General features: G+C 69.5%; 58 protein-coding genes and 2 pseudogenes (2 of these 60 only partly in view). 23 read left to right on the top strand and 37 right to left on the bottom strand.

Going from position 1 to position 54,085, the window contains the following annotated elements:
- The 3 genes from ACTJKK_RS10700 to ACTJKK_RS10690 form a co-directional block, all read left to right on the top strand.
- Positions 1-637, top strand: partial view of a hypothetical protein gene (locus ACTJKK_RS10700; protein ID WP_440747964.1) — the 3' portion only. It extends 233 nt beyond the left edge of the window; only the last 637 of its 870 coding nucleotides appear in the window; its start codon lies off the left edge, out of view; its stop codon occupies positions 635-637.
- Positions 634-2,505: a YhgE/Pip family protein gene (locus ACTJKK_RS10695; protein WP_440747963.1), complete on the top strand. Its 1,872-nt coding sequence runs from the start codon at positions 634-636 to the stop codon at positions 2,503-2,505. Before ACTJKK_RS10700 ends, ACTJKK_RS10695 begins: the two co-directional genes overlap by 4 nt.
- Positions 2,506-2,568: 63 nt before the next feature.
- The gene (locus ACTJKK_RS10690; RefSeq protein WP_247633333.1) at positions 2,569-3,330 is read left to right on the top strand and encodes an alpha/beta fold hydrolase; all 762 of its coding nucleotides are present in this window, start codon (positions 2,569-2,571) and stop codon (positions 3,328-3,330) included.
- A gap of 74 nt (positions 3,331-3,404) precedes the next feature.
- Here the strand turns inward: ACTJKK_RS10690 and ACTJKK_RS10685 are convergent, their stop codons facing one another.
- The 14 genes and pseudogenes from ACTJKK_RS10685 to ACTJKK_RS10620 all read right to left on the bottom strand — a co-directional run bounded on the left by ACTJKK_RS10685 (position 3,405) and on the right by ACTJKK_RS10620 (position 18,640).
- A complete protein-coding gene (locus ACTJKK_RS10685; protein WP_440747962.1) occupies positions 3,405-4,295 on the bottom strand; it encodes an endonuclease domain-containing protein in 891 nt (296 codons plus the stop codon).
- 213 nt (positions 4,296-4,508) lie between these two features.
- The gene (mnhG, locus tag ACTJKK_RS10680; protein ID WP_440747961.1) at positions 4,509-4,898 is read right to left on the bottom strand and encodes a monovalent cation/H(+) antiporter subunit G; all 390 of its coding nucleotides are present in this window, start codon (positions 4,896-4,898) and stop codon (positions 4,509-4,511) included.
- Positions 4,895-5,164, bottom strand: a complete 270-nt coding sequence (locus ACTJKK_RS10675; RefSeq protein ID WP_247623942.1) for a monovalent cation/H+ antiporter complex subunit F — start codon at positions 5,162-5,164, stop codon at positions 4,895-4,897. Before ACTJKK_RS10675 ends, mnhG begins: the two co-directional genes overlap by 4 nt.
- Positions 5,161-5,763, bottom strand: coding sequence for a Na+/H+ antiporter subunit E (locus tag ACTJKK_RS10670; protein ID WP_247633335.1), 603 nt, complete (start codon positions 5,761-5,763; stop codon positions 5,161-5,163). The genes ACTJKK_RS10675 and ACTJKK_RS10670 overlap by 4 nt, the downstream gene beginning before the upstream one ends.
- Entirely contained in the window at positions 5,760-7,316 is a 1,557-nt protein-coding gene (locus ACTJKK_RS10665) for a Na+/H+ antiporter subunit D (RefSeq protein ID WP_247623944.1), read from the bottom strand. The genes ACTJKK_RS10670 and ACTJKK_RS10665 overlap by 4 nt, the downstream gene beginning before the upstream one ends.
- A gap of 242 nt (positions 7,317-7,558) precedes the next feature.
- Positions 7,559-8,062: pseudogene (locus ACTJKK_RS10660) on the bottom strand (Na(+)/H(+) antiporter subunit C); the annotation flags it as partial.
- Entirely contained in the window at positions 8,062-11,025 is a 2,964-nt protein-coding gene (locus ACTJKK_RS10655) for a Na+/H+ antiporter subunit A (RefSeq protein ID WP_247957332.1), read from the bottom strand. The pseudogene ACTJKK_RS10660 and the gene ACTJKK_RS10655, both read right to left, overlap by 1 nt.
- A gap of 166 nt (positions 11,026-11,191) precedes the next feature.
- Positions 11,192-11,896, bottom strand: a complete 705-nt coding sequence (locus tag ACTJKK_RS10650; protein ID WP_440747960.1) for a GntR family transcriptional regulator — start codon at positions 11,894-11,896, stop codon at positions 11,192-11,194.
- Positions 11,897-11,901: 5 nt separating this feature from the next.
- Complete coding sequence (locus ACTJKK_RS10645) at positions 11,902-12,930, bottom strand: aldo/keto reductase (protein ID WP_440747959.1); 1,029 nt, start codon at positions 12,928-12,930, stop codon at positions 11,902-11,904.
- Positions 12,927-14,093, bottom strand: a complete 1,167-nt coding sequence (locus ACTJKK_RS10640) for a mandelate racemase/muconate lactonizing enzyme family protein (RefSeq protein ID WP_440747958.1) — start codon at positions 14,091-14,093, stop codon at positions 12,927-12,929. The genes ACTJKK_RS10645 and ACTJKK_RS10640 overlap by 4 nt, the downstream gene beginning before the upstream one ends.
- Positions 14,093-14,977 (bottom strand): carbohydrate ABC transporter permease, encoded by an 885-nt coding sequence (locus ACTJKK_RS10635; protein WP_247623950.1) that lies wholly within the window; start codon positions 14,975-14,977, stop codon positions 14,093-14,095. The genes ACTJKK_RS10640 and ACTJKK_RS10635 overlap by 1 nt, the downstream gene beginning before the upstream one ends.
- Positions 14,970-15,932 carry a carbohydrate ABC transporter permease gene (locus tag ACTJKK_RS10630; protein WP_440747957.1) on the bottom strand — a complete coding sequence of 321 codons (963 nt, stop codon included), beginning with the start codon at positions 15,930-15,932 and terminating at the stop codon, positions 14,970-14,972. The genes ACTJKK_RS10635 and ACTJKK_RS10630 overlap by 8 nt, the downstream gene beginning before the upstream one ends.
- Positions 15,933-15,945: 13 nt before the next feature.
- Positions 15,946-17,205 (bottom strand): ABC transporter substrate-binding protein, encoded by a 1,260-nt coding sequence (locus ACTJKK_RS10625; protein WP_440747956.1) that lies wholly within the window; start codon positions 17,203-17,205, stop codon positions 15,946-15,948.
- A gap of 85 nt (positions 17,206-17,290) precedes the next feature.
- Complete coding sequence (locus tag ACTJKK_RS10620; protein ID WP_404596907.1) at positions 17,291-18,640, bottom strand: alpha-L-fucosidase; 1,350 nt, start codon at positions 18,638-18,640, stop codon at positions 17,291-17,293.
- 85 nt (positions 18,641-18,725) lie between these two features.
- Between ACTJKK_RS10620 and ACTJKK_RS10615 the strand changes: the two genes are divergently transcribed.
- Positions 18,726-20,054, top strand: a complete 1,329-nt coding sequence (locus ACTJKK_RS10615) for an alpha-L-fucosidase (RefSeq protein WP_440747955.1) — start codon at positions 18,726-18,728, stop codon at positions 20,052-20,054.
- Positions 20,055-20,080: 26 nt separating this feature from the next.
- Entirely contained in the window at positions 20,081-20,407 is a 327-nt protein-coding gene (locus ACTJKK_RS10610; RefSeq protein ID WP_404596909.1) for an L-rhamnose mutarotase, read from the top strand.
- Between the two features lie 185 nt (positions 20,408-20,592).
- On the opposite strand, the gene ACTJKK_RS10605 is transcribed toward ACTJKK_RS10610, so the two are convergent.
- Genes ACTJKK_RS10605 through ACTJKK_RS10585 form a run of 5 tightly spaced genes read right to left on the bottom strand, consistent with a single transcriptional unit; the run spans position 20,593 to position 22,175 of the window.
- Positions 20,593-20,805, bottom strand: coding sequence for a hypothetical protein (locus tag ACTJKK_RS10605; RefSeq protein WP_440747954.1), 213 nt, complete (start codon positions 20,803-20,805; stop codon positions 20,593-20,595).
- A 15-nt stretch (positions 20,806-20,820) separates the two neighbouring features.
- On the bottom strand, positions 20,821-21,027 hold the full coding sequence (locus ACTJKK_RS10600) for a hypothetical protein (RefSeq protein WP_440747953.1): 207 nt from the start codon (positions 21,025-21,027) through the stop codon (positions 20,821-20,823).
- A gap of 37 nt (positions 21,028-21,064) precedes the next feature.
- Positions 21,065-21,337, bottom strand: a complete 273-nt coding sequence (locus tag ACTJKK_RS10595) for a hypothetical protein (protein WP_440747952.1) — start codon at positions 21,335-21,337, stop codon at positions 21,065-21,067.
- Complete coding sequence (locus ACTJKK_RS10590) at positions 21,334-21,705, bottom strand: hypothetical protein (protein ID WP_440747951.1); 372 nt, start codon at positions 21,703-21,705, stop codon at positions 21,334-21,336. Before ACTJKK_RS10590 ends, ACTJKK_RS10595 begins: the two co-directional genes overlap by 4 nt.
- Positions 21,702-22,175: a hypothetical protein gene (locus ACTJKK_RS10585; RefSeq protein WP_440747950.1), complete on the bottom strand. Its 474-nt coding sequence runs from the start codon at positions 22,173-22,175 to the stop codon at positions 21,702-21,704. The genes ACTJKK_RS10590 and ACTJKK_RS10585 overlap by 4 nt, the downstream gene beginning before the upstream one ends.
- Positions 22,176-22,343: 168 nt before the next feature.
- Here ACTJKK_RS10585 and ACTJKK_RS10580 point away from each other — a divergent pair, with 168 nt between their 5' ends.
- Positions 22,344-23,840: a hypothetical protein gene (locus tag ACTJKK_RS10580; RefSeq protein ID WP_440747949.1), complete on the top strand. Its 1,497-nt coding sequence runs from the start codon at positions 22,344-22,346 to the stop codon at positions 23,838-23,840.
- Positions 23,841-23,922: 82 nt separating this feature from the next.
- On the opposite strand, the gene ACTJKK_RS10575 is transcribed toward ACTJKK_RS10580, so the two are convergent.
- Positions 23,923-24,987: a LacI family DNA-binding transcriptional regulator gene (locus tag ACTJKK_RS10575; protein WP_440747948.1), complete on the bottom strand. Its 1,065-nt coding sequence runs from the start codon at positions 24,985-24,987 to the stop codon at positions 23,923-23,925.
- Between the two features lie 60 nt (positions 24,988-25,047).
- On the opposite strand from ACTJKK_RS10575, the gene ACTJKK_RS10570 reads away from it, so the two are divergent.
- From ACTJKK_RS10570 to ACTJKK_RS10560, 3 genes are all read left to right on the top strand, one after another.
- Entirely contained in the window at positions 25,048-26,274 is a 1,227-nt protein-coding gene (locus ACTJKK_RS10570; RefSeq protein WP_440747947.1) for an MFS transporter, read from the top strand.
- Positions 26,275-26,480: 206 nt separating this feature from the next.
- Positions 26,481-27,176 (top strand): endonuclease NucS, encoded by a 696-nt coding sequence (nucS, locus tag ACTJKK_RS10565; protein WP_247623961.1) that lies wholly within the window; start codon positions 26,481-26,483, stop codon positions 27,174-27,176.
- Positions 27,177-27,246: 70 nt separating this feature from the next.
- Positions 27,247-27,915, top strand: coding sequence for an HAD hydrolase-like protein (locus ACTJKK_RS10560; protein WP_247633349.1), 669 nt, complete (start codon positions 27,247-27,249; stop codon positions 27,913-27,915).
- A 208-nt stretch (positions 27,916-28,123) separates the two neighbouring features.
- Here ACTJKK_RS10560 and ACTJKK_RS10555 read toward each other — a convergent pair whose 3' ends face one another.
- A complete protein-coding gene (locus ACTJKK_RS10555) occupies positions 28,124-28,330 on the bottom strand; it encodes a cold-shock protein (protein WP_247623963.1) in 207 nt (68 codons plus the stop codon).
- Positions 28,331-28,976: 646 nt separating this feature from the next.
- Here ACTJKK_RS10555 and ACTJKK_RS10550 point away from each other — a divergent pair.
- Entirely contained in the window at positions 28,977-29,795 is an 819-nt protein-coding gene (locus ACTJKK_RS10550) for a shikimate 5-dehydrogenase (RefSeq protein ID WP_440747946.1), read from the top strand.
- A 116-nt stretch (positions 29,796-29,911) separates the two neighbouring features.
- On the opposite strand, the gene ACTJKK_RS10545 is transcribed toward ACTJKK_RS10550, so the two are convergent.
- Complete coding sequence (locus tag ACTJKK_RS10545) at positions 29,912-31,102, bottom strand: MFS transporter (RefSeq protein ID WP_440747945.1); 1,191 nt, start codon at positions 31,100-31,102, stop codon at positions 29,912-29,914.
- 114 nt (positions 31,103-31,216) lie between these two features.
- Between ACTJKK_RS10545 and ACTJKK_RS10540 the strand changes: the two genes are divergently transcribed.
- Both ACTJKK_RS10540 and ACTJKK_RS10535 read left to right on the top strand, forming a co-directional pair.
- Positions 31,217-31,666 carry a MarR family winged helix-turn-helix transcriptional regulator gene (locus ACTJKK_RS10540; protein WP_440747944.1) on the top strand — a complete coding sequence of 150 codons (450 nt, stop codon included), beginning with the start codon at positions 31,217-31,219 and terminating at the stop codon, positions 31,664-31,666.
- A gap of 118 nt (positions 31,667-31,784) precedes the next feature.
- Positions 31,785-32,477: an aspartate/glutamate racemase family protein gene (locus tag ACTJKK_RS10535; protein WP_336641351.1), complete on the top strand. Its 693-nt coding sequence runs from the start codon at positions 31,785-31,787 to the stop codon at positions 32,475-32,477.
- A gap of 4 nt (positions 32,478-32,481) precedes the next feature.
- On the opposite strand, the gene ACTJKK_RS10530 is transcribed toward ACTJKK_RS10535, so the two are convergent.
- Positions 32,482-33,525: a zinc-binding alcohol dehydrogenase family protein gene (locus tag ACTJKK_RS10530; RefSeq protein WP_440747943.1), complete on the bottom strand. Its 1,044-nt coding sequence runs from the start codon at positions 33,523-33,525 to the stop codon at positions 32,482-32,484.
- Between the two features lie 70 nt (positions 33,526-33,595).
- Here ACTJKK_RS10530 and ACTJKK_RS10525 point away from each other — a divergent pair, with 70 nt between their 5' ends.
- Together ACTJKK_RS10525 and ACTJKK_RS10520 are read left to right on the top strand one after the other, a co-directional pair.
- Positions 33,596-33,958 (top strand): winged helix-turn-helix transcriptional regulator, encoded by a 363-nt coding sequence (locus tag ACTJKK_RS10525; RefSeq protein ID WP_247633354.1) that lies wholly within the window; start codon positions 33,596-33,598, stop codon positions 33,956-33,958.
- A gap of 104 nt (positions 33,959-34,062) precedes the next feature.
- A complete protein-coding gene (locus ACTJKK_RS10520; RefSeq protein ID WP_440747942.1) occupies positions 34,063-35,247 on the top strand; it encodes an alcohol dehydrogenase catalytic domain-containing protein in 1,185 nt (394 codons plus the stop codon).
- A gap of 48 nt (positions 35,248-35,295) precedes the next feature.
- On the opposite strand, the gene ACTJKK_RS10515 is transcribed toward ACTJKK_RS10520, so the two are convergent.
- From ACTJKK_RS10515 to ACTJKK_RS10490, 6 genes are all read right to left on the bottom strand, one after another.
- Positions 35,296-35,550 (bottom strand): hypothetical protein, encoded by a 255-nt coding sequence (locus tag ACTJKK_RS10515; protein WP_440747941.1) that lies wholly within the window; start codon positions 35,548-35,550, stop codon positions 35,296-35,298.
- A complete protein-coding gene (locus ACTJKK_RS10510; protein ID WP_440747940.1) occupies positions 35,547-35,783 on the bottom strand; it encodes a hypothetical protein in 237 nt (78 codons plus the stop codon). Before ACTJKK_RS10510 ends, ACTJKK_RS10515 begins: the two co-directional genes overlap by 4 nt.
- Positions 35,784-35,887: 104 nt before the next feature.
- Complete coding sequence (locus tag ACTJKK_RS10505; RefSeq protein WP_440747939.1) at positions 35,888-37,279, bottom strand: sigma-70 family RNA polymerase sigma factor; 1,392 nt, start codon at positions 37,277-37,279, stop codon at positions 35,888-35,890.
- A 106-nt stretch (positions 37,280-37,385) separates the two neighbouring features.
- Positions 37,386-39,383 carry an RCC1 domain-containing protein gene (locus tag ACTJKK_RS10500; protein WP_440747938.1) on the bottom strand — a complete coding sequence of 666 codons (1,998 nt, stop codon included), beginning with the start codon at positions 39,381-39,383 and terminating at the stop codon, positions 37,386-37,388.
- 242 nt (positions 39,384-39,625) lie between these two features.
- The gene (locus tag ACTJKK_RS10495; RefSeq protein ID WP_440747937.1) at positions 39,626-40,993 is read right to left on the bottom strand and encodes a DUF7507 domain-containing protein; all 1,368 of its coding nucleotides are present in this window, start codon (positions 40,991-40,993) and stop codon (positions 39,626-39,628) included.
- 101 nt (positions 40,994-41,094) lie between these two features.
- The gene (locus ACTJKK_RS10490; protein ID WP_440747936.1) at positions 41,095-41,421 is read right to left on the bottom strand and encodes a hypothetical protein; all 327 of its coding nucleotides are present in this window, start codon (positions 41,419-41,421) and stop codon (positions 41,095-41,097) included.
- A 174-nt stretch (positions 41,422-41,595) separates the two neighbouring features.
- On the opposite strand from ACTJKK_RS10490, the gene ACTJKK_RS10485 reads away from it, so the two are divergent.
- Positions 41,596-41,946: a nuclear transport factor 2 family protein gene (locus ACTJKK_RS10485; RefSeq protein WP_440747935.1), complete on the top strand. Its 351-nt coding sequence runs from the start codon at positions 41,596-41,598 to the stop codon at positions 41,944-41,946.
- 53 nt (positions 41,947-41,999) lie between these two features.
- Here the strand turns inward: ACTJKK_RS10485 and ACTJKK_RS10480 are convergent, their stop codons facing one another.
- On the bottom strand, positions 42,000-42,560 hold the full coding sequence (locus ACTJKK_RS10480) for a TetR/AcrR family transcriptional regulator (RefSeq protein ID WP_440747934.1): 561 nt from the start codon (positions 42,558-42,560) through the stop codon (positions 42,000-42,002).
- A gap of 51 nt (positions 42,561-42,611) precedes the next feature.
- Between ACTJKK_RS10480 and ACTJKK_RS10475 the strand changes: the two genes are divergently transcribed.
- Positions 42,612-42,932 carry a DUF952 domain-containing protein gene (locus ACTJKK_RS10475; RefSeq protein WP_440747933.1) on the top strand — a complete coding sequence of 107 codons (321 nt, stop codon included), beginning with the start codon at positions 42,612-42,614 and terminating at the stop codon, positions 42,930-42,932.
- A 20-nt stretch (positions 42,933-42,952) separates the two neighbouring features.
- On the opposite strand, the gene trxA is transcribed toward ACTJKK_RS10475, so the two are convergent.
- From trxA to ACTJKK_RS10460, 3 genes are all read right to left on the bottom strand, one after another.
- Complete coding sequence (gene trxA, locus ACTJKK_RS10470) at positions 42,953-43,324, bottom strand: thioredoxin (RefSeq protein ID WP_247623998.1); 372 nt, start codon at positions 43,322-43,324, stop codon at positions 42,953-42,955.
- Between the two features lie 35 nt (positions 43,325-43,359).
- On the bottom strand, positions 43,360-44,667 hold the full coding sequence (gene nhaA / locus ACTJKK_RS10465) for a Na+/H+ antiporter NhaA (protein WP_440747932.1): 1,308 nt from the start codon (positions 44,665-44,667) through the stop codon (positions 43,360-43,362).
- A 63-nt stretch (positions 44,668-44,730) separates the two neighbouring features.
- On the bottom strand, positions 44,731-44,907 hold the full coding sequence (locus ACTJKK_RS10460; protein ID WP_440747931.1) for a hypothetical protein: 177 nt from the start codon (positions 44,905-44,907) through the stop codon (positions 44,731-44,733).
- Between the two features lie 89 nt (positions 44,908-44,996).
- On the opposite strand from ACTJKK_RS10460, the gene ACTJKK_RS10455 reads away from it, so the two are divergent.
- Positions 44,997-46,430, top strand: a complete 1,434-nt coding sequence (locus ACTJKK_RS10455) for an HNH endonuclease signature motif containing protein (RefSeq protein WP_440747930.1) — start codon at positions 44,997-44,999, stop codon at positions 46,428-46,430.
- A gap of 170 nt (positions 46,431-46,600) precedes the next feature.
- Here ACTJKK_RS10455 and ACTJKK_RS10450 read toward each other — a convergent pair.
- The 4 genes and pseudogenes from ACTJKK_RS10450 to ACTJKK_RS10435 form a co-directional block, all read right to left on the bottom strand.
- Positions 46,601-47,376 (bottom strand): annotated as a pseudogene (locus ACTJKK_RS10450) (response regulator).
- Positions 47,373-48,650 carry a histidine kinase gene (locus tag ACTJKK_RS10445; RefSeq protein ID WP_440747929.1) on the bottom strand — a complete coding sequence of 426 codons (1,278 nt, stop codon included), beginning with the start codon at positions 48,648-48,650 and terminating at the stop codon, positions 47,373-47,375. Before ACTJKK_RS10445 ends, ACTJKK_RS10450 begins: the two are co-directional and overlap by 4 nt.
- Before the next feature lie 10 nt (positions 48,651-48,660).
- Complete coding sequence (locus tag ACTJKK_RS10440; protein ID WP_440747928.1) at positions 48,661-49,479, bottom strand: ABC transporter permease; 819 nt, start codon at positions 49,477-49,479, stop codon at positions 48,661-48,663.
- The gene (locus ACTJKK_RS10435) at positions 49,476-50,387 is read right to left on the bottom strand and encodes an ABC transporter ATP-binding protein (RefSeq protein WP_247633376.1); all 912 of its coding nucleotides are present in this window, start codon (positions 50,385-50,387) and stop codon (positions 49,476-49,478) included. Before ACTJKK_RS10435 ends, ACTJKK_RS10440 begins: the two co-directional genes overlap by 4 nt.
- A gap of 286 nt (positions 50,388-50,673) precedes the next feature.
- Between ACTJKK_RS10435 and ACTJKK_RS10430 the strand changes: the two genes are divergently transcribed.
- From ACTJKK_RS10430 to ACTJKK_RS10405, 6 genes are all read left to right on the top strand, one after another.
- Positions 50,674-50,886, top strand: a complete 213-nt coding sequence (locus ACTJKK_RS10430; RefSeq protein WP_247624006.1) for a hypothetical protein — start codon at positions 50,674-50,676, stop codon at positions 50,884-50,886.
- A gap of 188 nt (positions 50,887-51,074) precedes the next feature.
- On the top strand, positions 51,075-51,722 hold the full coding sequence (locus ACTJKK_RS10425) for an RNA polymerase sigma factor (protein WP_440747927.1): 648 nt from the start codon (positions 51,075-51,077) through the stop codon (positions 51,720-51,722).
- On the top strand, positions 51,719-52,705 hold the full coding sequence (locus tag ACTJKK_RS10420; RefSeq protein ID WP_440747926.1) for a hypothetical protein: 987 nt from the start codon (positions 51,719-51,721) through the stop codon (positions 52,703-52,705). Before ACTJKK_RS10425 ends, ACTJKK_RS10420 begins: the two co-directional genes overlap by 4 nt.
- Before the next feature lie 37 nt (positions 52,706-52,742).
- Positions 52,743-53,282: a hypothetical protein gene (locus ACTJKK_RS10415; RefSeq protein WP_440747925.1), complete on the top strand. Its 540-nt coding sequence runs from the start codon at positions 52,743-52,745 to the stop codon at positions 53,280-53,282.
- A gap of 111 nt (positions 53,283-53,393) precedes the next feature.
- Positions 53,394-53,945: a hypothetical protein gene (locus ACTJKK_RS10410; RefSeq protein ID WP_440747924.1), complete on the top strand. Its 552-nt coding sequence runs from the start codon at positions 53,394-53,396 to the stop codon at positions 53,943-53,945.
- 66 nt (positions 53,946-54,011) lie between these two features.
- Positions 54,012-54,085, top strand: the 5' end (the start) of a protein-coding gene (locus tag ACTJKK_RS10405; protein WP_440747923.1) for a hypothetical protein. Its footprint extends 1,507 nt past the window's final position; only the first 74 of its 1,581 coding nucleotides appear in the window; the start codon lies at positions 54,012-54,014; its stop codon lies off the right edge, out of view.

Below are 54,085 nucleotides of genomic sequence, written 5' to 3'. Positions count from 1 at the left end.
CCCCGACGTCAGCGACCCGCACCCCGACATCTCGCTCGCGGGCGTCGTCGGCGAGGAGCTGATGTTCGCCGGGCTCGGCGCGACGCCGCTGCACGCCAAGCGCTGGCTGTCGCAGCTGGGATACGCCGAGCTCGCCTCGGTGCCGATCGGCAACATCGACCCCTCGGCGCGCGTGCGCATCCTGTGCGAACTCGCGGTGCTGCGCGACGGAACGGATGCCGTCGTGCTCGTGTCGCCCGACCGGCACGGTGGCTCGCCCGACGGCTGGTGGCGGATCGCTGCGGAGTTCGCCGAGCGCGGGTTCGCGATGCTCGTGATCCTCGGCGGTTCGGCCGCCGTGGCGCTGGAGCGGATGCAGGAGCTCGGCGCGGTCAACGCCTCCGGCCCGGTCGAGCCACTCGTGCTCGAGCCGGAAGCGGATGCCGCGGCGGAAGCGGATGCCGAAGAAGCCCGGCCCCTGAGCGAGGAGCGCAGCGACGAGACGACGGGCGCTCAGGAACCCGAACCCGAAGAGGCCCGGTCCCTGAGCGAGGAGCGCAGCGACGAGACGAAGGGCCGCACCACAGACCCCGACTCCGACCCCGAACCCGAACCCGACGACGACCCCGAAGACGACACGAACGGAGCCGCCTCATGAAGGTTCCCGCGATGATCGCCGCCGAGCTGCGGCGGCTGACGGCGAGCAAGATGGGCGTCATCGCGCTCATCGCGCTCGTGTGCGTGCCGATCCTCTACGGCGGCCTCTACCTCTGGGCGAACCAGGACCCCTACGCCAAGTTCCCCGAGGTGCCGGTGGCTCTCGTCGTCGACGATGCGGGGGCGCCGTCCACGGCATCCGACGCCGCCGCCGGCGACACCGTCAACTACGGCGAGGACGTCGCCGACAACCTCATCGACGGCAACGCCTTCGACTGGCAGCGGATGACGGCCGACGAAGCAGCGGATGCCCTGCGCCACGGCACCGTCGACTTCACCGTGACCATCCCCTCCGACTTCTCGACGGCGCTGACCTCGGCCGCGGGCGACGACCCGCACCAGGCCCGCATCGACCTCGAGACCAACGACGCGAACAACTACCTCGCATCGTCGATGGGCACGCAGGCGGTCGAGAAGATCCGCAGCTCGGTGGCCGAGATGGTCGGAAGCGAGGCGGCCGAGCGGCTGCTCACCGGGCTCAACGACATCCGCGACAGCCTCGTGACCGCAACCGACGGGGCGACGCAGCTGACCGACGGCGCGAACACCGCCGCGACGGGCAGCGCGACCCTCGCCGACGGCACGGCCCAGCTGGCCGACGGCACCGTACAGCTCGCCTCCGGCGCCCAGACCCTGGCGACCGGGGCGCAGTCCCTCGCCGACGGCGCCGCGCAGGTGAGCGACGGCAACCGCCAGCTCGCCGACATCGCCGACCGGGCGGGCTCGGTCGTGCAGCAGGCGACGGATGCCCTGCCGCAGGTGCGCACCGACATCACGACGATCCTCACCGATCAGGGCCTCACACCCGAGGAGATCGACCAGGTTCTCGCGAAGCTCGACCCGCTCGCGACCCGGTTGCAGGACGGCAACGCGACCGTGCAGGCGGATGTCGGCAAGATCGATCAGCTCGCGGATGGCGCGGCACAGGTCGCTTCCGGCGCGGCGACCCTCTCGACCGGCGCCTCGAGCCTCGCCACCGGTGCGGGCACGGTCGCGGAGGGCGCAGCATCCGCCAACGACGGCGCGGCGCAGCTGCGCGACGGACTGAGCACCCTCGCCAGCGGAGCGGCCGAACTGCGCGACGGCTTGGCATCCGGTGTCGACCAGATCCCGGCATCCACCCCCGAGCTGCGCAGCCTGCAGGCCGACACGATCGCCGACCCGGTGAAGGTGTCGAGCGACAAGGTCGCCTCGGCCGAGGACTACGGCGCCGGGCTCGCCCCGTTCTTCGCCGCCCTCTCGGCCTGGATCGGCATCTACGCGCTGTTCCTCATCGTGAAGCCGATCTCGCGGCGCGCGATCACCGCGCTGCACTCCCCGATCCGCATCACGCTCGCCGGGTGGCTGACGCCCGCGGCGCTCGGCGCGGTGCAGATGGTGGGGCTCATGGGCATCCTCGCGCTCACCCTCGGGTTCACGTTCAACCATCCGCTCGGCACCCTCGGGGTGCTGGTGTTCGCCTCGGCGACGTTCGCGGCGATCATCCTCGCGCTCAACGTGTGGCTGGGCTCGGTGGGGCAGTTCCTCGGGCTGGTGCTCATGGTGCTGCAGCTCGTGACCGCCGGCGGCACGTTCCCCTGGCAGACGCTGCCCGCCCCGCTCGCCGCGCTGCACCACGTGCTGCCGCTCGGCTACGTCGTCGATGCGATGCGGCAGCTGATGTACGGGGGTGATCTCGCCCGAGCGGGCGGCGACCTGATCGTGCTCGGCATCTGGTTGGTCGGTGCGCTGCTGTTCGCGATGATCGGCGTGACACGCATGACGCATCGGCGCACGCTGCGCGACCTGCAGCCCAGCCTCATCGGCTGAGGTCCGGCGCGGGGGCTGAGTCCCCGGCGCGGGGCGGGAGGCCGTCTCTACTAACGTGGAACGGTGCCCACCAGCTATCTCGCCCCCGCCGGGACCCCCGTCACGCTCCTCGAGTTCGAGCACGCCGGGTCGACCCTGATCGCCGAGACCTTCGGCGAGGGCGAGCCGACGTTCCTTCTGCTGCACGGCATCGGCATGGGGCGCAGCGTCTACCTCGACATCGCGCAGCGGCTCCCGGGTCGGCTCATCGCACTCGACCTGCCGGGGTTCGGCGAGGCCCCCGAACCCACCCGCACCCTCACGATGGAGCGCCACGCCGACCTCGTCGCGGCATACCTCCGGCACACGGGCGAGGGACCCGTCGTGGTGATCGGGCACTCGATGGGCAGCCAGATCGCGGCGGAGCTCGCGGCACGGCATCCGCTCCTCGTCTCGGGCGTCGTACTCGCCGGGCCCACCGTCGACAAGACCAAGCGTAACCTCGCGGCGCAGGGCTCGTACCTGATGCGCGACCTGATGGGCGAGCGACCGCTGGTGATCTGGCGCGGCGCCCGCGAGTACCTGCGCGGCGGGCCGCACCTGATCCGCAAGATCAGGGCCACGATCGCTCACCAGCCCGAGAAGGCGTTCGTGCGCATCACGGCGCCGGTGCTCGTGCTGCGCGGTGAAGACGACCCGCTCGCGCCGATGAGCTGGTGCCGTGCGATCCTCGATGCGATTCCCGGCGCCCGGCTCGAGGTGATCCCCGACCACGGGCACGGCACGCTGATCAGCGACTCCGAGCCCGCCGCCCGCCTGATCGAGGGCTTCGCCGCCGAGTTGTGAGGGGCGTCGGTTCGGCCTGTACCCAACTCAGGAAGAACTCGTCCAAACAGTCATTCCGACCGCTTTTCAGGCACTTATCGCGCCTTCTTCCTGAGTTGGGTACCGCGGCGACCGGAGAGTCGCGGGCCCAGCCGCTCGATCACGTCTCGCAATGCACATTGCACCGACGCCGGATCGCCGAGGACATCGGAGGCGAGAGGGCGCACCGTCACGTAGCCGAGCCTCATCGCCGCAAGGTCTCGCTGACGGTCCCGCCTCTGCTTCTCCCAGCCCTCGTGGAAGGCCCTGCTGTCGCACTCGATGATCAGCCACCCGTCGACCACGAAATCCACTCTCCCGACACCGACGATCACGACCTGACATTCGTAGTCGACGCCCAGAGTCCGAAGCATCAAGCGCACGAAGGTCTCCGGGCCGGACTCGGCCGTCGGATCCACCAGGTTCAAGATCGCCCTGAACCCAGGTGGGAGTGAGTCGAAGAGCCGACGCAGTTCTGTCATTGTCATCAGTCCGTGGTGGACGACGCTGTCCAATGTGGCGATCGCCGCGCGCGGCGTCTGGCAGCGAAGCGAGTGCAGAATCGCTTCCTTGAGCCCCGTCACGTGAAGAAGTGCGTCGCGCTCGCCGTCGTACCAATGCAGCCGGCATCGCCTCGCGTGCGCGGCATCGAAGCGCGAGCGATTACGCCGAAGCCGGACGTGCGTCTCCGACGACGACAGGACGAAGACGCCCAGCATCTGCAACAGCGAGATGCATGTGAGACGTGCGCCGATAGCTGACGCATGCGCAACCGCTTCCGGAATGTCCCCTTCGGCGTAGCGGTCCCGACGCAAGCGGCGCAAACGCCCCTCGTCGACTGCGCGAGAGATCGACCGTCGGGTGTGTCCCCGATCGAACAGATTGTCGCGCGTGAAGACCATCGGCACGAAGAGCGCATGAGCGAGGTCGCGGGGAGTGGAAGTCATCACGACATCCTGCGCGTCCGCGGCTGGCCAGAGGAGCGACCAGACACTGATCTCACGGAACTCCGATCTTCTCCCGCTCCGTGCAGGAGGAGTCGATACCCGCCCCTCTATGTACCTAACTCAGGAAGAACTCCACCACACACGTTCAAACGAGCGGATTCGGCGAGCAATCGGCCGATGTTCCTGAGTTGGGTACGCCGACGCCCCCGCGCACTACCCCGCGGCGGGCGGGGTCTGCTTGGCGTCGGCGAGCTCGTCGACGACGAGGTGGCGCTGATCGGCGGAGCCGTTGCGGTAGGCCTGGCGTCCGACCATGTGCGCCGAGAGCGGGCCGGTCGCGAACTGCATGAGCACGATCGGGGCGACCAGCAGCAGCCCCAGCAGGATGCCGCCGACGCTGCGCTGCGCGAGGGCGACCGCGAGGCAGATGAGCACGAGTCCGAGCACCTGCGGCTTGGTGGCGGCGTGGAGCCGCGACGGCACATCGCGGAAGTGCAGCAGCCCGACCGCGGCCGAGAGGCAGAGCAGCGCGCCGAGCAGGATGAGCACGAGCACCGTGACGTCGATCACGGCGTCGGGGATGACGAGACCGAAGATGTTCATGGCGTCGTGTTGTCCCTTCGTGCGACGAAGCGGGCGACCGAGATCGATCCGAAGACGCCGATCGCGGCGATGATGAGCAGCACCGGGATGCTGCGGGTATGGCCGTTGATCGCCATCTCGGCACCGAGCACGCACATGACCTCGGTGAGCAGCACGTCGGAGGCGACCGCGCGGTCGAGGATCGTGGGCCCGCGGAAGATGCGGATGACGGTGAGGATCGCGGCGATGCCGAACACCACCATGATCACGAGCAGCAGGATGTTCATCGGGCACCGCCCTTCGTCGAAGATCCGGCGGCGGTCGCGCGTGCCCGCTCATCAGCCTTGAGCGCACGATACTGCGCGGGGTCGCCGAGCGCACGCACCACCCTCCGCTCCCAGCGCAGCACGATGCGGCGCTGCTTCTCGACGTCATCCATCCCATCCACGCCGATCACGTGCATGTAGAGAACGCGGCGATCACGATCGGCCTCCACCACGAGCGAGCCCGGCACGAGCGATGACACGACAGCGACGTGCGTCATGACGAGGTCGTCGGCGTAGCGCAGCGGCACCGCGATGATGGCGGTGCCCGGCTGCTTGCGGAAGTCGAAGACCTGGATGGCGACGGTGACGGCACCGCGCAGCAGCGCCCAGAGGAACTGCACCACGAACAGCGCGGCGTAGAAGACGTTGACCCGCCCCGACAGCTCGACCGTCGGCAGGCGGAACACCCGGGTCACGAACACCGCGACGACGAGTCCGGAGACGAACGCCAGCAGCGTGAACTGCCCCCACAGCAGCATCCACAGCACGACCAGCCAGGCGAGGAACGGCAGCTGGGCGCGCAGGTCGCGCCAGAAGTGGCGCTTGCCCTCGGGACTCATCCGCCCACCTCCTCTTCGAGCTGCACGAGGTTGACGGGCTGCAGCAGCGTCTCGCCGATGCGGTCGCAGAGCTCGTAGAGCGGGCCCGCGAAGACGGTGAGCGCGACGGTCACCCCGACCATGCCGGCGGTCGCGAGCGTCATGATCTTGGGGATGCGGCGACGCTCCTGCTGCTCATCGGCGGCGGGCGCGTTGCCGAGGTACGAGATGCGCCCCTCGGTCTCGGTCGAGTCCTCCTCCTCACGCCAGAACGCGAGGTTCCAGGCGCGCATGAGCGCGTACAGGGTGAGGAGCGAGGTGAGGATGCCGCCCATGATCAGCACGATCATGAGGGGGGTGCCGACGGATGCCGCGGCCTCGAAGAGCGCGAACTTTCCGATGAACCCGGAGAAGGGCGGCAACCCGCCGAGGTTGATGGCGGGGATGAAGTAGAGCACGGCGATCACCGGCGCGATCTTCAGCAGCCCCTTGACCCGCAGGATCGAGGTACTGCCGGCTCTTCGTTCGATCAGCCCCACGGCGAGGAACAGGGTCGTCTGCACGACGATGTGGTGCACGATGTAGTACACCGTGGCGCCGATGGCCGCGGGCGTCGCGATCGCGAGACCAAAGATCATGTACCCGACGTGGCTGACGAGCGTGAACGACAGGATTCGTTTGAGCTCGGCTTGCGCGACGGCGCCGAGCACGCCGACGACCATGGTCGCCAGCGCAATGATCAGCAGCAGCGTGTCGATGCTGTTCGAGGCGAACAGCTGCGTCTCGGTGCGGATGAGCGCGTAGACGCCGACCTTGGTCAGCAGTCCGGCGAAGACGGCGGTGACCGGGGCGGGCGCGGTCGGGTAGGAGTCGGGCAGCCAGAACGACACCGGGAAGATGGCGGCCTTGATGCCGAACGCCACGACGAGCATGAGGTGCAGCACGAGCTGCGTCTCCTGCGGCAGCTCGGCCATGCGCTCGGCGATCTGCGCCATGTTGACCGTGCCGACGGCTCCGTAGATCATCGCGATCGACGCGAGGAACAGGATCGACGACACGAGCGACACGACGATGTACACGGCGCCGGTGCGGATGCGCGACTCGGTGCTGCCCAGCGTGATCAGCACGTACGAGGCCACGAGCAGGATCTCGAAGCCGACGTACAGATTGAACAGGTCGCCCGCGATGAAGGCGTTGAAGATGCCCGCCGCGAGGATCAGGTACGAGGGGTTGAAGATCGAGATCGGGGTCTCGTCGGTGCCGTCGGCGGCACCCTGACCGATCGAGAAGAGGAGCACGGCGAGCAGCACGATGCTCGAGATCAGCACGAGGAGGGCGGCGAGCCGATCGACGTAGAGCACGATGCCGAACGGCACCGGCCATCCGCCCACCGACACCGCCATCGGGGTGTCGCCGGCGTCGACGGCGACCAGCAGCACGGCGGCGATCACCGAGACGGCGGCGAGCGTGACGACGGTGACGAACACCTGCAGGCGCGCGTTGCGACCGAAGACGAGCGTGATCGCGGCTCCCAGCAGCGGGAGCCCGACGAGGAGGGGGACCAGAACGCTCATCGGCGATCCTCCTCATCGGTGTGCTCGGGGGCGTTGTCGTCGGATGCCGGATCGAAAGCCGTGTCTCGGGCCGCGTCCGCGGCATCCGTTTCGTCGGCATCGGCGGCGTGGGTGTCGGCATCCGCCCGGAAGGAGGATCCCTCGGCATCCGCTTCGTCGACGGACTCGGTCTCCTCTTCGTCGTCGTCGGGAGGCGCCGATTCGGCATCGAGCACGCCCGCGGAGGCATCCGTCCCGTACGAGCCGTACGCCCGATCGACGGGCGCGTCGTCTTGGATCGACGAGTGGTCGCGCATGTGGAGCACCGTGATCGGCGCGGTCTGCACGCCGACGAAGTCGGTGGTGGCCTCGTCGTCGTCGGACTCGGACTCGTCGTCCATGAGATCTTCGTCGGCGTCGGTGCGCTCGCGCAGCGCGATGTCGGCCTCGTCGTCCTCGACCGTGTCGGCCTGGCCCAGCTGCCAGGAGCGGTAGATGAGCGCGAGCAGGAACGCCGAGACCGCGAACGTGATGACGATGGCGGTGAGGGTGAGCGCTTGCGGGAGCGGGTCGCTGATGTCGCCGTCGACGCCGTAGAACGGCGCGCGTCCGGGCACGCCCATGACGATCATCAGCAGCAGGTTCGTCGCGTTGCCGAGCAGCAGGAATCCGATGAGCACGCGGGTCAGGCTGCGCTCGAGCATCGCGTACACTCCGCAGGCGAAGAGCACGGCCATGATCACGATGAGGGTGAGCGAGACGTCCATCAGTGGGCACCCCGCCTCTCACGCGAGACCATCGGCGCATCGCGCAGCGCCTGGGTCTGACGGTCGACCTCGGCCCCGAGGCTGCGCAGCACGTCGAGCACGAGGCCGATGACGACGAGGTAGACCCCCACGTCGAAGATCGTCGAGGTGACGAACTCCATGTGGCCGAAGCCGGGGATCTCCCACTCCCAGAACGTGCTGGTGAGCGGCGCCTGGCCGAAGAACAGGGGGATCAGCGCGCTGCCGACCGCGAGGATGAGGCCCGCGCCGAGCAGACGTCCCGCGTCGGTGGGTGCGGCTGCACCGAGCTCCCAGCGGCCACCCGCGATGTAGCGCATGACGAGCGCCATGCCCGCGACGAGACCGCCGGCGAAACCGCCGCCGGGGAGGTTGTGACCGGAGAAGAGCAGGAAGATCGACACCACGATGATGGTGTGGAACAGCACCCGGACGATCACCTCGAGCAGGATCGACCGGTTCTCGGGCTTCATCTTCGTTCCGCCGACGAGCCAGGCCCGGGGGCTGCTCTCGTTCTCGGTGGTCTGGAAACGGATGCCCTCGGTCGTCTCGACCAGCGGGCGGCTCTGCGTGCGGCGGCGCTTCGACCGCGGCAGCTTGAGGGTGGCGGCGAGCATGTCGGCGCGATGGGTGACGAAGACGAGCGAGGCCACACCGGTCGCGGCGAGCACGAGCACCGACAGCTCACCCATCGTGTCCCATCCACGCAAGTCGACCAGGGCGACGTTGACGACGTTCTTGCCGTGGCCGATCTCGTAGGCGAGCTGCGCGAACGAGGTGGAGATGGGCTCGTGGATGCGCGACTGCGTGGCGACCACGGCGACGAGCGCCATCGTGAGACCGACGCCCACCGCCAGCAGCGCCCGTGGGATGCGCCCGACCGAGGCGTTGTGCTCGCCCATCTTCGAGGGCAGGCGGCGCAGCACGAGGGCGAAGGTCACCATCGTGACGGTCTCGACGAGGATCTGCGTGAGCGCGAGGTCGGGGGCGCCGCTGGTCGCGAACAGCACCACCATGCCGAGGCCCGTGACCGACACGAGCACGACTCCGGTGTAGCGCTTCTGCGCCCGCACCGCGAAGAGACCGGCGGCGGCCATGATCGGCGCGACGACGATCTGCACCGGCGTGTGCCAGGCCGACAGCTGGAAGCGGTCGATGTCGGTCGCGACGAGCGCCGTGACCTCGGCGGCGACGAACACCACGAAGATCGTGCCGACGTACACGGGCAGCGAACCGCGCTGGGTGAGGGTCGTGCTGAGCACCGACAGCCGGTCGACGCCGCGCATGACGAAGTAGTAGACATCGGCCGCGGTGAACGGCAGCAGGCGGGCCTTGCGGTCCCAGCCCGTGCGGCGGGAGAGCAGGAAGATCCCGAAGCCCAGCACGATCGACAGGATCGAGATGCCGAGCGCCGGCTCGAAGCCGTGCCAGAGGGCGAGGTGCCCCGGGCCTTCGACGGCCAGCCCCTCGGCGTCGAGGCCGGGGGTTGCCGTGACCGCGTACCCCTGCAGCGCGACGTCGAGCGCGGGAGCGCCGATGCCGGCGGCGAGCGTGACGCCCGCGAGGATGATCGGCGCCGACAGGAACCCGACGGGCGGGTCGGGCCAGGGGGTGTCCGGCATCCGATCGCCCTGCGCGTCGCGCTTGGTCCAGAAGGCTCCCCAGAGGAAGCGCACGCCATATGCCGCAGTGAGCATGGATCCGAGAATCACGCCGATCAGGGCGACGAGTCCCCACGCGGATCCGCCGATCGCATCGTCGAGCAGCGCGGTGAGCGTCGACTCCTTCGCCACGAAACCGAGGGTCGGGGCGATGCCGGCCATGGAGGCGATCGAGATGAACGCCGCCGTCGTCATGACCGGGGCCTGCCGGCCCACGCCCGAGAGCTCGTTGATGTCACGCGTCGAGAGCTGACGGTCGATCACACCCACGATGAGGAAGAGCGCCGACTTGAACAGCGCGTGGCCGATGACCAGCGCGAGCCCCGCCAGCGCCGCGGCCTGCGTTCCGTAGCCGACGACCACGGCGAAGAAACCGAGCTGGCTGACCGTGCCGAAGGCGAGGATGCGCTTGAGGTCGGTCTCGCGCAGCGCCTGGAACCCGCCGATCAGCATGGTCAGGATGCCGAGGCTGATCACGATCGGACGCCAGGTGGGGCTCAGCGCGAAGATCGGCGCGAAGCGCGCGATGAGGTAGATACCCGCCTTCACCATCGCGGCGGCGTGCAGGTAGGCGCTCACCGGAGTGGGAGCGGCCATCGCACCGGGCAGCCAGAAGTGGAACGGGAAGATCGCCGACTTGCTGATCGCGCCGATCAGGAGCATGACGATCGCGGCATCGATCATCGGACCGGTCGGCACCTCGGCGAGGATCTCGCGGATGCTCGACGTTCCGGCATCCACCACCAGCAGCACGACGCCGACGAACATCACGAGTCCGCCGAGCGTGGTGACCAGCAGCGCCTGCAGCGCGGCACGACGGCTGGCCGCGCGGCGGCGGTAGTGGCCGATGAGGAGGTACGAGAGGATGCTCGTCACCTCCCAGAACATGACGAGCATGACCAGGTCGTCGGTGAGTACGAGGCCGTACATCGCTCCGGCGAAGCCGAGGAGCACGCCGGCGAACTGGCCGATCCCGGCCGAGTCGTCGTGGAAGTACCAGCGGCAATAGAGGAGAACGAGCGAACCGACGCCCGTGACGATGAGCGTGAGCACCCAGCCGAGCACGTCCATGTTCATCGACAGGTTCAGCCCGAGCTGCGGGATCCACGACACCGAGACGAACGGGGAGTCGCCGTCGATCACCTGCGGTGTCATCACCAGCGCGTGGACGAATGCCGCCGCGGGAATGAGAGCGGCGATCGCGAATGCCTGAGACCCCAGCCAGCGCACCAGAACGGGCATCAGGAGAGACCCGAGGAGGAACACGGCGAGGAGCGTCAGCATATACGCGGCTCCTCAGGGCTCGTCGGCCGGGGGAAAACGGCGCAGGCGGGCGGGTGTCTGGTTCCATTCTACCTGGCGTTAGGGAACCGTTAGGCCGCGGCCCTTCGTCTCGTCGCTTCGCTCCTCGCTCAGGGACCGCGAAGCGAGACGATGGGCGCCCCGGGAGCTACTCCGAGCGCGCCGCGAGCACCGGGCCGAGGCGGGCGTAGGAGTTGGTGATGTGGGTGAGCATGGCGGCTGCCGCGGCATCCGCATCGCGATCGCGCAGCGCGGAGAGGATCTTCTCGTGCTCGCTGACCGTGTCGTCTTCGAAGTCGTGGCGGAAGTTGAGCCGGTAGAGGTGCATGTGCGAGCGCAGCCGCACGATCGCGTCCGAGAGCAGCGGGCTCTGGGCGTGCTCGGCGATGAGGTGGTGGAAGTGCAGGTCCTCGTCGATGAAGCGGCGGTAGTTCTCGAAGTGCTCGTCGTCGTCGGGGGCGGATGCCGTGCGCATCTGCGCCACCGAGGCGGTGAGCTCGGCCTCGGTCTCGGCGTCGATGTGCGTCGTCGCGCGGCGTGCCGCTTCGGGCTCGAGGAGTTCGCGCATGTCGTAGAGGTCGCGCAGGCCGTCGGCATCGAGCAGCGGGGTGGCGACGTAGCCCTTGAGCGCGCGCTTGATCACGAGCCCCTCGGACTCGAGGCGGGTGAGGGCCTCGCGCACCGGGGTCGGCGAGACGTCGAGGTCGCGGGCGACCGCGTCGATGTTCACGCGGGCACCGGGTTCGATCACCCGGTCCATGAGCAGCCCGAGCACGGCGTCGTAGACGTCGTCGACGAGGGCGCGGCGGGCGGGCAGAGCCCGTGGTCCACGGGCTTCGTCGTCGCTGAACATGAGTCTCATCGTACGGGTTGCCCTTCTCGCGCCCGCGGCTGCCGCGCGGAGGCATCCGTTCCCAGCAGGCCCTGCTCCTGCAGTTCGCGCCAGACCTCCTCCGGCACCGGTCGGTCGGCGAGCGCGCTGTTCTGCGCGAGCTGGGCGGCGCTGGCCCCGCCCAATACGACGGCGGCGACGGCCGGATGCCGCAGCGGGAACTGCACCGCGAGCTCGGGCAGCGTGCGGCCGTGCCGGTGCGCGATGCGCGCGATCTCCTGCGCGCGCTCGACGACCGCGCGGTCGGCGGGACCGTAGTCGAACAGGCTCCCCTGCACGGGGGTGTCGGTCGCGAGGATGCCGGAGTTGAAGACGGCCGCCGCGAGCACCGAGACATCGCGCTCGGCGGCGAGGGGCAGCAGGTCGTCGCCGGCGGACTGGTCGAGCAGCGTCCAGCGCCCGGCGACCATCATCACGTCGGCATCCGTCTCGCGCACGAACCGGGCGAGCATCGCACTCTGGTTCATGCCAGCTCCGAACGAGCGGATCACGCCCTGGTCGCGCAGCTCGCTGAGCGCGGGGAAGGCGCCGTCGAGGGCCTCGGCCTCGAAGTCGTCGGGGTCGTGCACCAGCACCAGGTCGATCCGGTCGAGGCCGAGGCGCGTGAGCGAGTCGTCGATCGAGCGCAGCACCCCGTCGCGCGAGTAGTCGCGCACGCGCCGATGATCGGCGGGCACGGCGAACAGGTTGTCGATGTCGGTGCGGCCCGCGGCATCCTGCGGCACGAGCAGCCGTCCGACCTTGGTCGAGACGATGAACTCCTCGCGCGGCAGCGCGCGCAGGCTCTCCCCCAACCGCCGTTCGGCCAGACCGAGACCGTAGTGCGGGGCGACGTCGAAGTAGCGGATGCCGCCGGCCCACGCCGCGGGCACCACCTCGGGCCAGGCGTCGTCGGCGAGCGCGCTGTAGAGGTTGCCGAGTGCCGCCGCGCCGTACCCGATCGGCGGGGCCGAGAGTCCGCCGCGACCGATGCGCACGGGAACGGGACGGGTCACGAGACGATCAACCGCCCGAGCGCCGCATCGTCCCACGCGATGCCGAGGCCCGCCGTGGTCGGCGCCCAGCCGCGACCGCCCTCGATGCGCAGCTCGTCGGTGGTGACGGCCCGCAGCTGCGGGATGTGCTCGAGGTAGAGGGCGTTCGGGATGGCGCACACGAGCGAGACGTGCAGCTCCATGAGGAAGTGCGGGGCGACGGGGGCGTTGAACGATTCCGCCAGGTGCGCGATCTTGAGCCAGGGCGTGATGCCGCCGACCCGGGCGACATCGGGCTGCACGATCGAGGCGCCCCCGCGCTGCAGGTGCTCGCGGAAGTGGCCGATCGAGTACATGCTCTCGCCGACCGCGATCGGCACCGAGGTCGACCGGGCGAGCTGGCGGTGGCCCTCGATGTCTTCCGCGGGCAGCGGCTCCTCGAACCAGAACACGTCGACCTGCTCGAACAGGCGCGCACGGCGCACCGCCTCCGAGACCGTGAACGACTGGTTGGCGTCGACCATGATGTCGAGGTCGTCGCCGACGGCGTCGCGCACGGCCCGCAGACGCTCGAGGTCCTGGTGACCGCGGGGCTTTCCGACCTTGATCTTCACCCCGCCCATGCCGCGCTCCTTCGACGCGACCGCGTGCGCGACGAGCTCGTCGACGGTGAGGTGCAGCCATCCGCCCTCGGTGTCGTACATCGGGATCGACGGCGAGGCTCCCCCGCCGGCGACCCACAGCGGCAGGCCGGCGCGGCGGGTCTTCGCATCCCACACCGCCGTGTCGACCGCGGCGAGCGCGAGCGCGGTGATCGGCCCGACGGTGGTGGCGCGGGTGATGCCGAACAGCGCGAGCCACACCGCCTCGGGCCTCTCGGCCTCCAGCCCGATCAGCGCGGGCAGCAGGGTCTCGCGCAGCAGGCTCAGCACCGCCCCGCCGCCCGTGCCGATCGTGTAGCTGTATCCCACGCCCTCGGTGCCGTCGGCCGTGCGGATCCGCACGAAAATGGTCTCCTGCTTGACGAAGGTCTGCAGGGCGTCGGTGCGCACGGTCTCGACCGGCAGGTCGACCAGCTGCGCCTCGACGTGCACGATCCGGCTGCCCGCCGTCACATCGGCGACGGCCGTGGCCGTGGTGGTGGCGTCGAGGATGCTCGAGCCGGTGTTCTGCGATGCGTTCATCATCGTCCTCCGAGTCCGCCCAGGGTGACCCCCTTGATGAGCTGCCGTTGCAGCAGCAGCACGAGGATCAACGAGGGGATGACGGCGAGCGTCGACGCCGCCATGAGTAGCGACCATTGCGTGCCGAACTGGCCGGTGAACATCCCCAGCCCGAGCGGCACGGTCGCCATGTCCTGTGTGTTGATGATGATCAGCGGCCACAGGTACGAGTTCCAGTAGCCGATGAACGAGAAGACCGCGAGCACGCTCAGCGGTGCGACCAGCTGCGGCAGCAGCACCGACCAGAGCGTGCGCAGGCGCGAGGCGCCGTCGATGAGCGCGGCCTCCTCGTACTCGATCGGGATCGTGAGGAAGAACTGGCGCATGAGGAACGTGCCGAACGCGGTGAAGGCGAACGGGATGATGAGCGCGCCGTAGGTGTCGTTCCAGCCCCAGCTGTTGATCATGATGAACAGCGGCACGACGAGCACCTCCTGCGGCAGTACGAGCGTGAGCACGAACAGCAGGAAGAGCTTGTCGCGGAACTTGAAGCGCAGCCGCGAGAAGGCATAGGCCGAGAGCACGGCGACGACGACCGAGAGCGCGGCACCGGCGATCGCGACGATGAGCCCGTTGAGGATGAAGCGCCCGAAGGGCACGACCGTCCACGCCTCGACGAAGTTCGCCCAGCGGATCTCGGACCCGAAGATCTGCGGCGTCGCCGTGAAGACCTCGTTCTCGGGCTTGAGGGCCGTGAGGAACATCCAGATGAAGGGGAACGCGAAGATCAGCGCGACGAGCGCGATCGCGGCGGTGTTCAGCCACTCCTTGAGGGTCGATCGGCGCTGGTGCCGACGGCGCGGCAGGATCAGCAGCGCGGTCGCCGAGAGGTCACGATCACTCATAGTTCACCCACTTGCGCTGGCCGACGAACTGCAGGGCCGTGATGAGCATCACCACGACGAACAGGATCCACGCGAGGGCGGAGGCGTAGCCGAGCCGGTCGAAGACGAAGCCGTTGCGGTAGAGGTACAGCACGAACGTGTTGGTGCTCTCGCCCGGGCCGCCCTGCGTGAGGAACAGCGGTTGGACGAAGACCTGGAAGGCGCCGATCATCGTCATGGTCGAGCAGAAGAAGAGCGAGGGCGAGAGCAGCGGGAGGATGATGTAGCGCAATCGCTGCCAGGCGCTGGTGCCGTCGATGCGGGATGCCTCGAGCAGCTCTTTCGGGATGGCGCTGAGTCCCGCCGACAGCACGATGACGTTGTAGCCGAACGACTGCCACACCGACATCGCGATCACCGAGGGCAGTGCCCAGGCCGAGTCGGAGAGCCAGTTGGGCCCGTCGATGCCGACGGTGGCGAGCATCGAGTTCACGAGCCCGTCCTGCGAGAGCAGCAGCCGCCAGACGAGGGCGTTCGCGACCATCGGGGTGATGACCGGGAGGAAGAAGATCACCCGCCACGCGCCCGCGGCCTTCATACGGGTGTTGAGCCACAGCGAGATCGTGAGAGCGACGAACAGGTTCAGCGCCGTGTAGACCACGGCGAAGATGATCGTGTTGCCGAGCACCGTGTAGAAGGTCGGGTCGCGGAACAGCTTGACGTAGTTCTCGAGGCCGATGAAATCCGGGTTCCCGAACAGCTTCCAGTCGAAGAGGCTGATGAAGGCCGACCCGAACAGCGGGGTGAGGATGAAGAGGACGAACCCGATCATCCCGGGGGCGAGGAACGCGACCGCCACCCACCCGTTCCCGCGCCGACGCGGCAGCCGCGGCCCCGGCGGGGCGGGGGCGCCGATGGGCACCCCCGCCACGCCGGGCATCGCGGAGGAGGCCGTCGCCTCGCTCCGGTCGCTCATGATCGCCATCCGCTCAGCCCGCGACCGAGTTCGTGATCGTGTCCATGATCTCCTCCGCCGTCAGCTCACCCCGGTAGCCCTGCACGCCGTACTGCGTCATCAGGGTCTCGACCTGGTTCCAGGTCGGGGTGGTGCGCTGCGGGGTCGCGTTCGAGAGCAGAGCCTCGACGACCTCCGACGAGCCCTCGGTCTTGCCCTCGGCCCAGGCCGGGAGCGCCTCGATGCGAGCGGGGACGATGCCACGGGCCTCGGCCTGCTTCTCCTGCACCGACAGCGAGGTGAGCGCCTCGATGGCCGCGAACGCCTCGTCGGGGCGGTCGCAGTTCGCCGCGATCCCGAAGCCGGAGCCGGCGGTCATCGCCGCGGCCTCACCGCTGGTCGACGGAACGATCGAGACGCCGAGGGTGAAGTCCGCGGCATCCGCGAAGCTGCCGTACATCCACGGACCCTCGATGAGCATCGGCACCTCGCCGCTGGTGAAGGCCTGCTGCGCGACCTCCGAGCCGTCGGCGGCCTCGGGGGCCTTCGCGACGCCCTCGACCGCGACGAGGTCGAAGAAGCTCTGGATCTGCTCGACGAACTCGGGGTTGGTGAGGTCGAGCTCGCCGTCCTCGGTGACCGCGGGCACGCCGTCGGCCAGCGACCACGCGTTCGGGATGAAGATGCCGGGCGCGAGCGCGAGGCCCTTCTTGTCGCCGTCGGTGAGGGCCTTGGCATCCGACACGAACTGGTCGCGCGTGTAGGTCGCACCCGGCAGTTCGAGGCCGGCGGCCTGGAACGCCTCGACGTTGTAGAAGAGCACGATGGGCTCGGCATCGTAGGGGATCGCACGGATCGTGCCGTCGACCGTCATGCCGCTGAGCATCGACTCGTCGATGTTCTCGATGTCGAAGCCGCTCTTCTCGATCAGGTCGTCGAGGGGCATGAGCAGATCGCCGAGCTCCTGTGCGCGGGCGGCCTGGGTGGTGAGCAGGCAGGGCGGGTTGGCACCCGAGAGGCGGGTCTTCACCTTGGTCCAGTAGTCGGAGAAGCTCGGTCCCTCGACCGAGATGTCGAGGTCGGGATCCTCGGCCTGCGCCCCGGAGATGAAGTCGGCCCACTGGGCCTGGTCGCCCTCGCTGGCGGCCCAGGTGTAGAGCACGAGCGGGCCGCCGGCCTCGCCGCCGCCTCCCCCGCCGCCGCCGCTCGCGCACCCCGCGAGAGCGAGGGCGCTGAGGCCGGCGACGCCGGTGAGGATGAGGCGCTTCGCGCGCCGGTTCGAGACTGCATTCATACTGACTGCCTCCTTCATTGGATGCTGCAACTGATGCGTGTGTTGTTGAGGGGGTATTGCTCGGGTTACTGCGGTACTGCTCGGATCACTCGGTGGAGAAGTCGATGGCGATGACGTCGATGAGGGCACCGCTGGGGGATGCCGGCGCGACGATGCGCAGCTCACCGGAGTCGTCGCCGGCGGTAGAGGCCTCGTGCACCTCGAAGCTGGCGTCGTGCTGCAGTTCGAGCCCGTCGGCGAGCCGGTGCACCCGCGTGATGCGCCGCACCGGCAGACCGCGCACGATGATCTCGTCGACCGGGATCGCGGTCAGGTGCAGGTAGAGGCGCCCTTCGCGGGCGGTCGTCGGACCGTGGAAGTCGATGCCCTGCGTGGGTTCCACACCGATCACGGATTCGGCGTGCGCGTGCATCCAGTCGGCGAACTCCTGCAGGCGCTCGTTCTCGACCTCGGGCAGGGTGCCGTCGGGGCCGGGGCCGACGTTGAGCAGCAGGTTGCCACCGCGCTCGACTACGTCGATGAGGGTCACCAGCAGCGACCGCGCCGACTTCTCGTTGTCGGGGTGCGTGCGCCAGGCCCAGTGGTCGCCGATCGTGAGGCACAGCTCCCACGGACCGGTGGGCACCGTGAGCGGGAACCCCTGCTCGGGCGTGCGGTAGTCACCCTGCCCGGGCAGGCGGTCGTTGATCACGACGTCGGGCTGCAGTTCCTTGATCAGGCGACGCAGACCCGGAGCGGTCCACTCCGCCGCCGAGCGCTCCCAGTCGCCGTCGAACCAGAGCAGGTCGATCGTGCCGTAGTTCGTGAGCAGCTCGGTCAGCTGCGCCCGCACGTACTCGAGGTAGCGCGACCACTCCTCGGGGCTGGAGCGACGGTGACGATCCGTGGCATCCGGGGTGTCGGCGAACTCGGGCATGCCGGCGGCGGGCCAGTGCTCGAGCTTGTAGGGCAGGTCCTCGTCGCGGAACGCCGGGTAATCGGGGTGGTTCCAGTCGGGGAGGCTGTAGTAGATGCCGACCTTGAGGCCCTCGGCGCGCACGGCGTCGACGAACTCGCGGGTGATGTCGCGACCGAACGGGCCGTGCTCGACCCCGAAGTCCGACTGCTCCGTGAAGAACATGTTGTATCCGGCATGGTGGCGCGCAGTGAAGACGACGTACGTGGCACCGGCCGCCTTCGCGCGGCGCGCGAGGTCGGCGGCATCCCAGTTCTGCGGGTCGAACGTGGGCGCGGTGGCCTGGTATTCGGCGACGGTCACTGCGTCGTCCACGGCATCCACACCCGGGATGATCGAACGGCCGACGAGCGGCCAGGAGATCTCGATGCCCTGCTGGGATGCCTGGTCCCAGTGCACGAAGATGCCGAAGCCCGCGCCGCTGAACCATTCACCGCCGGGGATGCGGGTGGTGGGGCGTCGGAAGTCTGCCAGTGTCATTGAAGCTCCTCGTTGAGTTCCAGATTTCCTATAGGATAGGTGATAGTCGAAGCAGTTCACAAGGGTGTGACGAAAGGTGCCGATGATGGCCATGTTCAAGACCGATCCTGTTCGCCCCGCGCAGTACCGCGCGTTCGAGCGCCCGCTGCCGGAGTGGTTCCGCGGCTCGGCGCTGGGGATCTTCGTGCACTGGGGGCCGTACTCGGTTCCCGCCTGGGCCGAGCCGACGGGCGAGCTCGGGGCCGTGCCGCGCGAGGAGTGGTACGCCCACAACCCCTACGCCGAGTGGTACGCCAACACGATCCGCATCGAGGGATCGCCCGCGCACCGTCATCAGCAGGAGGTGCACGGCGGAGCCCCGTACGACGACTTCCTCGACCAGTGGAAGGCCGAGGAGTTCGACGCCGACGAGGTGCTCGCGGTCGTCGCCGCGACCGGCGCCGGCTACTTCATCCCCACCACCAAGCACCACGACGGCGTCACCCTGTGGGACGCCCCGGCCACCGATGGACGCAACACCGTCGCCCGGGGACCAAGCCGTGACCTCATCGCCGAGTTCGCCGACGCCACCCGCGCCCGCGGCCTGCGCTTCGGCGTCTACTACTCCGGCGGTCTCGACTGGCACTTCTCCGATCTGCCGGCCATCGACCGCGACGACGCCCCGGCCCCCGACGACCTCGCCTACGCCGAGTACGCGCACGATCACGTCATCGACCTCATCGACCGCTACCGCCCCGACATCCTCTGGGGCGACATCCGCTGGCCGCAGGCCGGGATCGAACCCGGGCCCAAGAGCCTCGCGCACGCGTTCCAGGAGTTCTATGACGCGGTGCCCGAGGGCGTCGTCAACGACCGGTGGGGCGAGTCGCACTGGGACTTCCGCACCAGCGAGTACGTGCACGGCACCGCGGTCGAGGTCGGCGAGGCGTGGGAGAACTGCCGCGGCATCGGCCTCTCGTTCGGGCACAACCGCAACGAGGGTCCCGAGCACCTCCTCACCGCCGACGAGGCCGTGCGCCTGCTCGTCGACGTCGTGTCGCGCGGCGGCAACCTGCTGCTGAACATCGGACTCGAGGCATCCGGTCGCATCCCCGACGCGCAGCGGCAGACGCTCGAGGGGCTGGGCGAGTGGAACCAGCGGTTCGGGCATGCCGTCTTCAGTGCCCGGCCCGAGCCGCGCCTGCAGCCATCCGACGAGCCGTGGGTGCGCTGGACCCGCACCGACGGCGCCGTGCATGCCGTGACCGATCAGCCCGGAAGCATCCGCCTGTCCGATCCCGACGGCCTGCTCGACGAGACGAGCGCGCGCATCGGCGACGAGCCGGTCTCGGCGTCGCGCGACGGAGATGCCATCGTGGTGGAAGCAGCGGATGCCGCGACCCCCGTCGCGATTTCCTTCCGCTCGCGCGACTGACCCGCACGACCGACGAAAGGATGCCCATGCGCATCGCTCTGCACTCCGAGATCCGCGACGGCGCGATCGACGACTACCGCACGCACCACGCCCGGATCCCGGATGCCCTCGCCGCGACGTTCGCGCGCATCGGCATCCACGACTGGACGATCTGGCGCTCGGGACAGCGGCTGTTCCACCTGGTCGAGTGCGACGACTGGGATGCCGCGGTCGCCGCGCTCGACGAGGACCCGGCGAACGCCGAGTGGCAGAAGGACATCGGCCGCTTCGTCGAACTGTTCCGCGGCCCGGACGGCGCCGAGGGCTTCGCCCCGATCGAACAGGTCTGGGACCTCCGCGCCCAGGTCGGCTGAGACCCTTCGTCTCGTCGCTTCGCTCCTCGCTCAGGGACCGAGCCGCCGGTTCCTGAGCGAGCGAAGCGAGACGAAGGGCCGGGCCCGCGTCGCTGACAAGAACTGGGTCGCTGAGCCTGTCGAAGCGTCCCCCACGCGCACACACCCTCATCCCAGGCGAACGATCCCCATCCCGCCGAAAACGATCATGCACACCCCGAGCCCGACAAACCCGCAACCGATGACCCCATCATCGTCGGCGTCTGAAGACCCGCTGACATCTGCGCCAACCGTCGCCCGAAGAACTCCGTCTGCTTGTCGAACACGCGCTTGTTGAGCGCCTTGCGATACCGCACGATGAGCACGCCGATGACGACGGTGAGCGACCCCACTACGAGGTTCGCGATAGTGCCTGTCATATCCATGAAGCCGCCTCAGGACAAACCGATGAACGCCGTCACCAACTTCGCGCCGCCGACGACGATCATGAACGCGCCGACCACCGCGATGCGCACGAGCGGGCGTCCGCGAATCGAGTCATCAGCCAAGGGCTCTCCATAGAACATGCGGAGGCCGCGATAGATGAGCTGCATGAAGGGCCGCCGCGCGATGATGGCGATGATCCCGACGGCGACGAGCACTCCCCCGATGATGAAGTCCGGATTCACGGTCGCGTCTTCACCCACCCTCCGATGCGCGCACGAACGCGACCACGCACGCGGCGATGAGCACGATTCCCATAACGGATGCGACCACGCCCGCGAGTCCGATCCAGAATGAACTCTGCAGACGCTCGAAGGCCCGGGAAGTTGGCCGCCCGACGAGCCTGCGCTGGACCTTTACGGTCTTGTCGAAGAACGACCTTCGATACCTGATGAGGAGCAGGCCTCCCACCAACGCGACGATTCCCGCGACGAGCGGCACCACGATGCTCGGCCCGAAGTCACTCATCCGCACGGCTCCTCACTGTATGTGCCGTCCGCGCGCATCCATCCGTCCGGCTGCCAGTTGGTGGTGACGGTCAGCCCCGCGGGGAGCGCGGCAGTTTCGATGACCGATCCGCGGACGATCTCCGCCGAGCCCGACGCTTCGAACGAAACGTCGCCGCGCGCCGTGTTCGATCGCCGCGCCACCCACATGTCAACGAAGACGAGCGTTCCGGGATCACCGCAGTACGCGATGGCCAGATTCCCGTCCACCTTCGACAACTTCAGTGGCGCATCTGTGTACTCCCCGGGGAAAGGGAGGTTGCACCCGGTGAGCCCGACAGCAAGGATCGCCGCTAGGCCGACGCCGGCGCAGGTGCTGCGGAGGTTCATCCGCACGGCTCTTCGCTGTACGACCCGTCCGCGTGCATCCATCCGTCCGGCTGCCAGTCCTCGATCGATGCCACATCATCCTCGAAGAAGAACTGAACGCTCGACTTCATACCGTCGACCTCGACAGTGACGTCTATGTTGTCCAAGTCTGCGGGGAATCCTGAGTCGTCCGCGACGGTCATTCCGGAGGGGAGGGAGGAAGGCCCGATGATCGTTCCGGTGAGAATCTCCGCCGTTCCTGACGCTTTGAAGGCGACCTCACCATACGAGGTGTCCGACCGTTGCGCCCACCACATAACGACATAGACGAGCGTCCCGGGATCGCCGCAGTACGCAATGGCCGGGCTCCCATCCACCTTCGACAACTTCAGCGGCGAGTTCGTGTACTCGCCCGGGAAAGGGAGCATGCACCCGGTGAGCCCGACAGCAAGGATCGCCGCTAGGCCGACGCCGGCGCAGATCCTCCGCATGCGCTGACTATACAACTGCGGCATCGAGCGGCCATGGGGCGGGGCCCTTCGACAGGCTCAGGGACCCAGCTCGTGTTCATCCCACGCCACTGGGCCGCTGACAAGAACTGGGTCGCTGAGCCTGTCGAAGCGTCCCCCGCGAGAACACTGTCGTGGCAGAGTAAGCCCGTGACGCGGACGTGGGTGCGAGAGCTCGGAGGCTGGGTGCTGGCTGCCGCCGTCTCCGTCATCGTCGCGGCATCCGTCGCCTCCTCCGCCCGAGCCGACCTGCTGTTCCGCGACGGCGACTCGCTCATCGTCGCGATGCTCTCGCGTTCTCTGCTCGCCGGCGATCCGCTCGACTGGGCGATGTCGAGCGTACTGTTCGTGCCCGAGACGGCGGTCTTCACCGGTCTCGACGTGGCGCTGCCGCTGGACACGAACGGACTCTTCGCCGTGAGCGCGGTCGTGAACCTGCTCACCCTCTACGGCGCGCTGCGGCTCGTCGCCGGGCGACAGCGAGAAGGACGGGCACCGGTCGCCTGGTCGCTGGTCGCCCTGGCCGCGTTCGGCGCGCTCGCGATGACCGAGACCTCCGCCTCGCGCGACGCCCTCGAACTCGCCTCGCTGCAGCTCACGACCACGTACTACTCGGCGACCGTCGTCGGGGTAGTTCTCGCGATCGGCATTGCCCGACGGATGCTCGACGGCGCCCGCCTCGTGCCGATGTCTCTCGCGCTCGGCGCCGTAGCCCTCGTTTCGACGCTGTCGAACCCGCTGTTCGCGGCCTGGGCGACCGTGCCGCTCGGTGCGATCGCGATCGCAAGCTCCCTGCGCGCAGTAACGAGACGACGGATGCTGACCGTTCTCGCCGCACTCATCGGCGGCACCGCGCTCGGCTTCGCCGCGCGTATTCCGTTTTCGGCATGGATCGCGAACACCGGTGCCGGATACGCCCAGCCCGACCTCTGGCGCGAGTCGATCGGCTACTACGGCGACCTGCTCGCGGCGCGGCTCTCGACGCCGCTCGACGTCGTCGGGCTCCTCCTCGTCTTCGCCCTGATCGCGTTGGCCGTCGTGCAGACCGTGCGGGTCGACGACCCCGGCTCGCGATTCGTCGCCGTGGCCGCCTGGGTCGTGCCGCTGCTGGTCGCCGTCGGTGCGATCGCGCTCGGCACGCACGCCGCGCGCTACCTGCAACCGCTCGCGTTCGCCCCGGTCCTCGCGCTCGTCGCGATGCCGGGCACGCTGCGGATGCCGGCGCCACTCCGGCGACAGGCGGTGGTGGTCGCGGCGGTGATCCTGCTGGTCGGCGGCGGCCTCAGCATCCCCCGCCTGAGCGACGCCGCGAACGCACCCGATGCGGATGCCGCGTGCGTGACCGACTGGGTCGAGGCATCCGCTCGCACCGGCGCCGGGCAGTTCTGGACCGTTCGCCTGCCCAAGCTCCACCTCGACGACCCGTCGCAGCTCGTGCAGGTCGACCACCAGCTCAACGGCTACGCGTGGCTCGTGAACCGCACGGACTTCGACGCCGAAACCGTGTCGTTCCTCGTCGAGGATGCGCAGACGGTCGAGTGGGAACTGCCGATCCAGGCGATCCCCGACGAGGTCCTCGAGTGCGGCCGCTACCGGATCCTCGACTTCGGCGAGACGGAACTTCCGCTGGGGCCGCAGCACAGTTGAGCCCTTCGTCTCGTCGCTGCGCTCCTCGCTCAGGGACCGGCGACAATCCGGTTCCTGAGCGAGCGAAGCGAGACGAAGGGCCTCAGCGCGGCGGAGCCCCGGTCGTCGTGCCGGGCCGGAACACGCATGTCAGGTTCTGCGTCTCCCCGGCCTCGCCGCCGAGCATCCGCGCGACCTGCTCGCCCGCGGCGCGCCCCTTCTCGACGGCCGGCTGCACGGTGGTGGTGAGCGACTGCCCGCCGAGCCCGTCGATCGCGATGCCGTCGAACCCGGCGACCGAGACGTCCTCCGGCACCCGCAGGCCGAGTTCCTCCGCGGCGCGGATCACACCGACCGCGAGCAGGTCGCTCTGCGCGAGCACGGCGGTGGGTCGGGTCGCGGCGTCGGCGAGCAGCATCCGTCCGATGACGATGCCCTCGTCGATGAAGCTGCCGGATGCCGAGATCGCGGGAGCGTCGGGGAAGACGCGACGCATGCCCTCGAGCCGGTCGACGGTCACCCCGACGGTCGCGGCGGCGAGGCGCTCGGGCGTGACGGGCCCGCGTTCGCGGTCGTGGCCGAGCGTGAGGGTGATGAGGGCGACGTCGCGATGCCCGAGGTCGTAGACGTGCTGGGCGACTTCGGCCGAGGCATCCGCGTTGTCGAGCGCGATGCGGGGGATTGTGCCGTCGCCCGGGTCGCCCTCGATCACGACCACCGGCAGCCCGCGACCGCGCACCACCTCGACGGACTCGCGCGTGCGACCCGACCAGCCGATCAGCACGTAGGCGTCGACCGGTGCGCTGGCGAGGCCGGGGCCGTCTTCGCCCGGCTCGTCGCGCATGAGCAGGATGCCGGCGCTGAGCTCGGCGAGCCCGTCGGCGAGACCGTCCATCATGGCGGTGGTGACGGGATCGAGGAAGGCGTTGCGCAGGTGCCCCTCGAAGACGACGGCGACGATGCCGCTGCGTCCGAGTCGTAGCGAGGCGGCTCGCGGATCCGGGCCCGCGTAGCCGAGGTCGGCGGCGGCGGCGAGCACGCGCTCGCGGGTGGCGTCGGCGACCTTGGCCTTGCCGCTGAAGACGACGGATGCCGTCGACGTCGCGACTCCTGCCTCACGGGCGACGTCGGCGATGGTCGCGCGCCGAGGCGGCTCCTGACTGCTCATGCTTCGAGAATAGCCCGCCCGCCTTTCCGCGCGTCGAATCGATTCGATAGGATGATGCCCATGGATGCCGTCCTCACCCGCTCGCAGTTCGTCCGCTGGCGAGCCGCGATCTTCGCGATCTTCATGGCCAGCGGTCTGTCGATCGCCACGTGGGCGTCGCGCGTCCCCAGCATCAAGGCCGATCTCGACCTCGACAACGCGCAGGTCGGACTCATCCTGCTCGGCATGGGCATCGCGTCGATCATCGGCATCTCGACGAGCCCCGCCGTCATGGCCCGCACCGGCGCGCGCGTCGGCATGCTCGCGATGATGCTGATGTTCTCGGCCGGCATCGCGCTCGTCGGCTTCGGGTCCACCGTGTTCGGCTCGGTGCCGCTCGTGCTCGCCGGCATGGTGCTCTTCGGATTCGGCAACGGATGCCTCGACGTCATGATGAACGTCGAGGCCACGGCGATCGAGCAGCAGATGGGCAAGACCGTGCTGCCGGTGTTCCATGCGTTCTTCAGCTTTGGCACCGTGATCGGCGCGGGCATCGGTGCCCTGGCCGCCTGGCTGCAGCTCACCGTCGCGACCCACGCGGGCATCATGGGCATACTGCTCGCTCTCGTCGCCGTCGCCACTTTCCTGCAGGTCCCGGTACGCAAGGCCGCGCTCGATCCCGAACCCGCCGAGAAGCCCGCCTGGCGCGAGCGCCTGCACACCTCGCTCGAGGCGTGGCGCGAGCCCCGCACCTACCTCCTCGGCGTCGTCATGCTGGGCATGGCCTTCGCCGAGGGCGGCGCGAACGACTGGATCGCTCTCGGCACCGAGCAGGGTCACGGCTTCACGACGGGCACCGGCGCCATCGCCCTCGCCGTCTTCTCGGTCGGGATGACCGTGGTGCGCCTCTTCGGCGGACCCCTCGTCGACCGCTTCGGCCGGGTGGCGGTGCTGCGCGTGCTCGCGGTGTCGGCGGCGAGCGGTGTGCTGCTGTTCATCCTCGCCCCGAACCTGCCCCTGGTGCTGGTCGGCGCGGCACTCTGGGGCATCGGCGCCTCGCTCGGCTTCCCGATCGGCATGTCGGCCGCGGCCGACGACCCCGCCAAGGCCGCAGCCCGCGTCAGCGCCGCCGCGACCATCGGCTACGTCGCCTTCCTCGGCGGCCCTCCCGTGCTCGGTTTCATCAGCGAGCACATCGGCCTGCTCAACACGCTGTTCATCCTGGTCGCGCTGATCGTGGCATCCGGCCTGTTCTCCGGCGCCGCCCGCCCGCTCCGCGCCGACGAGAAGGTGTCTGCGACGAAGTAGGCGCGTCGGCCGCGCGGCATCCGCCCGCCGTAACGGAGGAAATCTCTCGCTACGCAGGAGCGGATGCCGGAACCAATCCTGCACAGCGCGAGATCTCCTCCCCAGCGCGCGTCGCGGTCGCAGGGTGAGCACCCGCACCCCAGCCCTGCGCGGACTCGCGAACCCGTCGCGCGAAGAACCCGCGCGCGACGAAGTAGGCTCGTCGGGTGCGTCTCGTCATCGCCCGCTGCTCGGTCGACTACACCGGTCGGCTCAATGCCCATCTTCCGCTTGCCACGCGTCTGCTCGTGCACAAGGGAGACGGGAGTCTGCTCGTGCACTCCGACGGCGGCAGCTACAAGCCGCTGAACTGGATGAGCCCGCCGTGCACCCTCACCACCGAGGAGCCCGGCGAAGAAGAGGCGAGCGCCGGCGTCGTCGAGGTGTGGCGGGTCAGCCACAAGAAGACCGGCGATGCGCTGCGCGTGCAGATCTACGAGGTCATCCACGACACCTCGCACGAGCTCGGCATCGACCCCGGCCTTCAGAAGGACGGCGTCGAGGCCGACCTGCAGCGCCTCCTCGCCGAGCAGGTCGAGCGCATCTCCGAGGGCGCGACGCTCGTGCGCCGCGAGTATCCGACGGCGATCGGTCCGGTCGACCTGCTGGTGCGCGATGCCGACGGCGCCGCCATCGCGGTCGAGATCAAGCGCCGCGGCGACATCGACGGCGTCGAGCAGCTCACCCGCTACCTCGAACTCCTCGGCCGCGACCCGCACCTCTCCCCCGTGCAGGGCGTGTTCGCCGCGCAGGAGATCAAGCCGCAGGCGCGCGTGCTCGCCGAGGACCGCGGCATCCGCTGCCTCGTTCTCGACTACGACGACATGAAGGGCATCGAGTCGGGGATCCCCCGCCTGTTCTGACGCCTGCCCCCACCTGCACGTCCGTGCACCGTGTGCGATCACGCGCCCCGCGCCCCATAGGCTGGAGGGCATGGCCTCCTCCCCTTACTCCTGCGTGCTGTGGGATGTCGATGGCACGATCGTCGACGCCTCGGTGGGCATTCTGCGCCGCCTGAACGTCGCCCTCACCCACTTCGGGCACCCGGCGCCGACGCGCGAGCAGCTCGTGCACTGGATCGGGCCGCCCATGTTCCAGTCGTTCCAGGACCAGGCGGGAATGACGCCCGAGCAGTCCGCCGAGGCCGTCTCGTTCTACCGCACGCTCGGCAAGGCCGACGGCTACACGACCGACGTCACCACCTACCCCGGGGTGACCGACCTGATCCACGACGTGCACGCCGCCGGCATCCCGCAGGCGACCGCGAGCTCGAAGCCCGAGAATCAGGTCGACGCCCTGATCGATCACTTCGACCTGCGCGCCGACTTCGTCACCACGGTCGGAGCGACGCCCGACGAGTCGACCCTCGCGTCGAAGACCGACATCGTGGCCGAGGCGCTGCGGCGCCTCGAAGAGCGCGGCGCCGACGTCTCGCGCCCGGTGCTCATCGGCGACCGTCATCACGACGTCGAGGGCGGCAACGCCAACGGCGTTCCCGTGATCTTCGTCGAGTGGGGCTTCAGCGACGCCCACGAGGGTGACGACGCGGCGTTCCGCGCAGCATCCGTCGACGAGCTGCGCGCACTGCTGCTGTCGGCCTGACGCCGATCGGTCGCGTACCCAACTCAGGAAGACTCGACCGATCGGGCGCGATTCGGGCCGGATCCGGCGGAAATCGCCCGTTCTTCCTGAGTTAGTGCACGCCGACCGCCACGCCCCGCGCCCCGGAATCACCCCGAAAAGCACAAAGCTCCCCGCCGGATGTCACCGATGGCGACGGATCCGGTCGGGGAGCGATGCTCCTGCCCGCTCAGAGGGGGCGGATGTTCTCTGCCTGCAGGCCCTTGGGGCCCTGCGCCACGTCGAACTCGACTCGCTGGTTCTCTTCGAGAGACCGGTAGCCGGAGGAATCGATTGCGGAGTAGTGCGCGAAGACGTCAGCGCCTCCGTCGTCGGGGGAGATGAAGCCGAAGCCCTTCTCCGAGTTGAACCACTTGACCGTGCCCTGGGTGCTCATGTACTGCCTGTTCTGCTGGAAAAAATAGCCGACGCAGGGATGCACCGACATCGCTAACGCTAGTGGAGGAGACCCCGAGGGCAATAGCCGCAATCAGAAGGTAATCCAAATGTTGCACGAGCGGCACGGTAGCGGGGGCGTCGTGCGCCGACGCCCCGGAGGACGGACCCTCGCTCAGAAAATGGTGTGGCCCTCACCGCGGGGGGAGCGATGAGGGCCGAAGACGACCGGAGGGTGCGTCAGATTCCACTGTACCTCTTTTTTTGGATCCGTGTCCCCCATTTGGGGGACAAATCTCAAAAAAAGTGCAATCATGTCGATAGCGGCCCCCTCGAGTAGCCCATTGGGGACTGACCTACTCGAGAGGGCCCAATCGCATGCACGGATCGTCTTGCCTCTGGGGAAGGCTTCCCGTCTTCTGGGGAAAGACGGAGACGATCGATCCCCATGTGCATGCATCTTCACCATAGGGGAGGAAGCACGAACACGCTACGACGGGGGCCGTAGCGGAAGCGGCAAGGGTGGGGAGACTGATCCGCAAGGATCGCAGGTTTCGGGAAGAGGCGGGGCGGACAGCACGGGGGCACCTCCGGCGTTCCGCCTCTCCCGAATCCGCGAGGCGCTCGAAGCTGAGTAGCCTGAGCGGGTGACCATGCTGAATAAGGACATGACGCTCTGCATCTCGCTGTCTGCTCGACCGAGCAACAACGGCACGCGCTTCCACAACTTCCTCTACGAGGCCCTCGACCTCAACTGGATCTACAAGGCCTTCGCGCCGACCGATCTCGCCCAGGCGATCGCGGGCGTGCGCGGCCTCGGCATCCGCGGGTGCGCGATCTCGATGCCCTATAAGGAAGACGTCATCGCGCTCGTCGACCGTATGGACGAGTCGGCGTCGGCGATCGACTCGGTCAACACGATCGTGAACGACGACGGCGTGCTCACCGCGTACAACACCGACTACTCGGCCATCGCCCAGCTCATCGAGGAGAACGGCTTGGATGCCGCAGCCTCGGTACTGCTGAAGGGATCGGGCGGCATGGCCAAGGCCACAGCCGCCGCCTTCCGCGACGCCGGATTCGCGAACGCGACCATCGTCGCGCGCAACGAGCAGGCAGGGCGCACCCTCGCCGACCTGTACGGCTTCGCCTGGCAAGCGGATGCCGGAGACAGCACCGCCGACATCATCGTGAACATCACCCCGATCGGCATGGCCGGCGGGCCCGACGAGCACACGCTGTCGTTCTCGGAGGAGGCGGTGGCCGCGGCATCCGTCGTCTTCGACGTCGTGGCGCTGCCCGCCGAGACGCCGCTCGTGCGCGCGGGGCGCGCGGCGGGGAAGACGGTCATCAGCGGCGCCGAGGTCGCGACGCGGCAGGCGCTCGAGCAGTTCGTGCTGTACACGGGCATCCGCCCGTCGGCCGAGCAGGTGCGCCAGGCCGAGGAGTTCATGCGCGCGCAGTGACGCGCGCAGTAGTCGCCCTTCGTCTCGCTCCGCTCGCTCAGGGACCGGTGCCGAAGACAGGTGCCGAAGACCGGTTCCTGAGCGAGGAGCGCAGCGACGAGACGAAGGGCCGAGACTCAGACGCCGACGACCTCGCTCTCCTCCGCCCGGGGCACACCGTGCGCACGATGCGCAGCGGATGCCGCGAACACCATGATCACCAGGGCGGATGCCGTGATCGCCGCGCCGATCCAGATGGGGGAGGTGTAGCCGAGCCCGGCGGCGATCCCCACCCCTCCGGCCCAGGCGCCGAGCGCGTTGCCGACGTTGAACGCGCCGATGTTCGCGCCCGAGGCGAGCGTCGGTGCACCACCCGCGAACCGCATGATGCGGCTCTGCAGCGCGGGAACGGTGCCGAAGCCGAAGCCGCCCATCGCGACGAGGATCACCATCGTCGCGGGCTGCGACCACGCGAGCAGGGCGAACGCGACGAGCACGACGACGAGCGCCGCGATGAAGAGAAGGAGCGTGCGGTCGATCGAGCGGTCGGCGAGGCGCCCGCCGATCGCGTTACCGGCCACGAGGCCGACGCCGAAGAGCACGAGCAGCCACGGCACGGCCACGGTGTCGAAGCCCGAGACTCCGGTGAGCGTGTACGCGACGTAGGTGAAAGCGCCGAACATGCCGCCGAAGGCGAGCACCGTGATGACGAGCGACAGCCACACCTGCCCGGAGCGGAACGCCGAGAGCTCCTGCCGCAGGCTCACGGCGGCACCGTCGGAGCGCGGGGCCTTCACGACCGCGGCGATCCCGATCAGGGCGACGACACCGATGACGGTGATCACCCAGAACGTCGCACGCCAGCCGAACTGCTGGCCGATGAAGGTTCCGAACGGCACGCCCAGCACGTTCGCCGCGGTGAGGCCCGTGAACATGATCGAGATCGCACCGGCCTTCTTGTCGGGGGCGACGAGCTCGGAGGCGACGACCGAGCCGATGCCGAAGAAGGCCCCGTGGCACAGCGCCGCGACGATGCGTCCGATCATGGCGCCGGTGTAGTCGGGAGCCATCGCGGTGAGGGCGTTGCCGGCGATGAACAGCACGAGCAGCCCGATGAGCACGGCCTTGCGCGGCAGCCGCACCGTGGCGGCGGTGACGACGAGCGCTCCGACCGCGACGCTCAGCGCGTAGCCGGAGATGAGCCAGCCTGCGGTGGCCTCGCTCACGGCGAAGTCGGCGGCGACCTCGGGCAGCAGGCCCATGATCACGAACTCGGTGAGTCCGATCCCGAAGGCTCCGAGGGCGAGTGCGATGAGTCCGAGTGGCATGGTGGTGCTCCGTGGTGCTCTGATAAGGTAGTTGCAGACGCGGGATATTGCGTCCGGAACACAATGATTGCACGCGCAAGTAGTTTGCGCAAGCAACGACTTTCGGAGGTCACCATGGGCATCTCGGACGACGCCGTCGAGATCCGCGCACGAGGCTGGCGCACACTCGCCGCCCTGCACGGGATCATCGAGACCGAACTCGAACGGGCACTCGGAACATCCGTCGGCCTGTCGGTCGTCGAGTACACCGTGCTCGATGCGCTCAGCCGCCAGGACGGCTGGCACATGCGGATGCAGCAGCTCGCGCGCGCGACCGTCCTCAGCCCCAGCGCCACGACCCGCCTCGTCACCCGCCTCGAGGACCGCGGGCTGCTGACCCGCATCCTCTGCGCCGACGACCGCCGCGGCATCTACACCGAGCTCACCGCCGCCGGGCGTGCGCTGTACGACCAGGCGCACCCGATCCACGACGAGACCCTCGAGCGCACGCTCGGCGACGCCATGGATCAGCCCGAGCTCGCCCCGGTCGTGCACGCCCTGCAGGGGAGTTCCGCGCTGGCGTGAGTCTCGCGGCGGGGCGCTTCGACGGGCTCAGCGCCCCAGTTTCAGACACAGCGACCCGTTGCAGAGGCTGGGTCCCTGAGCCTGTCGAAGGGTCCCACCCCGCCGATACCCTGATCGGATGAAGACGATCGGCGTTCTCGGCGGCATGAGCTGGGAGTCCTCCCTCGAGTGGTACCGGCTCGCGAACGAGCGGGTCGCCGCACGACTCGGCGGCTACCACTCGGCCCGCATCCTGCTCGACTCGCTCGACTTCGCCGAGATCGAGGCGCTGCAGGCGCAGGACGACTGGGATTCCGCGGGCGCTCTCCTCGCCGATCGCGCCCGCGCGCTCGAGGCCGCAGGTGCGGAGATCCTCGTGCTTGCGACCAACACCATGCACCTCGTCGCCGACCGGATCACGGATGCCGTCGGCATCCCCTTCCTGCACATCGCCGACGCCGCCGGCGCCGCGGTGTCGGGCGCGGGGCTCGCCACCGTCGGCCTGCTCGGCACCGCCTTCACGATGGAGAAGCCGTTCTACGCCGAGAAGCTCGCGGCGCACGGCATCCGCACCCTCGTTCCGGATGCCGACGACCGCCGCACCGTGCATGCCGTGATCTACGACGAACTGGTGCACGGCGTCGTGCGCGACGAGTCGCGACGGGCGTACGTCGAGGTCGTCGACCGGCTGATCGCGCGCGGAGCGGAGGGCATCGTCCTCGGCTGCACCGAGATCGAGTTGCTGCTGTCGGCCGGCGACGTGCCGGTGCCCGTGTTCCCGACGACCTCGCTGCACGTGGATGCCGCGATCGCGGCGGCGCTGCCCGAGTAGCCGCTCACTCCGCGCCCCACGGACCGGTCACGACGACCTTCCCGATCGTGCGCGAGGTCTCGACGAGCGCATGCGCCTCGCGAAGGGTCGCCGCATCGAGCGGCGAGAGAGTGGTCGTGAGCGTCGTGCTCACCTCCCCGGCGTCGAGGAGACCGGCGACGCGCGTGAGCAGTTCGTGCTGGTAGTCGTCGTCGGGCTCGTGGATGGGCCGGGTGAACATGAGCTCCCAGTGCCATGTGACGCTCTTGCCCTTGAGGGCGTCGATGCTGCCACCGGTCTCGTCGATCGACACGACTTCTCCGCGGGGGCGGATGACCGCGGCGATGGCGTCGATGTTGCCCGGGGTGAACGAGGTGAAGACGTAGTCGACGCCCCCCGGTGCGATCTCGCGGACGGCGTCGGCGAAGTCGCGCCCCACGACGTGGTCGGCGCCCATCCGCGTCACCCATTCCTCCGACTCCGGGCGGGACGCCACGGCGATCACCGTGAGTCGCGTCAGCGCCCGGGCGAACTGGATGATCAGCGATCCGACCCCGCCCGCGGCACCGATCACGAGCAGGGTGCCCTCGCTGTCGGCGCCGAGGCGGAGCCGATCGAACAACGCTTCCCAGGCGGTGATCGCCGTGAGCGGCACGGCGGCGGCCTCGGCATCCGTCAGCGACTCCGGTGCTGCGCCGACGATGTTCTCGTTCACGAGTTGGAACTGCGCGTCCGATCCCGCACGGTCGATCTGACCGGCGTAGAAGACGCGGTCACCCACGGCGAAGCGACGAGCGTCCTCGCCGACGGCGACGACGCGACCGACGGCGTCGAAGCCGAGCACACGCGGGGCATCCCCCTTCTTCGCCCGGCCGCGATTCTTGACGTCGACCGGATTGACCGAGACGGCGTCGACCGCGACGAGCAGGTCGTGTCCGTGGGGAACGGGAGTGGGGATCTCCACGTCGACCATCGAACCCGGATCGGATGCCGCACCGCCGGGCGCGTCGATCGCGAGCATGGTCGCGGGGAGTTCTACGGGTGTCGTGGGGGACGTCTGTTCTGCCATGGCTCGACCATATCCAGTCCACCCCAGTTACCCGCAAGGGTCTCTAGTATCTTTCGGTTACCATTACGGGATGACCACGCTCGACACCTGCGCACTCGGCACCCCGCATGACGTCTACGACGCCCAGTGCCCGTGCCGCGGCGTTCTGGACCTGCTCGCCGACAAGTGGAGCGCGCTCGCGATCGGAGCCCTCGAAGACGGCGCACTGCGGTTCGGCGAACTCAAGAAGCGGCTCATGGGCATCAGCCCGAAGGTCCTCACCGCCACGCTCCGCCGCCTCGAGGACCGGGGCCTGCTCACACGCGAGGTCTTCGCCGAGGTGCCGGTGCGGGTCGAATACTCACTGACCGAGCTCGGCATCGATGCCGCTCGCCCTCTGCGCGGACTCCGCGACTGGGTCGAGTCGAACATCGAACGCTTTCCCGCGGTCTGAGGCCGCGCACCCTCGAAGCACCCTCACCGGGGCCTGTCAACCGGGTATGCCGGCGTCGTCGACCGCGACGACGGTGGGACGACACCCACGGATCGGAGCACACGATGAAGGCACTCACCTGGCAGGGCACCCGCAACGTGACGGTCGAGGAGGTGCCCGACCCCGTCATCCAGGAACCGACGGATGCCGTCATCCGCATCACGTCCTCGGCGATCTGCGGGTCCGACCTCCACCTGTACGAGCTGCTCGGACCGTTCATCGACCGCGGCGACGTGCTCGGCCACGAGCCGATGGGGGTCGTCGTCGAGGTCGGCGCGGGCGTGACGAAGCTCAAGGTCGGCGACCGGGTGGTCATCCCGTTCAACATCTCCTGCGGCGAGTGCTTCATGTGCACGCACGGGGTCCAGTCGCAGTGCGAGACCACGCAGGTGCGCGAGTACGGCAGCGGGGCGGCGCTCTTCGGCTACACCAAGCTCTACGGCCAGGTTCCGGGCGGACAGGCGGAGTACCTGCGGGTGCCCCTGGCCGATTACAACCACATCCCGATCGGCGCCGACCTCCCCGACGAGCGATACCTCTTCCTCAGCGACATCCTCCCCACCGCATGGCAGGGCGTGGAGTACGCCGAGGTGCCCGAGGGCGGCACGCTCGCGGTGATGGGGCTCGGCCCCGTCGGTCAGTTCGTCGCTCGCATCGCTCGGCACCGCGGCTACCGGGTGCTCGCCGTCGATCCCGTTCCGGAACGCCGCGCGATGGCCGAGCGTCACGGCATCGACACCTTCGATCTCACCGACACGATCGTCGAAGAGCTGCGCGACCTCACCGAGGGCCGCGGCGCGGACGGAGTGGTGGATGCCGTCGGTCTCGAGGCGCACGGCAACGCCGGAGTGGAGTTCGTGCAGAAGGCGGTGGGGCTGCTCCCCGACGCCGCCGCGCGCCAGCTGCTCGACAAGGCAGGCATCGATCGCCTCGCCGCCGTGTACGCATCGATCGACGCGGTGCGTCGTGGGGGAACGGTCTCGCTCAGCGGTGTCTACGCGGGAGACGCCGACATCATGCCCATGAAGACGCTGTTCGACAAGCAGATCAGCCTGCGCATGGGGCAGTGCAACGTCAAGCGCTGGATCGACGACATCATGCCGCTGGTGGAGGACGCCGCCGATCCGCTCGGGGTGATGGACCTGACGACCCATCACGCTCCGCTCGAGGATGCGCCCGGGCTGTACAGCACGTTCCAGAAGAAGGAGGACGGCTGCATCAAGGTCGTACTGCACCCGTCGGCGGCCTGAGGCCGTGACCTCCCGGCCGCCCGCCGGCCCGCGAGGTCACGGGCGGCGTCACGGGTGGCGGTTGCCGACCCCCGGCTCGTCGTTGTGGGCGGAGTCGTAGGAATCGGCGTCGGCGGATGCCGCGGCATCCGTGTCGTCGTCGACCCCCACTGCACCGGCCGCGCCGGAATCGGCACCGCCGCCACCCGCGGGCACGTCGTCCACCCCGACGCCGTCCCGCTGTCGTTGCTCCAGCAGCTCCGCGATGCGCTCCTCGGCCTCGGCTCCGGTCGGCATGTCTGCGCCCGAGTCCGACCCGCTCATGAGTTGCCGTCGGAAAGGTCGGCGGCCGAGACGTCCGACGGCGAGCTCGCGAGTCCGAGGTCGGGATCGGTGTTGACGCCGCCGCCGATCGCGTCCTGGCCGGCGATGCGCTCCTCCGCCGACACCTCGTCGTCGGATTCGGCGTGCTCCTCCGCGATCAGGTCTTCCTCCTCGGGGCGGATCGCCGATTCCTCGGCACCGAAGGAGTTGATGAGACCCTCGGGATTCGACATGTCGTGCTCCTCTCGTCGTCGGTCGTGAGGATTCCAGCGTGCCCGCGACGGGCCGGGAACGGATGCCCGTTGACAGGCATCCGCTCGGCACGTAGGTGCCGTGTTCAGTCGATCGAGGCGCGGACGGTCTGCGAATCGGGACCGATCTGGCCCCAGGCGCTGCCGGTGAGGGTCTGGTCTCCGATGACGGCCGAGACTTCGAGGCGGTAGTCGCCGACCTGTTCGACCCGGACATCGCTGAGCACGAACAGGCCGTCGGGCTGCCCCTCGACCGTGCAGACGAGCGCGGCATCCGTCGGCCGGCATTCCCACCCGGTCGGGGCCGCGACCACCGCGAGCCCCTCGGGCAGGGTGAGAGAGACGGTCGACGACTCCTCGCGCCCGGTGAGCGAGACGGCGAGAGTCGCCGTGCCCTGCCCGGTGATGTCGGAGGTGACGACGAGTTCGGAGACGACCGGGGCGGGTGCGGCGATCCGTTCGATCACGGGCGGCACGACGACCACGCCCAGGATGCCGAGACCCGCGACGATCGCGAGCACCGGCCAGATGTTGCCCACTACCTGCCAAACGGATGCCGCGCCCCCACCCCTCACGCTCGGCGCGCTCGATCCGGCCGACGACGATCCGGCCGACGACGATCCGGCCGATGGTTCGGCGTCGCTCGTGGGCTCCTCGGACGCCTCGGCGCTGGAGGGGCCGAGCACGATGTTGCCGATCAGCAGCACGGTGGCGACGCCGAGCAGCGAGGCCGTGGTGCCGAATCGACCCCACGCGGCGCGGCAACGGGGGCAGTCGCGGATGTGCTCCATGCCGGCCGAGTCCGCGGCGTCGTCGACGTCTTCGGTGACCGCCGGGGGGAGTCTCGTGGCCGCGTGACGGCACTCGGCGGGCGGATCGTCCTCTTCGAGGATCACCCGGAGCATGGCGCGGCGCAGTCCCTTGCGGGCGCGCAGGCTGAGGGCGTAGATCGACGACGCCGGCCGCCCGAGCTCTTCCTCCAGCTCGGCGGGTTTGCGTCCGTCGATGATCGTGGCGCGCAGCACCTGCTGCTGATCGTCGGGGAGCAGCAGCAGCGCTGCGCGCACGCGACGGTACTCGGCGTCGAGTTCGATGTGCCGCGTGTCCTGCATCACCGTCGGCAGGTTGTCTTCGGCATCGACGAGCGGCAGCACGCGAGAGCGCGGCGAGCGGAACTCGTCGATCATCCGGTTGCGCATGGAGCGGATCACGTACGCCCCCGCCTTCTCCTTCGGTCCGGTGCCGCTCTTCCACAGCGAGAGCAGGCCGACGAGGGCATCGGCGAGCAGGTCGTCGGGGTCGATGCCGCTGGTGGCGAGTCGGCGAGCGGTGGTGAGAAGCATCCGCTGGTTGCGGAGAAGGAACATGCCGGCAGCCGCGCGATCGCCCGCGTTGGCGGCCGCGCTGAGCCGGTCGTCCTCCGCGTATTCGCGCAGGATCGCCGGATCGATCGTGCGCTGCCGTGCCCGTACTGCCATCTGACGACCTCCCCGATCATCATTGTGGCGCACTCCCGCACGCCCGGAACCAACGCGAATCGGCGGCACCGGTCATCCGGTGCCGCCGACTCGACGCGTGCGGTCGTCAGACCAACCGCCTCCCGCGCAGGAGCATGCCGGCCGCGCCGACGAGGAGCAGGCCCCCGCCGATCGCGATCGGAGCCCACGGCGCTCCGCCGCCCGTGAGCGCGAGGGTCGCGTCCGCCGAGGCGCTGCCGTTCGAGCTCGAACCCTCGCCGGGCGCGCTGCTGCCGCCGTCCGCGGGGTTCTCGGTACCGGACTCATCGGTGCCCGGCTCGTCGGTGCCGGGGTCATCGGTGCCCGGATCGTCGGTTCCCGGGTTCTCGGTTCCCGGGTCGCCGGTCGAGGCACGCAGGCTGATGGTCGCCTGCTCGGTGATCGCCTGGCCCAGGCAGTTGGTGAACACGGCGCGGTAGTACGTCGTGTCGGTGGGGCTCACCGAGATCGAGGTCGAGGTCTCTCCCACGATGTCCTCCCACGGGCCTCCCGCCGTGAGCGCCTGCTGCCACTGCACGGTCGGTGCGTCGTCGCCGTCGGCCGCGGCCGTCAGCGTCGCCGACTGACCGGCCACCACGACCGAGGGCGTGGGGCTCTCGGTGATCGTCGGGGCGGAGCCGAAGACATAGCCGTCATCGAAGACCACGGATGCCGCGACCCCGAACTGCGTGTACGAGACGGCCACGTCGGACGGTCCGCAGTACGCGGGCGTGGTGACGCTCCAGGCGCCGTCGCTCTGCACGAGGTCGGTGGCGGGGATGCCGTCGAAGGTCACGCCGGTGACGGTGACCTCGGTGCGCACGAGCCCGGGGGCTCGACGGTTCTGGCTGGTTCCGTCGCCGAGCATGCCGATGCTGTTGACGCCCCAGGAGTACGTCTTGCCGTCGGAGCCGGTGGCGAGCGCGTGCTGCGAGCCGGCGTCGATCGAGGTGAACGTCACTCCTGCGGGCAGCTGCGCGAGACCCGGAACGTAATGGCCGGTCGTGGTGCCGGTGCCGAGCGTGCCGTTGTCGTTGGCGCCCCACGAGTAGAGCTGACCGCTGCCGTCGAGAGCCAGGGAGTACGACGAACCCGCGCTCATCTGCGCGATCGTCACCCCCGCGGGGATCGCGCTGATCGCGGGGGTGAGCACGGGGTCGCCCGAGGTGTCGCCGTTGCCGATCGGTCCGCCGAGGTTCGATCCCCAGGCGTAGACCTCGCCGGTGGAGGCGAGTGCCAGCGCGTGGCTGTTGCCCGCCGAGATCTGCGTGAACGTCACGCCGGCGGGTGTCTGCACGAGAGCGGGGGTCGCCCGGTCGTTCTGCGTGCCGTCGCCGAGCGTGCCGCCGTAGTTCATCCCCCAGGCGTAGATCGATCCGTCACTCGCGAGGGCCAGCGAGTACGTGCTCCCCGCGTCGACGGTGGTGAAGGTCACGCCCGTCGGGGTGGGGAGCTGCACCGGAGCGATCCGCTGGGCGGTGGTGCCGTCGCCGACGCGCCCCTGCCCGTTGTAGCCCCAGCCGTAGAGAAGGCCGTCGGAGCCGACGGCGAGCGAGTGGTACGAGCCCGCATCGACGTCGGTGAACGTGATGCCCGCGGGCATCTGCACCGCGACGGGCGCGATACGGCTCTGGATGTCTCCGTCGCCGAGCTGCCCGTAGAAGCCCTGCCCCCACGAGTAGGCCTGGCCGCTCGGGTCGAGGGCGATCGCGAAGCCCTCACCGCCCGCGACCTCGGTGAAGGTCACGCCGGCGGGCGCCGCCACCCGCACGGGGGTGAGGCGGTTCGTGGTGGTGCCGTCGCCGAGCTGTCCCAGCGAGTTGAGGCCCCAGGCGTAGGCGTTGCCGTCGTCGCCGAGCGCGTACGACGGGCCGAGGTCGGCCGAGACGTCCGTGAACCGCACACCGATCACGGTGTCGCTCACGGTCGCGCCCCCGATCGTCGGGCCGGCGTCGGGCGTCGGTGCGGCCGAGGCCGCCAGCGGTGACAGAGCCACCGCCGCTGCGGCGCCGAGGACCGTGGCGATCCCCAGTCCGCGCGTCGTTCGTCTGCGCGTCGAGCGCGCGTCTTTCGTGTACTCCCCCATCGGTTTCCTCATCTCCGGGCGCACGACGGCGCCCCTCCCCTCGGTCGGCAGGGTGGGCCGACCAGGTCGGCCCGGGTAGCCGACGCATAAGTGACAACGGATGAACGCAGAGAATCTGACGCACCGTCGTCTCGGAGGCTACTGGGGTGCCGGAGATCTATGCAACTGAATACTTATTTACCACTGAACGGATATTCAGCGGAACTCATGTGCGGTCTGATCACCGCGTCTCGGCCGTGGGTTCACGCCCGAGCGCGACGACCGCGCAGGAGAATCGTTCCCGCGGCGAGAAGCAGGCCGGCGGCGATGAGTCCGACGGGCGACGTCGCGCTCCCGCTCTCGGCAAGTTCGGCACCCACGGCGTTTCCGACCCCGCTGGGTTGAGGGGCCGGCGCGGCCACGACCGGCGTGGTGACGGCATCCTCGACGGCATCCGTCTCGGCCGAACTCGCCCGCCCCGTGTTCACGACCTGGCCGGCGACGAGGTCGGCGCCCGTCACCCGGTGCGTCGCCGCGAGCACGCAGGCCGCCCCGACCTCCACCCGCTCGCACGAGGTGCTCTGCCCCGTGAGCGGGTCGTCGATCGTCACGGCGGTGAGAGCGGCCTCACCGGTGTTGGTCGCCGTGAGCGTGTAGCTCAGCGTGTCGCCGACGGTCACCGTTCCCGAGCCGTCAGCGTCGTCGTTTCCGGTGAGGTCCTTCACGAACGTCAGCGCCGCGACGGGGCACGCCCCCGAGTCCTGGCGCGAGGTCGCGCCGTACAGGGGGAGCTCGGTGGTGGCGACGACGGACGTCGCCAACGGGGCTTCGGATGCCGTGGTCGGGATGCCGTCGAGCACCAGGATCTCGCCGGTCGATGCCGCGAGGTACACGCGTCCGCCCGAGAGCGCCGCACCGAACGACAGCGGAACCTGGCCGACGACCGTGCTGGTACCGGCGGCGAAGTCGAACAGCACGAGGAACCCACGGCCCGCGCCGTCATGGGCGAGGCCGAGGATCAGGCCGGAGTCGAGGGTGAGGAAGTCGCCGCCCGACGCGAGGTACGTCTCACCGTCGGCCAGCGTCGGGAAGCTCACCGGCGCATCGGTGAGCCGCGCGGTCACCGGATCGAGGAACCAGATGCTCGTGTACTGATACCCGGCCGCGAGGAGCCGACCGTCGGCGGTGGCGGAGAGTGAGTTGAGCCAGTTGTCCTCGAACGGGGCGCTGCCGTCGTCGAACAGGATCTCGCCGGCATCCGTCGAGACGCCCGTGGCGGCATCGATCGTGAAGAGGTGCTGCGGGTCGGTCCAGTCCACCCCGTAGAGCACGGTCTCGTCGGCATTCCAGGCGATGTCGCCGAACGAACGGTCGAGCGCGACGCTCGACTCGAGCGCGAGGGCGCCGGTCGCGGCATCCGCGCCGTAGCGCTGCAGGGTGAGCGGGTCTTCGCCGCTGTTCACGTAGACGTCGGCGGGCACGCAGGCCCCCGGCGTGACCGCCAGCGGAGCCTCCGCCGCCTGGGCCGGCACCGCAGCCGCGCCCGCTGCCAACGCGAGCGCGAACACCCCGCCGAGGGCTGCGAGAGCCCACCCCCGTGCACCACGGATCGTGCGCGTCGAAACCGTCATTCCCTGAATCCCCTCATCGCTGACGCGGTCATCCCCGCGCACACTCTATCGACCGTGGGCAGCCCGAGGAGGGTGACATTTCGCCTGCTGATGGATAGCGCTCACACCCCCGGCATCCGATTCCGCCGCGACGGGCGGCGACGACGCACGTCGAGAACCACCCCGCCGATGACGGCGAGCAGCAAGGCGCCGCTCAGGCCGGCGATGGCGAGGTTCGCGGGTGTCAGCCCGGTGCTGTCGCTCACCTCGGTGCGCGGCGACGGCGTCTCGCCCGTCAGGGCTCGATCGCTCCCGACCTGCGTGAACCCGGATGCCGCGGCGGCGGGTTCGGCGGGCGCGACGAGGACCGGTCCTGTGGCGAGCGCAGCCGCCAGGGTAAGGATCGAAAGGGTGCGCGAAAGGCGCGCGCGAACGCGAGTGTTCCCCACCGGGGTTCTCCTTCATGGCTTCGGGTAAAGCCGAACGGATACCGGGCGTACATCCCCCATCACCTCGACTCCGCCCGAGGAGTGGAGAGGCAGCGATATTCTAGCCGACCTCGTGACGCGGCCGGGGAGGGGCATCCCCTTGCGACGGCGTCCGTCGCGGCTTACGCTCGCGACATGTCGAGCAGCGCCGTCGAGATCGTCCAGGAGTTCATGCGGGCGTTCCGTGAGCAGGATCGCGCGGCGGCCGAGCGGATCATGGCTGACGACTTCGTGTTCACCAGCCCGCAGGACGACCACATCGACAAAGCGACCTGGCTGGAGCGTTGCTTCCCGACCGCGGGTCATTTCAGCTCACCGGCGCAGACCCTCCAGATCATCCCGATCGACGGTCTCGTGCTGCACCGCTACGAGTATGCCGTTGACGGCTTACTGTGGCGCAACGTCGAGTCGCTCGAGGTGCGCGACGGCCGCGTGCACGCCGTCGAGGTGTACTTCGGCGGGTCGATCGGCCGCGTCGGCGGGTGATCGCGGGTCGCATTCGCGGGGTGTGATGGAGGGGACGCCCCGCGCGCCCGTCGTTACAGGCCGAGTACGGCGAGCGTGCGGTCGACGTGCGCGGAGACCGTCGCGGCCGACGGTGCCGCATCGAGGCCGAGCAGGCGCCGACGGTGCGGTTCGCCGAGCAGCGCGGAGAAGAGGAGGTCGGCGGGGACGACGGCATCCACCGGCAGGTACTCGCCGAGGAATCGCTGCGCCCGACCCGGCCCCTCGTCGTAGAACTCCGCGGCGAGCGTCGCATCGGCTCCTGCCGCCCCGATCAGCGCGCGATGAACGGCGATCGCATCGTCGGCCAGGAGGTGGCTCACCACGGCGACGGATGCTTCGCGCACCCCGCCCACGGATCGCCATGCCTCATCGGCATAGGCGTGCTGTCGGCTCACGGCGGCGCGCATCAGTCCGAGCCGGTCACCGTACTCGCTGTAGAGGGTGCGCTTGGCGACGTGCGCGTCGGCGGCGATGCGGTCGAAGGTCACGGCGTCGTACCCCTCGGACGCGAGGAGCGAGACGACGAGTTCGACGATCCGCTCGTGACGTTCGCGCCTCTCGGCGGCCGAGGGGCGTCCGCGCTTTCCTGTCATAGGAGTAGCCTAGCGTTTAATGCAACGGTTGCGTTTCATTAAGGAGGAGCGTTGGGCAATCACATCCATCACATCGCCATCCAGGACGACTGGGAGATGAGTCGCGGATTCGGCGAGTACGTCGTCTCGACGCGCGGGATGCATCTCGACGACGTGGGATTCATCCACGCGACCACGGCCGATCGAGTGAGCGAGGTCGTCGAGCGACGGTTCGGCGATCTCCGCCTTCCGCTCCTCGACATCGAGATCGACATCGAGGCGCTCAAGGCACAGGGCGTGCGGGTCGAGTGGGTCGACGGCGCGCCCCGCATCCTGGGCGAGTTGCCGATGTCGACCGAGGTGATCGCCGCCGAGAATCCGATCGTGCGGTGAGGGATGCCCCTCGCGGGCGACTACTCGGCCGCCGCCTCCGCCTCCGCGATCTGAGCGCGAACAGCGTCCATGTCGAGGGCGCGCACCTGGCCGATGAGGTTCTCGAGAGCCGGGGCGGGCAGGGCGCCGGCCTGTGAGAAGACAAGGATGTTGTCGCGGAAAGCCATCAGCGTCGGGATCGAGACGATCCCCGCAGCGCGCGACAGGTCCTGGTTCGCCTCGGTGTCGACCTTCGCGAAGGTGATGTCGGGGTGCTGCTCCGACGCCCCCTCGAAGATCGGGCCGAACATCCGGCAGGGGCCGCACCATTCCGCCCAGAAGTCGACGAGCACGATGCCGTCCTTCTCGACCGTCTGTGCGAAGTCCGCACTGCTGAGCGCTGTCGTTGCCATGGGGTGTCCTTTTCGTTGAGTGGCTTCCGACCAGCCTACGGATGCCGGGGCGGCTGCGGGCCGTCGGCATCCGGCTGTCGTCCCGCGGGGTCCAGCTCCGCACGCGCACGCGAATTCCGAACGCCCAGCACCGCACCGCCGAGAACCGCGGCCAGGAACGATCCGAGCAGCACCCCGATCTTGACGTGCTCGTCGGCGACCGACGACGAGCCGTAGGCGAGCTCGCCGACGAGGAGCGAAACCGTGAACCCGATTCCCGCCAGGAACGACATGCCCGCCAGGTCGGGCCACCGCAGCGACGCGTCGAGACGGAGCGCGGGGATGCGACTCAGCAGGAACGTCGTGACGAGGATGCCGATCGGCTTACCCACGACGAGGCCCATCATGATGCCGATCGTGATCGGGTCGCGCAGCGCCGAGAGGAGTCCGTCGATCCCGCCGATGCTCACACCCGCCGCGAAGAAGGCGAAGACCGGCACGGCGAAGAGCGTCGCGACGACTCCCCAGCGGTCGGCGAAATGCGCCGCGAAGCCGTCGTATCGCGTGCCGTCGTCATCCTCACCGACGGCGACACGCGCCCGCTCGGTCGGCAGCACGGGAACGACGAATCCGAGCAGGACCCCGGCGACGGTGGCGTGCACACCGGCCGCATGCACGCAGACCCAGACCGCGATGGCCAGCGGCAGCAGGATCCACCACGCGCGCACGCCCCGCTGCACCGCGAAGGCGAAACCGGCGAGCGGGAGGAGCGCGAGCACGAGCAGCGGCAGACTGATCGACTCGGTGTAGAAGGTCGCGATGATCGTGATCGCGATCAGGTCGTCGACGATGGCAAGGGTGAGGAGGAAGACGCGCAGTGCCGGCGGCAGGAATCGGCCGACCACGGCGATGACCGCGACCGCGAAGGCGATGTCGGTCGCCGTGGGAATGGCCCAGCCGCGCAACACCTCCGCACCGCTCGACGCGTTGACGATCAGGAAGAACAGGGCCGGAACGACGACACCGCCGATCGCCGCCGCGATCGGGAGCGCCGCTCGCCGGGGATCGCGCAACCGACCCGCGACGAACTCCTCCTTCAGCTCGAGACCGACGACGAAGAAGAAGATGGCCAGGAGTCCATCGGCCGCCCAGGCACCGACGCTCAGTTCGAGATGCAGCGCGGGGATGCCGAAGGTGAAGTCGCGAACGGCCTCGTACCACGGCGCGGCCGGAGAGTTGGCGAGGACGACCGCGGCGACGGTGGCGGCCAACAGCAACGCACCGCCGAGCACGTCGCTGCGGGCGTTGGAGCGGATGCCGCGCCACAGCTCATGCGGGGCGAAGCGGAGACGGGAAGAAGACATAGGGGCACCTCGAGAAGTAGGAGTGGTCGACGAAACGCTCGGCCGCTCCCGGAGGGGCGCGACCTAGGGTCGACGGGGCGGCGGGCAGCCGGCGATCTCGCCGTGCGACATGGTTCCCCAGACGCTGGTCCACCCGTTGGTGCCGGGGTGCATCACGACACGCATCCACTCCCCCATCGGGGTCGCCGACGCCAGGCGGCGCGGAGCGCGCGTCGAACCTGCGGCGACGAGGGAGGGCATGCAACCAGGGTACCGGTCGGGGCTGAACGAGACCCGATCTCCCGGCTCGGATGCTTGCTCGATTCGAACATATGTACTAAACTCGGAGCATGACATCAGACGCCGCGAGCCCCCTCGACAGGGTCGAGCGCGGTCGCCTTCTCGATGCGTGGGTGGAGGTACGGCGGCGGATCGCCGAGCTCGAAGCGCAGGCGACGGCGTTGTTGGGCGAGCGGATCGGCGAGCACGATGCGGAGGTCGCGGAGCACCCGTATCACCGCGATGCGATCTACCGGTCGATGATCGCGGAGTACTCCGCGGCGGGACACCTGTCACGGGGTGCGGTGGAGTTCGCGTTCTCCGACGCGCTGGCTCTGCAGAGCATGCCGGCGGTCGAGGGGGCGTTCACCGCGGGGCGGGTGACTACCGCGCACGTGCGCGAAATGGTGAGAGCAGCGTCCGTGGTGCGTGAGGCGGTGCGCAACGGTCGGGCGGATGCCGCGGTGCTGGGCCTCTACGAGACCGCGGTACTCGTGGTCGCCGAAGCCGACTCGCCCGCCCGCACCCGCGCGCACGCCCGGCAGGTCGCCGCGGCCCTCGCCGGCGAGACGCTCCTCGAACGGCACCGACGTGCCGCCTCCGAGCGCAGTGTGACCGTGCGTTCTCTCGACGACGGGCTCGCCCTGCTCACCGCGGTACTGCCCGAGACGCTCGCCGTCGCGATCCAGGACCGCATCACACGCATGGCACGAGAGGTGATCCGGGCACGCGGTGACGCCCCCGCACCGACGTTCCTCGATGGCGAAGACCCGGAAGACGTGATCCTGCCCGAACACATCGCCCCCGACGACCCGCTCGCCGGTGTCATCTTCGGCGAGGACTCGACCTTCACCACCGACCCGCTCGTATCAGCCGCGATGCCCGAGAGCACCACCGTTCCTGGCACCACCGTTCCTGACGACGAGCGGACCATCGATCAGGTCCGGGCCGACCTGTTCAGCGACCTGCTGCTCGCAGCCTCTCCCAGTCCCGCGCTCGGCAACGACCTCGACGGAGTCGAGGCGCGCATCCAGGTGACGATCGCCGCGACCACCCTCGCCGGCCTCGACGACCACCCTGCCGAACTCGACGGCCACGGCCCCCTCGACCCCGACATCGCCCGCGCCCTCGCCGGCCGCAACAACGGCTGGAGCCGTCTCTTCCTCGCCCCCGACGGCATGGTCACCGAGACCGACACGTACACGCCCACCGAGGGCATGCGCCGGCACCTCCGCGCGCGGGACCAGCACTGCCGCTTCCCCGGATGCCGGATGCCGGTCCACCGATGCGAGATCGACCACAACCACGACCACGCCAAGGGCGGCAGAACAGCGATCGACAACCTCGCCCACTTCTGCAGGAGTCACCACCAGCTCAAACATCCCGACATCGACTCCGACCACCGTTGGACCGCGCGCTCCAGACCCGACGGCACCATCGAATGGACCAGTCCTCTCGGCCGAGTCCACGCCGACCGCGCTCCGCGTCGCGTGATGTTCGTCTGACGCGTGCTCTCTGGCTGACGCGGGAAGTTCGTCTGACGCGTGCTCTTCGTGCGACGCGTGCTGTGCGCGTCCCTCGACCCCGCGCGTCTCTCGCCCCCACACCTCATCGACGCCGAGCGCATCACGCGCCTCATCGACGTCACGCGGGGCCGAACCGCCGCGACTCTCGGTCAGTCGCCGACGACGAGCCCTGCGCGGTGCGCCAGGATCACGGCGTGGATGCGGTCGCGAGCACCGAGCTTGGCGAGCACGCGGCCGACGTGCGTTTTGACCGTCGACTCCGTCACGAAAAGGCTGTCGCCGATCTCGGCATTGCTGAGACCCCGGCGAGAGCGAGGAAGACGTCGCGCTCGCGGTCGGTGAGCGACTCGAGAAGAGAGGCAGCCGCATCTCCCCGGTCGGCGGCGACCTCCTCCGGCGTCGCCGAGGCAGGCGAGGCGGGCAAGGCGGGCGGCGCAGCCGAGGCAGGCGGCGCAGCCGAGGCGGGCGAGACAGCCGAGGCGGGTGACACACCCAGTGTCGGGGTCACGTGCTGTAGCAGCATCCGGGTGATCCGCGGCGACAGGGCCGCGTCGCCGCGATGCACCGCGCGCAGCGCCGAGAGCAACTCGTGCCGCTGCACGTCCTTGAGCAGGAATCCGCTCGCCCCCGCGCGGATCGCGCCGAAGGCGTATTCGTCGAGGTCGAAAGTCGTCAGCACGAGAACGCGGGTCTGCGGATGCCGGTGCACGATCTGCTCGGTCGCAGCGATGCCGTCGAGCCCGGGCATCCGGATGTCCATGAGCACGAGGTCGGGCTGCAGCGCCGCGGCCTGGGCGATCGCGAGTTCACCGTCGCCGGCCTCGCCGACGACCTCGATGTCGTTCTCGGCTTCGAGAACCATCCGGAATCCGAGACGGATGAGCTGCTGATCGTCGACCAGCAGCACCCTGATCTTCTCGGTCATGCGTCCTCCTGTGTGAGCGGGAGTTCGGCCCGCAGCATCCATCGTCCTCCGTCGACCGGGCCGTGCGCGATGGTGCCCCGCATGTGAGCGACGCGCTCGTCGAGGCCGCGCAGCCCGAAGCCGGGGGAATCGCCCGGCACCGTCGCCCCGTCGTTCACGATCTCGACGCTCACGGCGTCGGCCCGGTGCTCGACGCGCACGGTGATCGCGGTCGCGCTCGGAGCGTGACGCATCGCGTTCGTCACCCCCTCCTGCACGATCCGCGACAGCGCATGGTCGATGGGTGCGGACAACGTCACGGGTGTTCCCGATGCGGTCAAGCTGATCGGGTACCCCGCGCGCTGAGCCGCCGCCACCGTCTCTTCGGGCGACGGGGCGGTGAGGGGCGCCAGCGGAAGAGGACTCGTGTCGTCGCGGAGCACCCCGAGCATCGCCCGCATCTCGGTGAGAGCCGTGCGGGCGGTCTGGGCCGTCGCGGTCGATGCGACGCGGGCCTGCTCGCGATCGGCCGTCGCCGCCGCCCCCTCCGACAGCGCGACGATCACGGTGAGCGAGTGCGAGACGATGTCGTGCATCTCGCGGGCGATGCGCGCCCGCTCGGCGGCGGCGGCGAGCTGCGCCTGCTGATCGCGCTCGACGAGCAGCTGCCGCGATCGGTCGATGATCGCGTCGAGATAGCGCTTGCGCCCGCCCACGTTGACGCCGATGAGGGTGCCGATCAGACCGAAGATGACCGCACCGATCACGGCGTTCGCGGCGTCGGCGAACCCCAGCCCGCCGGCGAGAACGAAGGCGCCTCCCCACACGACGAGCGCCCCCAGGGCCACCCCGAATCCGATCCACGCCGCGCGGGACGAGCCGTACACGGCGAGCGCGTAGGTGGTGACCAGGATGAGCGGAGTGCCGCCCGGCAGGATGCCGACCACGAACAGCGCTTGCAGCGCGAACGACAGCACGAACGGCACGAGCGGATGCCGACGCCGCCAGAACAGGGCCACGCACGCGGCCAGCACCCCGGCCAGCGCGATGATCGAGAGCACGATGCCCGCGGGGTCCGGGATGCCGGTGCGCACGCTGCTCGCCGGCGTCAGCGTGAGGAACAGGCAGAGCAGCGCGATGACCGCATCGCCCACGACGGGGTGCCGCGCCCAGAAGCGCCGGAACACCCCGGGCGGACGCGGCAGCCGCAGCTCCTCGTCGTCCCGGACCGAGACCCGGGCCGAGGCCCGAGCCGGGGCTCGGTCCGAGGCGCTGCGGCTGCGCGTCGTGATCACTCGCCAGACTCTACGCGTCGCGGGTGCGCAGCACGCCCCACGCGATGAGCAGCGTCGCGACGACCCAGGCGCCGAGCGTCAGGTACGCGACGGGCGTCTCGAGCGGTCCGCCCGAGAGGATGAGGCTCTGCGCCGCAGAGGAGGGCAGGTACATCCCGGCATCCGACACCCACTTCCAGGCCTCGCCGGCGATCGAGAACATGCTCGCCACGATCGGCAGCACGAACAGCAGACCGACGGTCGCCGCGATCGCCCCGGCGCCCGAGCGCAGGATGAACCCGAAGGCGACACCGATCAGCGCGAACACGGCCATCGAGAGCGACGCCGTGAGGATCGGCCCGAACGACAGGTCGAAGTCCGACCAGTCGATGCCCTGGTCGCGACCGGCCACGACGGCCGACACGGCAGCCGCCGTGATGCCGAAGATGATCAGCGACGACACGAAGAGGAACACCGCGAGCACGACCGACTTGGCCGCCAGCACCGAGCCGCGACCCGGGTTGGCGGTGAGCGTCGAACGGATCATGCCCGTCGAGTACTCGCCGGTGACCGAGATGGCACCGAGGATGCCGGCGAGCAACATCGTGAACTGGATCGGCGAGACGACCGCCTGGATCGGCTCGAAGCCGGGCATGTCGACGGCCGAGGCGAAGAGCACCGCGATGCCGATGGTGAGGGCCGCGGCGATCGCGATCGACCACCAGGTGGAGCGCACCGTGGTGAGCTTGATCCACTCGCCGCGCAGCGCGCGCACGAAGGTCAGGCGGTAGCGGGTGTCGACCTGGTGCGGCACGGCGGCGCGGGGCGGGGTGAGGGCCGGGGCGGTCATGCGATCTCCTTCGTCCGGTACTCGACGGCCTCGCCGGTGAGCGCGAGGTACGCGTCCTCCAGCGATCCGGTGGTCGGGGTGAGTTCGTGCAGGGCGACGCCCCGCTCGGCGGCGAGGTCGCCGATGCGCGAGGCGGGCAGGCCCGTGATGTCGAACAGATCGGGTGCGGTGCTCACGATCTCGACGTCGGGCCCCGCCACGAGCTGTGCGAGTGCCGCACCGTGCGGGGTGCGCACGCGCACGCGGTTCGTGGTCCAGGCCCGCACGAGGTCTTCGAGCGGAGCATCCGCCAGCACCTTGCCGCGCCCCATCACGATGACGTGGTCGGCGGTCTGCGCCATCTCGCTCATGAGGTGGCTCGAGAGCAGCACGGTGCGTCCCTCGGATGCCGCGTGCCGCACGAACTGACGCACCCAGCGCACACCCTCGGGGTCGAGACCGTTGACCGGCTCGTCGAGGATGAGCGTGTGCGGGTCGCCGAGCAGCGCCGACGCGATGCCGAGGCGCTGCCCCATGCCGAGCGAGAACTTGCCGGCGCGCTTGCGGGCGACCGATCCGATGCCGGCGAGGTCGATGACCTCATCGACGCGCGACGCGGGGATGCCGTGGGTCGCCGCCATCGCGCGCAGGTGGTTGCGGGCGGTGCGGCCGGTGTGCACGGCCTTAGCGTCGAGCAGCACACCCACCTCGGTGAGCGGAGCCCCGAGCTTGCGGTACTCGCGACCGCCGACGGTCGTGCGGCCCGACGTGGGGCGGTCGAGCCCGACGATCATCCGCATCGTGGTCGACTTGCCCGCACCGTTGGGCCCGAGGAAGCCGGTGACGGCTCCGGGCTTGATCGTGAACGACACGTCATCGACGGCCGTCTTGTCTCCGAACCTCTTCGTGAGGCCTTCTGCTGTGATCATGTGCTCCACGCTACGAGCGGCGGCGACCCCAGCGCATCCGCCGCAGGTACCGTCTTGCGGATGACCGGCGTACGACCTGCGGAGGATGCCCCGAGACGCCGCGCAGATCGCACCGAGACACCACATTCCCCGTGAGACACCACGGCACGCGCGATGTCTCACGCTCGACGTGGTGTCTCGGCGGCCCGCTCCCACCTGGCCTGTCAGGAATCCGTCGTACGTGCAAAGAGAGGGGCGCGAGAGCGCACGACCCGCGCTGTAGCGTCGCTCGCGGAGGGGGGAGACCGTGCAACGACTCGTGTGGGTGATGCTGCTGGTGCTGGGTCTCGCGGCGGTGGCGACCGCCGTGGTGCTGCGGCTGTGGACCCTCCGGCATCCGCTGATCGATGCCGAACCGGTGCCGACCCTGCTCGTCGCCGTCTTCTTCCTCGGCCTCGCGATCGTCGTCGTCGCGACGATCGGCAACGTCGTGCTCACGGCGATCGATCGCCGCGCATGACCCCGAAGAGAAGTGTGTAAGGAATCGACCGTTCGAGCCAAAGAGCGGATGCCGCCGCTCCGCGCCCCCGATCGATACTGAGAGTCGGGGGGCCGGCTCGTGCGCCCCGTCGAGGGGCTGACACGGGGCGCACGAGTGCTTCCTCCCGGTACCGTGAGGGAGCAGGGAAGAGACGGAGCGGGGTGGCGATGCGTCTGCGATCGGACCCTCGCGCGCGCCTGCGGGTCGTGCTCGCCGAGGTCGACGGCCGGATCGCGCGCGAACGCGCTCACGCCAGTCGCACGGGAACGGCGCGAGCGACGAGTGCGAGTGACGCGACGGCCGCACCGGGCGCCCCGGCACCGCGGAGCAAGGCCGTCGCCTTCCGCATCCTGTTCGACGAGCACCTGCCCCGGGTGCGGCGTCACCTCTCGTGCTTCCTCGACGACCGGAGCGAGGTCGAGGAGATCGCCGCCGATGTCTTCGTCGTGGCGTGGAAGAAGCTCCAGCCCGAGAATCCGATGGGGATCACCTGGCTGATCCGCACGGCCGACAACAAGCTGCGCGACGCCGCGCGGCGCGATCGTTCGAAGCGCCGGGCGATCGACGCACTCACTCGTGGCCTGCAGGAGACCTCCGACGCACTGCATCCGCTCGAAGCCCTCGCCCTGCGCGAGGCGATCGTCACCCTGAGCGCGCGCGAACGCCAGGTCGTCGTGCTCACCTACTGGGACGAGCTCAGCGCCGGGGAGGTCGCGCAGGTGCTCCGGTGCAGCGCGGCCGCGGTCTGGACGACGCTCACCCGCGCACGCGCCAAACTGCGCCGGCAGCTCGAGGCGAAGGAGGCGGACGCATGACCCTCACCGACGACCGGCTCGACGAGCTCTTCGCGCTCGCGCACCCCTCGCCCGCCCGCGAGACCGCGCTGCGCGCCCAGGACATCGCCCTGCGGGAGCGGATCATCCGCGGCGACGTCGCCCCGCGGCGAGCGCCGCACCGGCGCGGGATCTGGGCCGCCGGTCTGACCACCGCCGTCGCCGCCTGCGCGATCGTCGCACTGATCGCCGTGAACGTGCTCGCTCCCGACCAGCGGGCGGTCGCCCTCACCCCGCCGCCCCTCATCTATACGGATGCCGAGCCGCTCGACGCGGTGCTCGCCGATGCGCACGCGGCGCTCGCTGACGGCGACGGACCGGTGCAGGCACCGCATGTGGAGCTCGTGACCTGGGGCTGGAGCATCGACATGTCGGAGAAGAACATCGAGGTGATCCCGCAGGACGTCACGATCGACTGGACGCTCGACGAGGGTGGCGTCACGACGATCGTCGCCGGCGAGCCCTACTGGGAGGACGGCGAGCGACCCGCCGGCCTCGGCGAGAGTCCGTACGAGCCGGGGGAGCTGATCGACCGCGTCACGATGACGCCCGAGCAGTTCAACATCCCGCCCGCCACGGCCGCACTCGACGGGTCGAGTCCCGACGAGCTGAAGGCCGCGCTCGCCCCCTATCTGAGCGATGATCCGGCGCCGACGTCGGGAGAACTCGGGGCGGCCATCGTCTCGTTGATGTCGCAGTGGACGCTCACCGACGCGCAGCACGCGACCCTCCTCGACATGCTCGTCGATGCCGGCGGGGTGACCGTGCTCGGCCGCACGACCGATCGACTCGGGCGCGACGTGGTGGGCCTCGAGGTCGCCGAACCGTTCAACCCGCTCTACCGGCTCACCGTGCTCGTCTCGCGCGAGACCGGGCGCATCGTCGGCACCGAGGACGAGCTCACCGAGCCCCTCGACTTCATCCCCGCGGGCGTGACCGGCTACACGCTCTGGGACGAGGGGTAGCGCGCGGAGTGCTCGCAGCCCCTGCGAGGATGTATCCATGAGCATCGATTCGGCGGTGACGGCGCGGCTCGCGCGCGACATCCGCGCCCTCCGCGCCGGAGGCACCCGCGGCATCGAGACCGAGCCGTGGGTGCTGGTGTCGGTCGTCGCGTACCTCCGTGCGATCCCCGAATCCGGCGTCGCTCTCCGTTCGGTTCCCTCCGGCATCCTCGCCCGTGCCGGCGCGCCCCGTGCCGATGTCGACCGGCTGATCGCCGCCTGGGTGCCCGACATCCCCCGCACGTTCCCGGCATCGTCCGACGCCCGCGAGACGCTCCTGCGCAGCCACGCGTCGCTCCTGTTCTCGTCGAACGTCATCCGTCTGATCGAGACGGATGACGACGAGCTCACCGCCGTCGTCGACCCCGCGTTCCGGAGCGAGGTCGGCGACATCAACGACCTCTCTCTGCCGGATCACGTCCTGGCGGACCTGTCTCCTGCCGCACACTCCGCCGACACCTACCTCGCCGCGACGATCGCCCCGTCGACCGATCCGTCACCGCACATCGCGTTCGCGGCATTCGCCTGGCCGACGTAGATCACGGCGGCACTGCATGCGCTGTTCACGGGTCCGGCATCCGACAGCCTGATCGGGGCCGTGCTCGGCATGTGCCGCGCCCTCGAACTCCGCGGGATGGAGGAGCGCGCCGTGACGGTGATCCGCGGGCTCGACCTCACGACCGACAACCCCTACGCGACCGTGCAGGCCGCGGAGTATCTGCTCTGGGCGGGCTCTCACGTCGACGAGGCCGCCGATGCCGTCCGGCGGTGCGCGGCCGCGACGCGCATCAGCGGATTCCGCGGCAACCCGCAGCGCGACGCTTACGCGCGGCTGGCACTGACCTATCGCGGCGGTTTCACTGCCGACGAGGCCCTGTCATTCCTGCACGACGCCCAGCACGACAGCGGTGCGAACCGGAACGGCGTCGCGAAGATGCTCGCGTGGATCGGCCGCTCGTGGGCGCTGCGCGAGCTGAGGCCCGCCGTCGACGACGACAGGGACCCGCTGCAGATCGTCCGGGCCGCGGAGCGCTCCCTGCGTGGCGACCGCCGCCCGAGCGACTCCCCCCGGCCGCACGACGACGAGGAGTGGACGTCACGGCAGTGGGAAGCGAACGATGACCGCCTGCTCGACGCCGGCATCGAGCACGACCGCCCCGTGCTCGAGCGGATCACCGACCTCAGCGATCCGCGGGCGTGACCGGCTACACGCTCTGGGACGAGGGGTAGCGCGCGCCGGAAGGCGCGCCGTTAGCCTGGTGGGGTTATGAGCGATACGCGAGCGATCGACGAGGCCCCTCTCTACTCCGCCGAATTCCTGATGACGGCGCTGCCCGACTT

It is taken from the genome of Microbacterium sp. 22179 (genome assembly GCF_052045715.1).
GTDB classification, from domain to species: Bacteria; Actinomycetota; Actinomycetes; order Actinomycetales; family Microbacteriaceae; genus Microbacterium; species Microbacterium galbinum.
This window is presented reverse-complemented; position numbering and strand designations above follow the sequence as displayed.

Excerpts from the sequence above, each read along its gene's own strand:
- ACTJKK_RS10695 (WP_440747963.1), top strand. The coding sequence starts at position 634 with ATGAAGGTTCCCGCGATGATCGCCGCCGAGCTGCGGCGGCTGACGGCG.
- ACTJKK_RS10685 (WP_440747962.1), bottom strand. The coding sequence starts at position 4,295 with ATGACTTCCACTCCCCGCGACCTCGCTCATGCGCTCTTCGTGCCGATG.
- mnhG (WP_440747961.1), bottom strand. The coding sequence starts at position 4,898 with ATGAACATCTTCGGTCTCGTCATCCCCGACGCCGTGATCGACGTCACG.
- ACTJKK_RS10675 (WP_247623942.1), bottom strand. The coding sequence starts at position 5,164 with ATGAACATCCTGCTGCTCGTGATCATGGTGGTGTTCGGCATCGCCGCG.
- ACTJKK_RS10670 (WP_247633335.1), bottom strand. The coding sequence starts at position 5,763 with ATGAGTCCCGAGGGCAAGCGCCACTTCTGGCGCGACCTGCGCGCCCAG.
- ACTJKK_RS10665 (WP_247623944.1), bottom strand. The coding sequence starts at position 7,316 with ATGAGCGTTCTGGTCCCCCTCCTCGTCGGGCTCCCGCTGCTGGGAGCC.
- ACTJKK_RS10655 (WP_247957332.1), bottom strand. The coding sequence starts at position 11,025 with ATGCTGACGCTCCTCGCCGTGTTCCTCCTCGGGTCTCTCCTGATGCCC.
- ACTJKK_RS10650 (WP_440747960.1), bottom strand. The coding sequence starts at position 11,896 with ATGTTCAGCGACGACGAAGCCCGTGGACCACGGGCTCTGCCCGCCCGC.
- ACTJKK_RS10640 (WP_440747958.1), bottom strand. The coding sequence starts at position 14,093 with ATGAACGCATCGCAGAACACCGGCTCGAGCATCCTCGACGCCACCACC.
- ACTJKK_RS10635 (WP_247623950.1), bottom strand. The coding sequence starts at position 14,977 with ATGAGTGATCGTGACCTCTCGGCGACCGCGCTGCTGATCCTGCCGCGC.
- ACTJKK_RS10630 (WP_440747957.1), bottom strand. The coding sequence starts at position 15,932 with ATGAGCGACCGGAGCGAGGCGACGGCCTCCTCCGCGATGCCCGGCGTG.
- ACTJKK_RS10625 (WP_440747956.1), bottom strand. The coding sequence starts at position 17,205 with ATGAATGCAGTCTCGAACCGGCGCGCGAAGCGCCTCATCCTCACCGGC.
- ACTJKK_RS10620 (WP_404596907.1), bottom strand. The coding sequence starts at position 18,640 with ATGACACTGGCAGACTTCCGACGCCCCACCACCCGCATCCCCGGCGGT.
- ACTJKK_RS10615 (WP_440747955.1), top strand. The coding sequence starts at position 18,726 with ATGGCCATGTTCAAGACCGATCCTGTTCGCCCCGCGCAGTACCGCGCG.
- ACTJKK_RS10610 (WP_404596909.1), top strand. The coding sequence starts at position 20,081 with ATGCGCATCGCTCTGCACTCCGAGATCCGCGACGGCGCGATCGACGAC.
- ACTJKK_RS10605 (WP_440747954.1), bottom strand. The coding sequence starts at position 20,805 with ATGACAGGCACTATCGCGAACCTCGTAGTGGGGTCGCTCACCGTCGTC.
- ACTJKK_RS10595 (WP_440747952.1), bottom strand. The coding sequence starts at position 21,337 with ATGAGTGACTTCGGGCCGAGCATCGTGGTGCCGCTCGTCGCGGGAATC.
- ACTJKK_RS10590 (WP_440747951.1), bottom strand. The coding sequence starts at position 21,705 with ATGAACCTCCGCAGCACCTGCGCCGGCGTCGGCCTAGCGGCGATCCTT.
- ACTJKK_RS10585 (WP_440747950.1), bottom strand. The coding sequence starts at position 22,175 with ATGCGGAGGATCTGCGCCGGCGTCGGCCTAGCGGCGATCCTTGCTGTC.
- ACTJKK_RS10575 (WP_440747948.1), bottom strand. The coding sequence starts at position 24,987 with ATGAGCAGTCAGGAGCCGCCTCGGCGCGCGACCATCGCCGACGTCGCC.
- ACTJKK_RS10570 (WP_440747947.1), top strand. The coding sequence starts at position 25,048 with ATGGATGCCGTCCTCACCCGCTCGCAGTTCGTCCGCTGGCGAGCCGCG.
- ACTJKK_RS10560 (WP_247633349.1), top strand. The coding sequence starts at position 27,247 with ATGGCCTCCTCCCCTTACTCCTGCGTGCTGTGGGATGTCGATGGCACG.
- ACTJKK_RS10555 (WP_247623963.1), bottom strand. The coding sequence starts at position 28,330 with ATGAGCACCCAGGGCACGGTCAAGTGGTTCAACTCGGAGAAGGGCTTC.
- ACTJKK_RS10545 (WP_440747945.1), bottom strand. The coding sequence starts at position 31,102 with ATGCCACTCGGACTCATCGCACTCGCCCTCGGAGCCTTCGGGATCGGA.
- ACTJKK_RS10540 (WP_440747944.1), top strand. The coding sequence starts at position 31,217 with ATGGGCATCTCGGACGACGCCGTCGAGATCCGCGCACGAGGCTGGCGC.
- ACTJKK_RS10535 (WP_336641351.1), top strand. The coding sequence starts at position 31,785 with ATGAAGACGATCGGCGTTCTCGGCGGCATGAGCTGGGAGTCCTCCCTC.
- ACTJKK_RS10530 (WP_440747943.1), bottom strand. The coding sequence starts at position 33,525 with ATGGCAGAACAGACGTCCCCCACGACACCCGTAGAACTCCCCGCGACC.
- ACTJKK_RS10525 (WP_247633354.1), top strand. The coding sequence starts at position 33,596 with ATGACCACGCTCGACACCTGCGCACTCGGCACCCCGCATGACGTCTAC.
- ACTJKK_RS10520 (WP_440747942.1), top strand. The coding sequence starts at position 34,063 with ATGAAGGCACTCACCTGGCAGGGCACCCGCAACGTGACGGTCGAGGAG.
- ACTJKK_RS10515 (WP_440747941.1), bottom strand. The coding sequence starts at position 35,550 with ATGAGCGGGTCGGACTCGGGCGCAGACATGCCGACCGGAGCCGAGGCC.
- ACTJKK_RS10510 (WP_440747940.1), bottom strand. The coding sequence starts at position 35,783 with ATGTCGAATCCCGAGGGTCTCATCAACTCCTTCGGTGCCGAGGAATCG.
- ACTJKK_RS10505 (WP_440747939.1), bottom strand. The coding sequence starts at position 37,279 with ATGGCAGTACGGGCACGGCAGCGCACGATCGATCCGGCGATCCTGCGC.
- ACTJKK_RS10500 (WP_440747938.1), bottom strand. The coding sequence starts at position 39,383 with ATGGGGGAGTACACGAAAGACGCGCGCTCGACGCGCAGACGAACGACG.
- ACTJKK_RS10495 (WP_440747937.1), bottom strand. The coding sequence starts at position 40,993 with ATGACGGTTTCGACGCGCACGATCCGTGGTGCACGGGGGTGGGCTCTC.
- ACTJKK_RS10485 (WP_440747935.1), top strand. The coding sequence starts at position 41,596 with ATGTCGAGCAGCGCCGTCGAGATCGTCCAGGAGTTCATGCGGGCGTTC.
- ACTJKK_RS10480 (WP_440747934.1), bottom strand. The coding sequence starts at position 42,560 with ATGACAGGAAAGCGCGGACGCCCCTCGGCCGCCGAGAGGCGCGAACGT.
- trxA (WP_247623998.1), bottom strand. The coding sequence starts at position 43,324 with ATGGCAACGACAGCGCTCAGCAGTGCGGACTTCGCACAGACGGTCGAG.
- nhaA (WP_440747932.1), bottom strand. The coding sequence starts at position 44,667 with ATGTCTTCTTCCCGTCTCCGCTTCGCCCCGCATGAGCTGTGGCGCGGC.
- ACTJKK_RS10460 (WP_440747931.1), bottom strand. The coding sequence starts at position 44,907 with ATGCCCTCCCTCGTCGCCGCAGGTTCGACGCGCGCTCCGCGCCGCCTG.
- ACTJKK_RS10455 (WP_440747930.1), top strand. The coding sequence starts at position 44,997 with ATGACATCAGACGCCGCGAGCCCCCTCGACAGGGTCGAGCGCGGTCGC.
- ACTJKK_RS10440 (WP_440747928.1), bottom strand. The coding sequence starts at position 49,479 with ATGACCGCCCCGGCCCTCACCCCGCCCCGCGCCGCCGTGCCGCACCAG.
- ACTJKK_RS10435 (WP_247633376.1), bottom strand. The coding sequence starts at position 50,387 with ATGATCACAGCAGAAGGCCTCACGAAGAGGTTCGGAGACAAGACGGCC.
- ACTJKK_RS10425 (WP_440747927.1), top strand. The coding sequence starts at position 51,075 with ATGCGTCTGCGATCGGACCCTCGCGCGCGCCTGCGGGTCGTGCTCGCC.
- ACTJKK_RS10420 (WP_440747926.1), top strand. The coding sequence starts at position 51,719 with ATGACCCTCACCGACGACCGGCTCGACGAGCTCTTCGCGCTCGCGCAC.
- ACTJKK_RS10415 (WP_440747925.1), top strand. The coding sequence starts at position 52,743 with ATGAGCATCGATTCGGCGGTGACGGCGCGGCTCGCGCGCGACATCCGC.